General features: G+C 65.0%; 49 protein-coding genes (2 of these 49 running past the window's edge). 17 read left to right on the top strand and 32 right to left on the bottom strand.

Annotated features, from left to right (window positions below):
• From GPJ75_RS01285 to GPJ75_RS01275, 3 genes are all read right to left on the bottom strand, one after another.
• Positions 1-488 carry the 5' portion of a carbohydrate ABC transporter permease gene (locus GPJ75_RS01285; RefSeq protein ID WP_163264290.1) on the bottom strand. 349 nt of this gene lie to the left of the window's left edge, so only the first 488 of its 837 coding nucleotides appear in the window; it begins with the start codon at positions 486-488; the stop codon falls past the left edge of the window.
• Positions 485-1,345: a carbohydrate ABC transporter permease gene (locus GPJ75_RS01280; RefSeq protein WP_163264288.1), complete on the bottom strand. Its 861-nt coding sequence runs from the start codon at positions 1,343-1,345 to the stop codon at positions 485-487. Before GPJ75_RS01280 ends, GPJ75_RS01285 begins: the two co-directional genes overlap by 4 nt.
• 190 nt (positions 1,346-1,535) lie before the next feature.
• The gene (locus tag GPJ75_RS01275) at positions 1,536-2,813 is read right to left on the bottom strand and encodes an ABC transporter substrate-binding protein (RefSeq protein WP_163264286.1); all 1,278 of its coding nucleotides are present in this window, start codon (positions 2,811-2,813) and stop codon (positions 1,536-1,538) included.
• 92 nt (positions 2,814-2,905) lie between these two features.
• Here GPJ75_RS01275 and GPJ75_RS01270 point away from each other — a divergent pair, with 92 nt between their 5' ends.
• The 9 genes from GPJ75_RS01270 to GPJ75_RS01230 all read left to right on the top strand — a co-directional run bounded on the left by GPJ75_RS01270 (position 2,906) and on the right by GPJ75_RS01230 (position 14,751).
• Complete coding sequence (locus GPJ75_RS01270; protein ID WP_246248861.1) at positions 2,906-3,829, top strand: helix-turn-helix domain-containing protein; 924 nt, start codon at positions 2,906-2,908, stop codon at positions 3,827-3,829.
• Positions 3,830-4,197: 368 nt separating this feature from the next.
• Positions 4,198-6,000, top strand: a complete 1,803-nt coding sequence (locus tag GPJ75_RS01265; protein ID WP_163264284.1) for an ABC transporter ATP-binding protein — start codon at positions 4,198-4,200, stop codon at positions 5,998-6,000.
• Between the two features lie 149 nt (positions 6,001-6,149).
• Entirely contained in the window at positions 6,150-7,079 is a 930-nt protein-coding gene (locus GPJ75_RS01260; protein ID WP_163264282.1) for an ArsR/SmtB family transcription factor, read from the top strand.
• 157 nt (positions 7,080-7,236) lie between these two features.
• On the top strand, positions 7,237-8,748 hold the full coding sequence (gene arfA, locus GPJ75_RS01255) for an arabinosylfuranosidase ArfA (protein WP_163264280.1): 1,512 nt from the start codon (positions 7,237-7,239) through the stop codon (positions 8,746-8,748).
• 201 nt (positions 8,749-8,949) lie between these two features.
• A complete protein-coding gene (locus GPJ75_RS01250; RefSeq protein ID WP_163264278.1) occupies positions 8,950-10,860 on the top strand; it encodes an ABC transporter substrate-binding protein in 1,911 nt (636 codons plus the stop codon).
• A 78-nt stretch (positions 10,861-10,938) separates the two neighbouring features.
• Entirely contained in the window at positions 10,939-11,943 is a 1,005-nt protein-coding gene (locus tag GPJ75_RS01245) for an ABC transporter permease (protein ID WP_163264276.1), read from the top strand.
• 7 nt (positions 11,944-11,950) lie between these two features.
• Entirely contained in the window at positions 11,951-12,808 is an 858-nt protein-coding gene (locus tag GPJ75_RS01240) for an ABC transporter permease (protein WP_159585369.1), read from the top strand.
• Between the two features lie 51 nt (positions 12,809-12,859).
• Positions 12,860-13,840 carry an ABC transporter ATP-binding protein gene (locus GPJ75_RS01235; RefSeq protein ID WP_163264856.1) on the top strand — a complete coding sequence of 327 codons (981 nt, stop codon included), beginning with the start codon at positions 12,860-12,862 and terminating at the stop codon, positions 13,838-13,840.
• Positions 13,837-14,751, top strand: a complete 915-nt coding sequence (locus GPJ75_RS01230; RefSeq protein ID WP_163264274.1) for an ABC transporter ATP-binding protein — start codon at positions 13,837-13,839, stop codon at positions 14,749-14,751. The genes GPJ75_RS01235 and GPJ75_RS01230 overlap by 4 nt, the downstream gene beginning before the upstream one ends.
• Positions 14,752-15,325: 574 nt before the next feature.
• On the opposite strand, the gene GPJ75_RS01225 is transcribed toward GPJ75_RS01230, so the two are convergent.
• From GPJ75_RS01225 to GPJ75_RS01195, 7 genes are all read right to left on the bottom strand, one after another.
• Complete coding sequence (locus tag GPJ75_RS01225; RefSeq protein WP_163264272.1) at positions 15,326-17,239, bottom strand: ABC transporter ATP-binding protein; 1,914 nt, start codon at positions 17,237-17,239, stop codon at positions 15,326-15,328.
• A complete protein-coding gene (locus GPJ75_RS01220) occupies positions 17,239-19,107 on the bottom strand; it encodes an ABC transporter ATP-binding protein (RefSeq protein WP_163264269.1) in 1,869 nt (622 codons plus the stop codon). The genes GPJ75_RS01225 and GPJ75_RS01220 overlap by 1 nt, the downstream gene beginning before the upstream one ends.
• A 272-nt stretch (positions 19,108-19,379) precedes the next feature.
• Positions 19,380-19,733, bottom strand: coding sequence for an EF-hand domain-containing protein (locus tag GPJ75_RS01215; protein WP_163264267.1), 354 nt, complete (start codon positions 19,731-19,733; stop codon positions 19,380-19,382).
• Positions 19,734-19,749: 16 nt separating this feature from the next.
• Positions 19,750-19,998, bottom strand: coding sequence for a hypothetical protein (locus GPJ75_RS01210; RefSeq protein WP_163264265.1), 249 nt, complete (start codon positions 19,996-19,998; stop codon positions 19,750-19,752).
• A 245-nt stretch (positions 19,999-20,243) separates the two neighbouring features.
• A complete protein-coding gene (rbsK, locus tag GPJ75_RS01205) occupies positions 20,244-21,182 on the bottom strand; it encodes a ribokinase (protein ID WP_163264263.1) in 939 nt (312 codons plus the stop codon).
• Between the two features lie 4 nt (positions 21,183-21,186).
• Positions 21,187-21,639 (bottom strand): RbsD/FucU family protein, encoded by a 453-nt coding sequence (locus tag GPJ75_RS01200; RefSeq protein WP_163264261.1) that lies wholly within the window; start codon positions 21,637-21,639, stop codon positions 21,187-21,189.
• 154 nt (positions 21,640-21,793) lie between these two features.
• Complete coding sequence (locus GPJ75_RS01195; RefSeq protein WP_163264259.1) at positions 21,794-22,849, bottom strand: ABC transporter ATP-binding protein; 1,056 nt, start codon at positions 22,847-22,849, stop codon at positions 21,794-21,796.
• Between the two features lie 477 nt (positions 22,850-23,326).
• Between GPJ75_RS01195 and GPJ75_RS01190 the strand changes: the two genes are divergently transcribed.
• The 3 genes from GPJ75_RS01190 (at position 23,327) to GPJ75_RS01180 (ending at position 27,298) form a co-directional block, all read left to right on the top strand.
• Complete coding sequence (locus GPJ75_RS01190; protein ID WP_163264257.1) at positions 23,327-24,997, top strand: ABC transporter substrate-binding protein; 1,671 nt, start codon at positions 23,327-23,329, stop codon at positions 24,995-24,997.
• Positions 24,998-25,230: 233 nt separating this feature from the next.
• A complete protein-coding gene (locus GPJ75_RS01185; protein ID WP_163264254.1) occupies positions 25,231-26,361 on the top strand; it encodes a carbohydrate ABC transporter permease in 1,131 nt (376 codons plus the stop codon).
• 55 nt (positions 26,362-26,416) lie between these two features.
• Positions 26,417-27,298, top strand: coding sequence for a carbohydrate ABC transporter permease (locus GPJ75_RS01180; RefSeq protein ID WP_163264854.1), 882 nt, complete (start codon positions 26,417-26,419; stop codon positions 27,296-27,298).
• Between the two features lie 179 nt (positions 27,299-27,477).
• Here the strand turns inward: GPJ75_RS01180 and GPJ75_RS01175 are convergent, their stop codons facing one another.
• From GPJ75_RS01175 to GPJ75_RS01165, 3 genes are read right to left on the bottom strand one after another with little or no spacing between them, the layout of a single operon-like run.
• Entirely contained in the window at positions 27,478-28,980 is a 1,503-nt protein-coding gene (locus GPJ75_RS01175) for an FGGY-family carbohydrate kinase (protein WP_163264253.1), read from the bottom strand.
• A complete protein-coding gene (locus tag GPJ75_RS01170) occupies positions 28,977-30,080 on the bottom strand; it encodes a M42 family metallopeptidase (protein ID WP_246248860.1) in 1,104 nt (367 codons plus the stop codon). Before GPJ75_RS01170 ends, GPJ75_RS01175 begins: the two co-directional genes overlap by 4 nt.
• Positions 30,081-30,091: 11 nt before the next feature.
• Positions 30,092-30,904: a BtpA/SgcQ family protein gene (locus GPJ75_RS01165; RefSeq protein ID WP_163264251.1), complete on the bottom strand. Its 813-nt coding sequence runs from the start codon at positions 30,902-30,904 to the stop codon at positions 30,092-30,094.
• A 273-nt stretch (positions 30,905-31,177) separates the two neighbouring features.
• On the opposite strand from GPJ75_RS01165, the gene GPJ75_RS01160 reads away from it, so the two are divergent.
• Complete coding sequence (locus tag GPJ75_RS01160; protein WP_163264249.1) at positions 31,178-32,200, top strand: aldo/keto reductase; 1,023 nt, start codon at positions 31,178-31,180, stop codon at positions 32,198-32,200.
• 251 nt (positions 32,201-32,451) lie between these two features.
• On the opposite strand, the gene GPJ75_RS01155 is transcribed toward GPJ75_RS01160, so the two are convergent.
• Both GPJ75_RS01155 and GPJ75_RS01150 read right to left on the bottom strand, forming a co-directional pair.
• Complete coding sequence (locus GPJ75_RS01155) at positions 32,452-34,275, bottom strand: AHH domain-containing protein (protein WP_163264247.1); 1,824 nt, start codon at positions 34,273-34,275, stop codon at positions 32,452-32,454.
• A gap of 64 nt (positions 34,276-34,339) precedes the next feature.
• The gene (locus tag GPJ75_RS01150; protein ID WP_163264245.1) at positions 34,340-34,999 is read right to left on the bottom strand and encodes a DUF1629 domain-containing protein; all 660 of its coding nucleotides are present in this window, start codon (positions 34,997-34,999) and stop codon (positions 34,340-34,342) included.
• A gap of 324 nt (positions 35,000-35,323) precedes the next feature.
• Between GPJ75_RS01150 and GPJ75_RS27545 the strand changes: the two genes are divergently transcribed.
• Positions 35,324-35,449, top strand: coding sequence for a hypothetical protein (locus GPJ75_RS27545; protein ID WP_281354746.1), 126 nt, complete (start codon positions 35,324-35,326; stop codon positions 35,447-35,449).
• A 74-nt stretch (positions 35,450-35,523) separates the two neighbouring features.
• Here the strand turns inward: GPJ75_RS27545 and GPJ75_RS01140 are convergent, their stop codons facing one another.
• The 5 genes from GPJ75_RS01140 to GPJ75_RS01120 form a co-directional block, all read right to left on the bottom strand.
• The gene (locus GPJ75_RS01140) at positions 35,524-36,438 is read right to left on the bottom strand and encodes an SMP-30/gluconolactonase/LRE family protein (protein ID WP_163264243.1); all 915 of its coding nucleotides are present in this window, start codon (positions 36,436-36,438) and stop codon (positions 35,524-35,526) included.
• 13 nt (positions 36,439-36,451) lie between these two features.
• Positions 36,452-37,402: an ABC transporter permease gene (locus GPJ75_RS01135; protein WP_163264241.1), complete on the bottom strand. Its 951-nt coding sequence runs from the start codon at positions 37,400-37,402 to the stop codon at positions 36,452-36,454.
• Positions 37,399-38,346 (bottom strand): ABC transporter permease, encoded by a 948-nt coding sequence (locus GPJ75_RS01130; RefSeq protein ID WP_163264239.1) that lies wholly within the window; start codon positions 38,344-38,346, stop codon positions 37,399-37,401. The genes GPJ75_RS01135 and GPJ75_RS01130 overlap by 4 nt, the downstream gene beginning before the upstream one ends.
• A complete protein-coding gene (locus GPJ75_RS01125; RefSeq protein WP_163264237.1) occupies positions 38,343-39,800 on the bottom strand; it encodes a sugar ABC transporter ATP-binding protein in 1,458 nt (485 codons plus the stop codon). Before GPJ75_RS01125 ends, GPJ75_RS01130 begins: the two co-directional genes overlap by 4 nt.
• Before the next feature lie 305 nt (positions 39,801-40,105).
• On the bottom strand, positions 40,106-41,122 hold the full coding sequence (locus GPJ75_RS01120; protein ID WP_163264235.1) for an ABC transporter substrate-binding protein: 1,017 nt from the start codon (positions 41,120-41,122) through the stop codon (positions 40,106-40,108).
• 268 nt (positions 41,123-41,390) lie between these two features.
• Between GPJ75_RS01120 and GPJ75_RS01115 the strand changes: the two genes are divergently transcribed.
• Both GPJ75_RS01115 and GPJ75_RS01110 read left to right on the top strand, forming a co-directional pair.
• Positions 41,391-42,635 carry a GAF domain-containing sensor histidine kinase gene (locus GPJ75_RS01115; protein WP_163264233.1) on the top strand — a complete coding sequence of 415 codons (1,245 nt, stop codon included), beginning with the start codon at positions 41,391-41,393 and terminating at the stop codon, positions 42,633-42,635.
• A complete protein-coding gene (locus tag GPJ75_RS01110) occupies positions 42,632-43,351 on the top strand; it encodes a response regulator transcription factor (RefSeq protein ID WP_163264231.1) in 720 nt (239 codons plus the stop codon). Before GPJ75_RS01115 ends, GPJ75_RS01110 begins: the two co-directional genes overlap by 4 nt.
• 15 nt (positions 43,352-43,366) lie before the next feature.
• On the opposite strand, the gene GPJ75_RS01105 is transcribed toward GPJ75_RS01110, so the two are convergent.
• From GPJ75_RS01105 to GPJ75_RS01075, 7 genes are all read right to left on the bottom strand, one after another.
• Positions 43,367-44,437 (bottom strand): ABC transporter ATP-binding protein, encoded by a 1,071-nt coding sequence (locus GPJ75_RS01105; RefSeq protein WP_163264229.1) that lies wholly within the window; start codon positions 44,435-44,437, stop codon positions 43,367-43,369.
• A gap of 10 nt (positions 44,438-44,447) precedes the next feature.
• Entirely contained in the window at positions 44,448-45,281 is an 834-nt protein-coding gene (locus GPJ75_RS01100) for a carbohydrate ABC transporter permease (RefSeq protein WP_163264227.1), read from the bottom strand.
• Between the two features lie 4 nt (positions 45,282-45,285).
• Positions 45,286-46,218: a carbohydrate ABC transporter permease gene (locus GPJ75_RS01095; RefSeq protein WP_163264225.1), complete on the bottom strand. Its 933-nt coding sequence runs from the start codon at positions 46,216-46,218 to the stop codon at positions 45,286-45,288.
• A 159-nt stretch (positions 46,219-46,377) separates the two neighbouring features.
• Positions 46,378-47,634, bottom strand: a complete 1,257-nt coding sequence (locus tag GPJ75_RS01090; protein WP_163264223.1) for an ABC transporter substrate-binding protein — start codon at positions 47,632-47,634, stop codon at positions 46,378-46,380.
• 40 nt (positions 47,635-47,674) lie between these two features.
• Entirely contained in the window at positions 47,675-48,847 is a 1,173-nt protein-coding gene (locus tag GPJ75_RS01085) for a PLP-dependent transferase (protein WP_163264221.1), read from the bottom strand.
• Positions 48,844-49,554 carry a FadR/GntR family transcriptional regulator gene (locus GPJ75_RS01080; protein ID WP_163264219.1) on the bottom strand — a complete coding sequence of 237 codons (711 nt, stop codon included), beginning with the start codon at positions 49,552-49,554 and terminating at the stop codon, positions 48,844-48,846. The genes GPJ75_RS01085 and GPJ75_RS01080 overlap by 4 nt, the downstream gene beginning before the upstream one ends.
• A gap of 220 nt (positions 49,555-49,774) precedes the next feature.
• Positions 49,775-50,788: a 1-aminocyclopropane-1-carboxylate deaminase gene (locus GPJ75_RS01075; protein ID WP_163264217.1), complete on the bottom strand. Its 1,014-nt coding sequence runs from the start codon at positions 50,786-50,788 to the stop codon at positions 49,775-49,777.
• 144 nt (positions 50,789-50,932) lie between these two features.
• Here GPJ75_RS01075 and GPJ75_RS01070 point away from each other — a divergent pair, with 144 nt between their 5' ends.
• The gene (locus tag GPJ75_RS01070; protein ID WP_163264215.1) at positions 50,933-51,412 is read left to right on the top strand and encodes an Lrp/AsnC family transcriptional regulator; all 480 of its coding nucleotides are present in this window, start codon (positions 50,933-50,935) and stop codon (positions 51,410-51,412) included.
• 112 nt (positions 51,413-51,524) lie between these two features.
• Here GPJ75_RS01070 and GPJ75_RS01065 read toward each other — a convergent pair whose 3' ends face one another.
• From GPJ75_RS01065 to GPJ75_RS01045, 5 genes are all read right to left on the bottom strand, one after another.
• Positions 51,525-52,655 (bottom strand): M20/M25/M40 family metallo-hydrolase, encoded by a 1,131-nt coding sequence (locus GPJ75_RS01065; protein ID WP_163264213.1) that lies wholly within the window; start codon positions 52,653-52,655, stop codon positions 51,525-51,527.
• 88 nt (positions 52,656-52,743) lie between these two features.
• A complete protein-coding gene (locus GPJ75_RS01060; RefSeq protein ID WP_163264211.1) occupies positions 52,744-54,405 on the bottom strand; it encodes an ABC transporter ATP-binding protein in 1,662 nt (553 codons plus the stop codon).
• A 2-nt stretch (positions 54,406-54,407) separates the two neighbouring features.
• Positions 54,408-55,235 (bottom strand): ABC transporter permease, encoded by an 828-nt coding sequence (locus GPJ75_RS01055; protein WP_425483105.1) that lies wholly within the window; start codon positions 55,233-55,235, stop codon positions 54,408-54,410.
• 56 nt (positions 55,236-55,291) lie between these two features.
• Entirely contained in the window at positions 55,292-56,233 is a 942-nt protein-coding gene (locus GPJ75_RS01050; RefSeq protein ID WP_163264207.1) for an ABC transporter permease, read from the bottom strand.
• Between the two features lie 157 nt (positions 56,234-56,390).
• On the bottom strand, positions 56,391-57,671 hold the 3' portion of the coding sequence (locus GPJ75_RS01045) for an ABC transporter substrate-binding protein (RefSeq protein ID WP_246248859.1). It continues 297 nt past the right edge of the window; only the last 1,281 of its 1,578 coding nucleotides appear in the window; its start codon lies beyond the right edge, outside the window; its stop codon occupies positions 56,391-56,393.

The following is a 57,671-nucleotide window of genomic DNA, read 5'->3' as shown; positions in this document are numbered from 1 at the left end:
GACTGGCGCATGAAGAGCACGCCCAGCGAGTTGAACAGCGGCGGCACGATCAGCGCGAACCAGGTGTTGGAGAGGCCGAAGTCGCGCGCCACCATGATGAATTGCGGGATGACGACGACGAAATAGGGAAGCGTCAGGGTGCCGAGGATGATCGACAGCACGAGCCCCTTGCCGGCGAAACTGTAGCGGGCAAGCGCCCAGCCGGCCATCGAGGTGAGCATCACCGAGAGAACCGTATAGACCAGCGCCACCACGACGGAGACGAAGATGGTGCGCAGGAAATCCGTATCGGCCTGGAGGATCAGGAAATTCTCCCAGAACCGGTTGGAGGGGATCAGGTGGATGTTCGGGCTGAAGATGGCGTTCTCCGGCATGGTGGAGAACACAACCATCATCCAGATCGGGAACAGCCAGACGATCGCCAACGGCACCAGAACCGCGTGCAGCGCGATCGAGCGTCGAAACGTGGAGGCGGATTTCGATCTCATTTGGCGGACCTCCCCAGCCACAGATTGGCGAGCGAGATGAGGATGGCGAGCGCGGCGATGGTGTAGGCGACGGCCGATGCGTAGCCGAAATTGAGCACGGTGAAGCCCTGCCGGTAGAGGAAGAGGCCAAGCGTCTCCGTTGCCTGTCCAGGGCCGCCGCGGTTGGTGATCAGGAAGGGCTCGGCGAAGAGCTGCATCGTGCCGATGATCGAAAGCACGACGCAGAAGAGGATGATCGGCCTCAACAGCGGCAGGGTGATGAAGAAGAATTGCCTCGGCTTCGACACCCGGTCGAGGGTGGCCGCCTCGTAGACATCCTGGGGGATAGCCTGCAGACCCGACAGGATGATGATGGCGTTGTAGCCCACCCAGCGCCAGGTGACGGCCATCATGATGAGCGCCATTGCCGCCGTCGGGCTCGCGAACCAGGCCACCGGCGGCAGGCCAAGGCCCGTGATGATCTTGTTGATGATGCCGAAATCGGCGTTGAACATCAGCCGGAAGACGGCCGCGTATGCCGCCTCGCCGACGACGACAGGCGCGAAGAAGGCGAAGCGCATGATGCCGCGCGCCCTCAAAAGCTGCGAGTTGAGGAGGACGGCGAGCACGGTTGCCAGCGCGATCATCACCGGCACCTGGATGACGAGGATGACCAGCGTGTTCTTGAGCGCGTTCAGGAACGCCGGATCGATGACGAGCCGCCCCCAGGTGGCGGCCGGATTGAACCGCCAGGGCTGGGTGCGCGTGGCGAGGAAGGAGAGATAGAAGGAAAAGACGATCGGCCACACCCAGAAGGTGGTAAAGATCAGGAGATAGGGTGCCAGGAAGCCGTAGGCCGCCCGTGTCCGCATCCGCATGTTATCCGTTCCCTCCTGGCTCCAGGACCGCCTATGCCGGCACCAACCCCCAACTCCGTCTCGGCCCTCCACGTTCGCCCTTCGGGCCTCGGTGGGTAGGTCGGCCGATCCACCTCTCCCCCTCGAAGAGGTGGATCGCGCGGAACGCGCGAGACGGAGTGGGGGTGCTATGCGGTCATAAATGAAACACTCACTCCGCGATCGGCAGGCCCGTCACGACGGCGATCTGGTCGGCCGCGTTGTCGGCGGCAGCTTGAGCGCTGTCGAACCCGCCGTTGATATACTGGGTCTGCACGGCGTTCATGATGCCGTCGGCATCGCCGAAGAAGGGTGTGCCGCGGCTCGGCACGACCTGTTCCAGCGTACCGAGGATGTCGATCCACACTTTCTGGCCGTCCCAGTAGGGCTGCGGCTCCTGCATGTAAGGGTCATCGAGCGCGGAAAGCAGCGAGGGCACGAGGCCGAATTCGCGCAGCATCGTCACCTGGCCTTCGTTGGTGCCGAGCGTGTAGTTGACGTAGGCCCAGGCGGCTTCCTTGTTCTCCGACACGCTGGGGATCGCCAGCGAAGAGCCGCCGAGATTGGCCGCGCGCGGGCCGTCTGCCGTCACGCTCGGCATGCGGTAGACGCCCCATTTTCCGGCGAGGTCCGGCGAGGCGGAGCGGATCGTGCCCTCGTACCAGCCGCCATACATCTGCGTCGCCACCGTGCCGGCGGTGTTGGCCTGGATTTTCTCGTTCCAATCGGCGGCGGTGATCAGGCCGGCGTCAACCATCTCCTTTACCTTTTCCAGCGCGGCCACGCAGGCCGGCTGGTTGACGGTGATGGCGTTGCCATCCCGTGAGAAGTAACCGCAGCCCTGCTCATTGGCGATCATGCGGAACCACTCGGTATCGCCGTTCAAGTCGGCCTGGCTCATGACGACGCCGGGATTGGCCTCCATGATCTTCTTGCCGGCCTCGATGAAATCGTCCCAGGTCTTAATGTCCTCGGGGTTCACGCCGGCCTTCTCGTAATAATCGCGCCGGTAGAACATGGCCACCGGGCCGGAGTCCCATGGCATGGCGTAGGCGGCGTCGCCCGGCTCGAGCTCGACGCGCTTGAAATCCGGGAAACCGCTGGCGATCTCCTCGGTATAGCCGAGTTCCTTCAGGTCGGTGAAACAGTCGGGGAACTGGGCCCAGAAGATCTCCGCCTCGTGGTTTTCTATGGAGAGCACGTCGGGCAGGCCGGCGCCTCCCGCCGCACAGCCGGCAAGCGTGCGGTCGAAGACCTGTTGGTTGCCCAGATCCTGGACCGTCACGGTGACGTCCGGATATTGAGCGTTGAAGCCCTCGATGGTGGATTCGAGCGACGAAGCGGCGACATTCCAGCTCCAGACGGTGATCTCGCCCGATTGGGCGAAGGCCGGAGCGCTTCCGGTGGCCAAGACAAGCGCCAGAGCGGCGCGGCCGAGCGTCATGCGCATGGGTTCCTCCCTTTCCTGTTGCCCGAAGACCGGGCCTCTCATAGGTTAAAGGACGCTGTTCTTGCGTCGCTGTGAAAGGGAAGGCGGAACCGTTGGATGGTAAGATAGCCGGCAAGCGGTATTGGGAGCCTGCCAAGAGTACGGTCGAGAAGGTCCCTAACAGCCTCGTGATAAGCCACGAGCAGCCCGGCATCATGCGGACCGCGCACTGGCATGCCCAGGTCGAGATAAACTACGTCTTCCGGGGCCAGGTGGACTACCGCATGCGCGGTCACATGGCCGAGTTGAAGGCGGGCGATCTCTGCCTCTTCTGGGGCGGTCTGCCGCATCAGGTGGTCGACACCTCGGAGGACGCCTGGTTCGTTGCCATCCACCTGCCGCTGGTGCATTTCTTCCGGCTGCGGCTGATCGCGGAGATTCAGCAGAAGCTGATGCGCGGGGCGACGCTGATCGCCCACCAGCCCGGCAGTGCCGACGATCTCGATTTCAACCGCTGGTCCCAATACATCCGCTCGGGCGAGGAGAAGCGTGTCAACCACGCCGTCGACGAGCTTCTCCTGCGCATCGAGCGCATTCAGTTCGAGCCGTACCGCCTCCTGGAAGATCCTGGCCAGCCGGTTACCCCGGCCGAGGCGCCGGACCGGACGAGCTTCCACAACATCGGCCGCATCTGCGCGTTCATCACCGATAATTTCCGCCACGACATCGATTCCACCGACATCGCGCTGTCGGCGGACATCCACCCCAAATACGCCATGAGCGTGTTCAAGAAGTCGACCGGCATGACGCTCAACGAATATGTCAGCCTCTTGCGGCTCTCCTACGCCCAGGCGCTGCTCATGCAGGAGGATGCGAACGTGCTGAGGGTGGCGATGGACAGCGGCTTCGGCTCGCTGTCGGCCTTCACCAAGTGCTTTCGCAAGATCGCCGGCATGACGCCGTCCGACTTCCGCCAGCGCCTGCGCACGCGCCCGCATATGCCACCGGTGGTCGCGCGGGAAAGGGCATCGAGATAAAAGCCTCCAACAGCCGGCGGTGTTGCGGCGCGAACACACCGCTTGCGGAAATGGCATGAAGGGGTTGGCATGGCGCAACGGCCCCTTTATGAAGCTCATCCTCGTTCAGCCCTACCAAGGAGGCTAAGAATGCCAGCATTCGGCTCTTCTTCTCTAGTGGGCAGCGGCTTGGGCTTCCCGCGTCGTTAGGTCAGCACTGACCGCTTAGCGCGCCAAAAGGTCAAGACGGCTGCCGCCCGTGCGCCTCCCACGTGGAGCGTGCGCAGCGTAAGCCCGGCACCGCTTGACCGACCTATTTTTTCGTCCCGGCGCCGTTTCACGATTTTCCGATTTTGAGGACCGGATGCCCTGCGCATCCGTCGAACGCCATGATTTCCTTCCGCAATGCCCTGCGGGGCAACGCCTTTCGCAGCGTGTTCCAATTCCTTGACGCGCATTGGCGGCGCCAGCCGGCAAGGCTCGCCTTCATCATCGCGGCCGTGCTCGTTTCGACCACGGCCGACGTTTTGACGCCGCTCTATTCCGGCCGGCTGGTCGATGCCGTGGCGCGGGGTGCGGCCACGGACGAGGTTGCCTGGAACGCGGCAATCGCCGCATTCCTGACCCTGCTCGCTCTCTCGGGCGGTGCCATCGTCATGCGCCACATCGCCTTCATGGGGATCATCGACCTGACGCTGAAGATGATGTCGGAGATCGCCGCCGATACGTTTCACCGCGTGCAGCGCTTTTCGACGGACTGGCACGCCAACAGCTTCGCCGGATCGACCGTGCGCAAGATCACGCGCGGCATATGGGCGCTCGATCTTTTGAACGACACCCTTCTGGTGGCGTTGTTTCCTTCCGCGGTGATGTTGGTGGGCTCCGCCCTGTTGCTCGGATGGTATTGGCCGACGATGGGGCTGATCATCGCCGCCGGCTCGATCGTCTATGTCGGGCTGACGGTCGCGCTTTCGCTCGGTTATGTCGCGCCGGCCGCGAGCCTCGCCAACGCATGGGATACGAAGCTCGGCGGCGCGCTCGCCGACGCCGTCTCCTGCAACGCCGTTGTCAAGGCCTTCGGTGCGGAAGCGCGCGAGGATACGCGTCTCAGCGGCGTTATCGGGAAATGGCGCCACCGCACGCACCGCACCTGGGTGCGCGGCACGATCAACGGCACCACGCAAGGAGCGATCATGCTCGTCCTGCGCGCGGCGGTCATCGGTTTTGCCGTGTTCTTGTGGAGCGGCGGCCAGGCGACAGCGGGTGACATCGCCTTCGTGCTCACTGCCTTCTTCGTGCTGCAGGGCTATCTGCGCGATGTCGGCATGCATGTGCGCAACGTGCAGCGCTCGGTCAACGACATGGAGGAGCTGGTGGATATCCACAGCCAGCCGCTCGGGGTGGAAGACGTTGCCGGCGCGCAGCCTATCGCCATCGAGGAGGGCGGTATCGAGTTCGAGAACGTCACGTTCCACTATGTCGGTCACGCGACGCCGCTTTACCGCGACTTCTCACTGTCGATCCGGCCGGGCGAACGCGTCGGCCTCGTCGGGCACTCGGGATCGGGCAAGACGACCTTCGTCAAGCTGATCCAACGGCTTTACGACGTCACAAGCGGGCGTATCCTGATCGACGGCCAGGACATCGCCCGCGTGGCGCAGGCCTCGCTCCGCAACCAGGTCGCCATCGTGCAGCAGGAGCCGATCCTGTTCCACCGGTCGCTGGCGGAGAACATCGCCTATGCCCGTCCGGGCGCGTCGATGGCGCAGATCGAGGAGGCGGCGCGGCTAGCGAGCGCGCACGACTTCATCACCGCGCTGCCCAAGGGCTTTGCCACACTGGTCGGCGAACGCGGCGTCAAGCTGTCGGGCGGCGAGCGACAGCGCGTGGCGATCGCCCGCGCCTTCCTGGCCGATGCGCCGGTCCTGATCTTCGACGAGGCGACGTCGAGCCTCGATTCGGAATCGGAGGTACTGATCCAGGAAGCGATGGAGCGGCTGATGGTCGGGCGCACGACACTGGTGATCGCGCATCGGCTCTCCACCGTGCGCGCGCTCGACCGGCTGCTCGTCTTCGACCGGGGGCGGATCGTCGAGGAGGGCGACCACACCCAGCTCGTCAGGCGCGAAGGCGGAATCTACCGCCGGCTCTTCGAGCGCCAGGCCCTGGAGCTCACGAAGGGCTTTGCATAGCCGAAAGGGCCGCCTAAGGGCGCCCCTTTCAGGGGATCCGACGGAGCTTGATCATTGCGGATCGACATTATCAAACTTCTTGATATGCTTGCCCGCGACGTCGCGGGCTGCCCGTGACAGCCCTCCTTCATGCCGACACCGGTGATTTCATGAATCGCAATTTCCTCGTCGTCGATCCCGAAGAGAACATGCCCACGCTCAGGGGGTTGGCCTCGCCGGTGCGCGCTCGGATGCTGAAGCTTCTGCACGTCGAGGGGCCGATGAACGTCAACGATATCGCGCGGGTGCTCTCGCTGCCGCAGTCGACGGTGTCGTCCAACCTGCAGATCCTCGAGGAGGGCGGGCTCGTACGATGCGAGACGGTCAAGGCGCGCAAGGGTAACCAGAAGATCTGCCATTCCACCTTCGACGAGATCCTCGTGCTCTTCAAGGAAACGCTGCCGCCGAAGGCCGACAACACCATCGAGGTCGTCATGCCGCTCGGCCTCTATACGGCCTGCAGCACGGAGGCGCCCTGCGGGCTTTGTTCCGTCGAAGGCATCATCGGCCTGCTCGACGTGCCGGACTACTTCCTCGATCCGGACCGCATGAAGGCGGCGCTTCTGTGGTTCGGCCGCGGCTATGTCGAATACCAGTTCCCCAACAACGCCAAGCTCGCCGGCTCCGGCATCGACAGCATCGAGTTCTCGATGGAACTGTCTTCCGAGGTGCCTGGAACCAGCACGAACTGGCCCTCCGACATCACGCTGTGGCTCAACGGGATCGAGGTCGGCACGTGGACCTCGCCCGGCGATTTCGGCGACAAGCGCGGCGTCTATACCCCCTCCTGGTGGAAGCTGAAGGGCTCGCAATACGGCATGCTGAAGACCTGGTCCGTCAACGGCAAGGGTACCTTCATCGACGGCATGAAGATCTCCGATATGACGATCGACACGCTCGATCTTGCCGGCCATCACTCGATCCGCATGCGCATCGGCATCCGCGAGGACGCCAAGCATCCCGGCGGCGTGAACATCTTCGGCCGCGGCTTCGGGAACTACGATCAGGACATCGTCATGCGCATCAACATGAAGCGGTGACCTCGGGACCGTTTGCGCCTATCGACCCTAGGGTCCACCCGCTCTTTTGTCCCGTCGGAGCTCGTTTCCACGGTTGACACTGTCGTCGCAAGCAATCAGGATAGCCGATATATATCGCGTAGACCGATTCAAAAGGATCGGCCATTGGGAGGACGCCGTGAAGGCTCACGTCACCGCACACAAGGATTACACCGTCTCCAGGATCGACGACCGGCTTTACGGTGCCTTTCTGGAGCATCTGGGCCGCGCCGTTTATACCGGAATTTATGAGCCGGGTCATCCGACCGCGGACGAGAACGGCTTCCGCGGCGACGTGCTGGAGCTTGTCCGCGCGCTCAACGTCCCGGTCGTGCGCTATCCCGGCGGCAATTTCGTTTCCGCCTACAACTGGGAGGACGGCATCGGCCCGCGCGAAGACCGGCCGGTGCGGCTCGATCTCGCATGGCACACCAGCGAGACCAACGAGGTGGGCATCCACGAATTCGCCGACTGGTGCCAGGCTGCCGGCACCGAGATGATGCTTGCCGTCAATCTCGGCTCGCGCGGGCTCGATGCGGCGCGCAATTTCCTCGAATACTGCAACCATCCCGGCGGCTCCTACTGGAGCGATCTTCGTGCCAAGAACGGCCGGCGGGAGCCGTGGGACGTGAAGTTGTGGTGCCTCGGCAACGAGATGGACGGCCCCTGGCAGGTCGGCCACAAGGACGCACACGAATACGGCAAGCTCGCCGCCGAGACGGCCAAGGCCATGCGCGCCTTCGACAAGTCGCTGGAACTGGTGGTGTGCGGGTCGAGCCACTCGGACATGCCCACCTATCCCGAGTGGGAGCGCGTCGTTCTGGAGCACACCTACGAAGTGGTCGACCACGTCTCCCTGCACATGTACTTCCGCAATCCCGAGAAGAACACGGCCAACTATCTGGCGCTCAATCACAAGCTGGACCGCTACATCGGCACCGTCGCCTCCGCCATCAACTACGTGAAGGGCAAGAAGCGGTCGAAGCGCGACGTCTACATCTCCTTCGACGAGTGGAACGTGTGGTACCACTCCAACAAGAAGGACCGCGCCATCCTCGACGGCGGCAACGGCTGGCCGCTGGCGCCGGGGCTCTTGGAGGACATCTATAATTTCGAGGACGTGCTGCAGGTCGGCTGCATCCTCAACACCTTCATCCGCCGCTCGGATGTGGTGAAGATCGGCTGCATCGCACAGCTGGTCAACGTCATCGCGCCGATCATGACCGAGAGGGGCGGTCCCGCCTGGCGGCAGACGATCTACTACCCCTACTATTTCGCATCGATCCACGGGCGCGGTACGGCCTTGAACCTCCTGGTGGACTGCCCCGGCTACGACAGCGACCACGACGACAACGTGCCCTATGTCGACGTTTCGGGCGTGCACAACGAGGAGGAGGGCACGCTCACCTTCTTCCTTGTCAACCGGCACGGCACGGAGGCGATCGACGTCGAGGTGAGGCTGCAGGGTTTTGCCGGCGGCACGGTCATCGACCATCAGGTGATGACCCATACGGACCTCGAAGCGGTGAACACCACCGCCAACCAGCAGAACGTAAGGCCCCACAGCGGTTCGGGGGCGAGGGTGGCCGACGGGGCGCTTGCCGCTTCGCTGCCTGCCTATTCGTATCAGATGATCCGCGTGAGGCTCTGAGCAAACCACGGCTATTCCTCCCCGCCTTGGAGGCGCATTTCCTACAGGGAGTGCGCCTTTCTTTTCTATATATCATGATTTCTGGTTTACATCAGATTATCCGTTGACAAGCGCCCGACATTGGTGAAGCATGTCTTTTGGGTGTCGGAGGGCACTTGCGACAGGGATGCCGCTGAGCATCCTCGCTTAGGGAGGAAATCGATGCGAAAGCTGAAGACGCTTCTGGCGTCGGCGCTCGTCTCGCTGGCTTTTGGCGGTACCGCCATTGCCCAGGAGGAAGAGGCCGCCGCGCCGCCGCTCAATGAATTTCCGCGCGAAGAAACGCTGATCATCAACAATCCCGAGCCGCCGGCGATCAATCCCGGCATGTTCAACATGTGGGTCGCCGGCAACGGCGCCGCATGGTCGAACGGCCTGCATCAGCTGGCGCTCGACACGCTCTGGTTCATCGACCCCGACGCCGGCCTGGAAGGTGCGCTCTACAACCAGCTGGCAAAGGAGCCCTGGCAGTACAACGACGACTTCACGGAGATGACGGTCCATCTGCGGGAGGGCATCCTGTGGAGCGACGGCGAGGAGTTCACGGCCGACGACGTGGTCTTCACTGTTGAGACGCAGATGAAGACGCCCGGGATGGTCTGGAGCGCGCCGTTCTCGGAGTATGTGGAAAGCGTCGAGGCGGTCGACGACTACACGGTGCACTTTACCCTCAAGGAGCCCAACTCGCGGTTCCACTCCAACTTCTCCGTACGCTGGAACGCCGCCTGGATCATGCCCGAGCATATCTTTTCCAAGGTGGAGGACGTGACGGCGTACGACTTCAACCCACCGGTCGGGCTCGGTCCCTACACGCTCCATTCCTTCGATCCGAACGGCTACTGGTACATCTGGGAAAAGCGCGAGGATTGGGACAAGACGGCACTCGCCCAGTGGGGCGAGCCTGGGCCGAAATACGTCATCTACCGGTCCATTCCCTCGACCGACAGCCGGCTGATCGAGATGGTCAACGGCAACCTCGACATGATCCACGATCTGACGCCGGAGGGCATGTTCAGCCTCATCAAGCAGTCGCCGACCTCGCGCGGCTGGTTCCCCGGCTTCCCCTATGCCCACCCGGACCCGACGTTGCCCATGGTGATCTTCAATCACCAGAACGAGAAGTTCCAGGACAAGCGGGTGCGCTGGGCGCTGGCCCTGATGCTCGATGCGCGCGCCATCTCGATGGCGTCCTATCGGGGCGCGGCCACACTCTCGGCCATCGCCATCCCGCCGACGGGCACGCATCCGCGGGACTATCACGCGCCGCTTCAGGACTGGCTGACCGACTACGAGCTGGACACCGGCACGCGGAAGATCAAGCCCTATGACCCGACGATCGGTCTGCAAGTGGCCGACATGGTGCGCCCGCAGTTCGGCGATGAGGTGCCGACCGACGAGGAAGCCATCCGCACCGCCTTCGGCTATGGCTGGTGGAAGCAGGACATCGAGGCGGCGACCGAGCTTCTGGAGGCGGCCGGCTTCACCAAACAGGGCAATCAATGGATGATGCCGGACGGCCAGCCCTTCGCCTTCACGCTCAACACCTTCCAGGAAGGCGTGATCAACCGCATGGGCACCATGATCGCCCAGCAATGGTCTCAGCAGGGCATCCAGGTGACGGCGGAAGCCGACCCGGAGATCTACCGCTCGACGCTGCCGCTCGGCCAATACGAGGCGGCGACCGCCTGGTCGATCGAGACCTGGGGTGGTGATCCTGACCTCAGCTTCTTCCTCGACAGCTGGCACTCGGACTATGTGGCCGAGCCCGGCGAGCGCCAGCCGCACCGCAACTGGCAGCGCTGGAAGAACCCGCAGCTCGACGAGATCATCGAGGAGGTGCGCAAGACCGAGTTCACCGATCCGCGCAACCTCGAGCTCGGCCATGAGTTCGTGAAGCTGATGGTGGACGAGATGCCGGTGATCCCGGTGATGTCGTTCAACGTGTTCTCGGCCTACGATACGAGGTACTGGACCGGCTTCCCGACGGCCGAGGAAGACCCCTACGCCAACATCGTCACCAATTGGGCGAACTCGAAATACATTCTCACCCAGTTGAAACCTGCCAAGCAGTAGGCGGACCACCTCCCAGGACGAGGCGTCCGGCGGAAGCCGGGCGTCTCCCGCACAACCGGCGCAGGACGATCGCGACATATGAAGGACTATCTGACTTTCGCCCTGAAGCGCTTCCTGCAGCTTCTCGCCGTCGTCTTCACCGGTATCTCGGTGGCCTTCTTCGTTTCGTACCTGAGCCCCATCAGCCCCGTTGAAACCATTATCGGGCGTGTCGCCGGGCAGTCGGCCTACAGTCCTGAAGCCATCGAATCGCTGCGGCAGACGCTCACCGAGCTCTTCGGCCTCAACGTGCCCCTTCACGAGCGGTACTTCAATTTTCTCGGCCGCTTTCTCGTCGGCGATCTCGGGCCGTCGCTTCTCGCCTTTCCCACGCCCGCCATGAAGCTGGTCATGCTGGCGCTGCCGTGGACGGTCGGGCTCCTGACGGTGTCGACGATCCTCACCTGGCTCATCGGCAACATTCTCGGCGGCCTTGCCGGCTACTACCAGAACTCGCGACTGCTCAAGGCCTTCGGCGTCGTCGCTATCGGCATCCAGCCGATCCCCTATTACATCGTCGCCTTCCTGATGGTCATCATCTTCGGCTTCCTGTGGCCGGTGCTGCCGATCTCCGGCGGCTTTTCCATGAACGTCCGCCCTTCCTGGTCGCCCGAGTTCGCCGTCTCGATCCTGCGCCACGCCATCCTGCCGGCGGCGTCGCTGGTGATCGTCGGCCTCGGCACGTGGTTCCTCGGCATGCGGGCGCTGGTCTCCAACATCGTCACCGAAGATTATGTGACCTATGCCGAGCTTGCCGGCGTGAAGCGCGAGCGTATCGTCTCCTCCTACGTCATCCGCAACGCTATCGTGCCCCAGCTCACCGCGCTCGCCATGGCGCTGGGGGGCATCTTTTCCGGCACCATCATCACCGAGCAGGTCTTCTCCTATCCAGGCCTCGGCACGCTTCTGGTGCGGGCGGTCAATGCCGGGGATTCGGCGGTGGTACTTGCCGTCTCGTGCATCGCTGTCATCGCGGTGGCGACGGCGATCTTCCTCATCGACCTCCTCCACCCCCTTCTCGATCCGCGCATCAAGGCGGAGTAAGGCCGATATGTTCAGCGTCTTCCGCGATCTCATCCGCTACAACATCGAGTTCACCATCGGTGTGGTGCTCGTCGGCGTCATCGTCGCTTTCTCTCTTCTGAGCTTCGCCTCGCCCGTCGATCCGACGGCCATCTATACGACGATCCCCGATATGCCGCCGAGCGCGGAGTTCTGGTTCGGCACCAATTCGCGCGGGCAGGACCTCTTCTGGCAGCTCACCTTCGCCTTCCGCAACACGCTGTTCTTCGGGCTGACCGTCGCGGTGCTGTCGCGCATCATCTCGATCACGGTGGGGCTGACGGCGGGCTATCTCGGAGGGTGGACGGATCGGACGCTGATGTTTTTCAACGATATCTTCGTCGCCATTCCCATCTTTCCGATCCTCATCCTCTTCTACTTCGTGCTGCGCAACAACCTCGACATGATGAAGCTGGCGCTGATCATGGCCTGTTTCGGCTGGCCGTTCGACGCGCGGCTCATCCGCTCGGTGGCGCTGGGGCTGAAGCATCGGGAGTTCACGCGGCACGCCGTCTTTGCGGGCATGTCGCCCGCAAGGATCATGTATGAGGAGCATCTGCCTTATGTGATGCCGATCGTCTTTTCGACCGCCATGGCCAACATGATCTGGTCGATCGGGCTCGAGGTGACGCTCGCCGTCCTCGGCTTCACCAACATCAACGTGCCGACCGTCGGCACGGCGCTCTACTGGGCCAACAACCACTCGGCGATGGTGGTCGGCGTTTGGTGGTGGATCGTCATCCCGGTGGTTCTGATCGTCATGACCTTCCTGGGACTGTTTCTCCTGGCTGTCTCGATGAACGAATACATCGACCCGCGCAGCCGCCTGCGCCGCATGGGAGCCTGACCTTTGGCCGACGACATTCTCACCGTCGAGGGCCTCAAGGCCTACTACCAGATGAACTACTTCGGCGTGGAGCGCGAGGTGCGCGCCGTCGACGACGTCACCATGCGCGTCATGGCCAACGAGATCTACGGCATCGCCGGGGAGAGCTCGTCCGGCAAGACCAGCTTCATCAAGGTGCTGGCCGCGGCCATCCGTCCGCCCTTCCGCATCGTCGACGGGCGGGTGACGTACCGGTTCAACGGCAAGCCCATCGACGTCGCCCATGCCGGGGAAGACGAGATCGCGAAGATCCGCTGGAAGCACCTGTCCTATATCATGCAGGGCTCCATGAGCGTGCTCAATCCCGTGCGCCGCGTGCGCTCCACCTTCGAGGACTTTGCCTTCCGGCCGATGGGCCTGAAGCGCGATGCGTTCTGGGAGGCGGTGGAAGCGCATCTCGCCCGCCTCCACCTCGAGCCGGGGGTGCTGAGGGCCTATCCGCACGAACTTTCCGGCGGCATGCGCCAGCGCGTCACCATCGCGCTCGCCACCGTTTGCCGCCCCGAATTCATCATCGCCGACGAGCCGACGACGGCGCTCGACGTGGTGGTGCAGAAGGACGTGCTGGCAATGATCCGCGAGGTGCAGCAGGCGCTCGGCTCCTCCGTCGTCTTCGTCACGCACGACATGTCCGTCCACGCCAACATTACAGACAGGCTGGCCATCGTCTATGCCGGCCGCATCGTCGAGGAGGCGCCGACGCGGACCATCTTCACCGCCGCACGCCACCCCTATACCCGCCACCTGGTCGCCAGCCTGCCGCGCATCGGCGACACCAGCCCCAAGCCGTCGCTTGAGGGTCGCCCGCCAAGCCTTGCCGAGCCGCCGGCGGGCTGCCGCTTCCACCCGCGCTGCCCGATCGCCGTCGAGCGCTGCCGCAGGGAGGTGCCGGTGCTGGAGGAGCGACCGGGCGGACATCGGGTCGCCTGCTTCCGCGCCGACGAGGCGCTTCCCGCCGAAAAGATCCTTAATGTCGAGGAGCCCCTCTCATGAGCGCGCCGCCGCTTCTCGACGTCCGCGACGTCAGCAAGGTCTTCACCATGGGGGGCGTGCTGTCGCGCAAGCAGATCAGGGCCGTCAACGAGGTTAGTTTCGCGCTGTCGGCGGAGACGCCGGAGATCTTCACGATCATCGGCGAGTCGGGCTCCGGCAAGACGACGCTCGCCCGCATGATCCTCGGCAGCGACGTGCCGACGAGCGGCGAACTCAAGTTCGAGGGGAGGGACATCGCCGCGCGCCGCGGAGCGGATCGGCTTGCCTTCATGGCGCGCGTACAGCCGATCTTCCAAAACCCGTTCGAAGCGTTCAACCCGCTGAAGCGCGTCGACCGCTATCTCGCCTCCACCGCCCGGCGGTTTCTCAACGCGCGTACCGAGGCCGAGATGGAAGGGCCGATGGACGAGGCGCTCCACCATGTCGGCCTGTCGCTGAAGGAGGTGAAGGGGCGCTTTCCGCACGAATTGTCCGGCGGCCAGTTGCAGCGCACGGCCATCGCCCGGGCGCTGATCTCAAAGCCGAGCGTGATCGTCGCCGACGAGCCCGTCTCCATGGTCGACGCCTCTCTCCGGATGGCGATCGTCAACCTGTTCAAGCGGCTGCGCGACGAGCTCGGCGTGACCATCATCTACATCACCCACGACCTTGCCACCGCCTATTATATCAGCGACCGCATCATCATCATGCAGAAGGGGCACGTGGTGGAGATGGGCCCCGCCCGCCCCATCCTCGACGCCCCGCAGCACCCCTATTCGCAGCTTCTGAAGCGCTCGGTGCTCTCCTTCGACGACGCGGGGAGGGGACTGATCACCCGCTCCGGCCGCGAAGAGGTGGACACGAGCGCCGAAGCGCTCGTCAAAGGGCGGCTGGAGCCGGCAGAAGACGGGCGGCTGGTGCGAGTGGGGTGAGGGGGAGGAGGCGCGTCGATGCCGACATGACATGCGCCATCGTTGCCACGCCCGGTTTTCACCGTCTGGCCATTTCAAAGAACCCACCCTTCGGGAAGGGTGGTGGGAAGACGGGCGGCCAAAGTGTCGCCAGTCAAATTTTTTTTCGCGACCCTCGGGCCGCCCGTCCGGCGTTCTTAAGTCTCCGCCCGTTCCGCTTCCACGAAGCCGGATCCGGAAGGCTTTGAGCCTTCCACGACAGGGCGCTCCGCGCCCCCGTCTCCCCGGCTCCCTTTTAAAGTGCACCGTCCGGCACGCGCCGCCCGTAGTGGCGGCAGGGGAACCCTTGGGCGGAGCCTCCCCGGGCCGGCCGCCACGTTAGCGGCCCGCCGGAGGCGCCGGCCCCTCCCCGCGAGACCGCCGTCGCGATCCACGTTCCCGCGGGAGGGACGGGCACAGGATAAGGGCGGCCGAGGGAGGGGGGCGTATTTTCGTGCGAAAAAAGTTTGCAGATTGTTTGGAATCAATGGGTTGGCGGAAATTGGCCGCCGATTTTATCCCCGCGGCAAGGTTGGCGCCGTTGACCGGACGGCGGCTAGGTCTGCGACCCGCTCTGCGCCGAGGCCTCAAGCTCCGCCTCCGGGATATCGTCGAAAGAGGCGTAGTTGAGGTTGTAGAGTTTGGAGTAGAGGCCGCCCTTGGCCATGAGTTGGTCGTGGTTGCCGGTCTCGATCACCTGGCCGTTCTGCAGGACGATGATGCGGTCCGCGCCCCGGATGGTGGCGAGGCGGTGGGCGATGACGAGGCCGGTGCGGCCCTGGAGGAGCCTGATTAGCGCCTTCTGGATCAGCATCTCGGTGTAGCTGTCGATGTTGGCGGTGGCCTCGTCGAGGACGAGGATCTTGGCATCGGCCACCAGCGCGCGGGCAAAGCTGATGAGCTGGCGCTGACCGAGGGAGAGGTTGCCGCCGCGCTCGCCGAGGATGGCATCGTAGCCGCCGTCGAGGGACATGATGAAGTCGTGCGCGCCGACGGCCCTGGCCGCTTCGATCACCTGATCGCGGGTGGCGTCGGCCTTGTGGTAGCGGATGTTCTCGAAGACGGTGCCGGTGAACAGGAACGGCTCCTGCAGCACCATGGCGACCTGGCGGCCGAGCGACTCCTGCGTCAAGTCGCGCACGTCGTGACCGCCGACCAGCACCTCGCCCTTCTGCACGTCGTAGAAGCGGTGGACGAGCGCCATGGCGGAAGATTTGCCCGAGCCGGTGGGGCCGACCAGGGCCACCGTCTCGCCGGGATTGACGCGGAAGGAGACGTCTTTCAGCACCGGCTGCTTCGGGTCGTAGCCGAAGGTGACGTCCTTGAACTCCACCGAGCCGTCCATGTCGGGCGACAGCACCTTGGCGCCCGGCTTGTCCTTGACGTCGATGCGGACGTCGAGCACGTCGGTCAGGCGCTTGCCCGAGGCCATGGCGCGCTGCATGACCGAGTATTGCAGGGTCAGCGAGCGGATCGGATCGAAGAAGCGCTGGATGTAGAACAGGAAGGCGACCATGATGCCGACGTCGAGACCGCCGTTCAGCACCATGGAACCGCCGACGACGATGACGAAGGCCATGGCAAGGCCGGTGAGGCTGTCGACGATGGGCACCATGACCTGGGCGTATTTCGCCGCCGTCAGGTGCGTCTTCAGGTTGGCGGCGGCCTTGTCGTCGTAGAGGGTGAAATTGACCTGCTGGCGGTCCATGGACTGCACCGCGCGCACGCCGTGAATGGCCTCGGCGAGCGCGCCGTTGGCGACCGAATTGGTCTCGTGGGCGGCCATGAAGGCTTCGCGGGCGCGCGGCAGCCAGAAGATGCGGACGATGAAGAGGATCGGCATCACCGACAGCGTCAGCAGGCCGAGACGGAAATCGAGCCACAGCATGACGAAGACGATGCCGAAGAGGAGCACGATGTCGCCGACAGACAGGACGGAGGTCTCCAGGAACTCCTGCATGGAATTGACGTCGCCCTGGAGCCGCGACATCAGGCGCCCGACCTCCGTCTTGTCCATGAAGGAAAGCGAGACCTTCTGCAGATGCCCGAACATGGCGCGGCGGATGTCGAACAGCACATCCTCGGCCATCTGGCCGACCACGGTCTCCTGCGTGTAGCTGGCCGCAAAGTTGATGAGGATGGCCAGCGCGAAGGCGGCGACGGAATAAAGGAGGGCAGGGTGGTCGATCTCGCCGGGCGCCATGCCGTTGTCGATGGCGTAGCGGATGATGAGCGGGATGACGAGCTGCGTGGCGGTGAAGATCAGGACGGCGGCCACCGAAATGACCACCTTGGCGCGGTAGGGGCGCACGAACGCCCAGATGCGCTTGACGATGTTCTTGTCGAAGGCGCGGCCGAACATCTCCTCTTCGATGCGGTGCGAGCCGACGACGGCACGGGGCGGGCGGCGCCCGCCGTCGCGCACCTCGTTGCGTTCGACCTCGGTCTCGCCTGCGCCGTCCGGGGCCATCAGCCGCCACCTCCCGCTTCATCCAGCATCTCCTCGCCGGGGCGGACCTGGAGATCGTAGAGCGCCCGGTAGCGCCCGCCCTTGGCGAGTAGCTCCTCATGGGTGCCGCGCTCGACGATCTCGCCGCCTTCGACAAAGAGGATCTGGTCGGCATGCATCAGCGAACTCAGCCGGTGGGCGATGACGATCGTCACCCGGTCCTTGGCGAAGCGCCGCATGGCTGTGCGGATACGGCTCTCGGTGGCGGCGTCGATGGCCGCGGTGGAATCGTCGAAGACGATGACCGAGGGCTTGAGCATCATGGTGCGGGCGATCGTCAGGCGCTGGCGCTGGCCGCCCGACAGAGATACGCCGCGCTCGCCCACGACCGTGCCGTAGCCGGCGGGAAGCCCGAGGACGTAGTTGTGGAGCTGGGCGAACTCGCTGGCCCGCGCGATGCGCCGCTCCTTGGCCCAGGGATCGCCATAGGCGATGTTGTTCTCGATGGTGGTGGTGAAGAGGAAGGCGTCCTGCTGGACGACGGCGACCGCCTGGCGGAGCGAGGCCAGCGTCGCCTTGCGGATGTCCTGCCCGTCGAGCGTGATGGCACCGCCGGTGACGTCGTAAAAGCGTGGGATGAGGTGGGCGATGGTCGACTTGCCGGAGCCGGGTGGGCCGACGATGCCGACGGTCTCGCCCTTCCTTGCCTCGAAGCTGACATTCTTCAGGACCTTGCGGTCCTGCGCACCCGGATAGGCGAAGGAGACATTGTTGAAGCGCAGGGTGCCGTCGGTGATGGCGAGTGGCTTGGCGTCCGGCGCATCCTTGACGGCGATGTCGAGGTCGAGCAGGCCGAACAGCCGCGAGCCGCAGGTGGAGGCGCGGGCGAACGCGTTGACCATCATGCCGAGCTGGCGCACGGGCATCTGCAGGATGGTCATGAAGGTGAGGAATGTCGCCAATGTACCGACGCTGATCTCGCCGGCGACGACCTTGTTGCCGCCGACGAGCAGCACCAGCCCCATGGCCAGGAAGAAGGAAAAGGTCATGGCCGAGGTGTTGCGCACGCGGATGCCGACACGCTCGTGGGCGAGCTCGAGCGCGCTCTTGGAGGCGCGGTCGAACTTCATCATCTCGTAGGCCTGGGCGGCGAAGGCGCGCACCACGCGGATGCCGCCGAGGTTCTCCTCCATGACGCGGGTGAGCACCGAAAGGCGCTCCTGCAACTCGAGCCAGGTGGCGCGCAGCTTCAGCCGGGTGACGGAGGAGCGCCAGCCGACGAAGGGGACGAAGCTGAGCGCCAGGAGGCCGAGCACGGGGTCGGTGGAGATCAGAAGATAGGCGCCGATGCCAATCAGCATGGTGAGCAGCACGGCGCGCACCAGCGCGGTCGAGAAATACATCCGCACGCCTTCCAGATCGAGCATGCCGATGGTGATGAGATCCCCCGAGTGCACCCGGTCGTGGAAGGAGAAGGAGAGACGCTGGATCTTTTCGTAGCAGGCAAGCCTGAGCTCGTAGCCGATGTGATGGCCGACCGCTTCGGCGTAGTAGTTCTGCGTCATGGTGAAAAGGCCGCGCAGGATGCTGACCGTCAAAAGCAGAAGCGCGGAGATGAGAAGCGCGCTTTCGGCAGCCGCGCCCTCAGCCCCGCCGCCGATGGCGGTCTGCGTTTGGTCCACGGCGCGGCCCAGAAGCTGGGGGATCGTGAGTTGCAGGGTGGCGGCGATGACGGTCGAGCCAATGGCGAAGGTGACCTGCCAGGGATGGCGCAAATTCATGCGCGTGATCCGCAACAGTGTGCTGAGGCCCTGGCCCCAACCGGCCGCCTCCACATGCGCGAACGAATTCCGTGCCTTCGTCGCGCTGCCAATGGCATCGCTGCTCAAGGTGCTTTCCAGACTGAGTTTTTTCGCCCTATAGGCGGCGGCAAGCCGAGCGACTCGCCGTCAGGACCACTCGCCGCGCAATTAGGGCGCAACGGGGCGGCAGGTTCAAGTCTCTCGAACCCCTATATGGCAGTTTTTTGACGACTGGCACAGCATTTGCGGCCGGCGTGGCACGATGCCCCGCCGGCCTAGTGGTCTGACCCAAACAGATGGTACCATCTGTCAGGATCGCACCACTGTCTTCGGGCGATCACTCACCGCGGCGGCTGATCCTATTCCAGCCGTCCGTCGCCGCTTCTGTCGGCCGCGGCGAAGTCCTGCATGACGCGGTTCATGAACTCGTCCTGGCTGACGCGACCATCACCGTTGGCGTCGGTAGCGGCGAACTGATCCGCATTCAGGACTTGGGTGGTTTCCGTCTCCACCAGATAGCCGTCGCCATTGGCATCGAGCCTGCCGAAGGCCTGGGTCATGAAGGTCTGGTATTCCTGCTGGTTCACGGCGCCGCTGGCGTTGGCGTCGAGTTCATTGAGATGGCCTTCGTGCATCGGCATTTCGGTCTGGGCGGCAGCAGTGCCGGCGAAAATAAGAAGGCCTGACAGGGCGGCAAAGATTGTTTTCTTCATGGGATCCTCCTTCGCCTTAGCGGCAAGCCAACCGATTACCGAGAAGACCGCCGCCACCGAGGCCAGCCGCAGTAGCCAGAACAGCCCCCCTGCCGCCGCCGATCGTGGTGCCAATCAGCCCGCCAATAATGGCGCCGCCAACCGTGCCGGCAATGCATCCGAACTCGTGATTGCGGGCCTGAACATTCGGGTCCGAACTCGACTGGCAGCCGGCCACCAGCAAGGATGACGCGGCCGCGGCCACAATTATTCCATTCCTGATCATGTCCCTCTCCTCGTTTTTCAGGGCGCCCGCATAATTGTCGGGTCAACGCCCTGGGAGCGTGTCCGATCGACCAGGATGTCCTCGTCAGGCCGACCGTCGGTCGCGATGAGTCCGACCTCGCCGTCAAGACGGGACTAGGATAGGCAAGTCGCCTTCAATTCCGATTCACAGTTTCTTTCACGTCTAAACTTCGATCACGAAATCGGCGACGCTGCCGTGTCTTTGAATATGCTTGGCCGCCAGCTTCAGACGCTTGCCCGCGACGCGAGAAGCACTTCGACTTCGGTAAGCGTCGGCATCGAGGGGGCGGTGCCTGGACGGGTGACGGAGATGCCCGCAACGGCGCAGCCGAAGCGCACCGCATCGGCCGGTGTCAGGCCGCGCGCCAGGCCCACGGCGAACCCGCCGTTGAAGGCATCGCCCGCGCCGGTGGTCTCGACAACGGGGCCGGCGGCGAACGCGGGGACGTGCTGGGCGCCGTCGCGATCGACGATGAGTGCTCCCTTCTCGCCCAGCGTGATCACGGCCGACCGGACGCCCTTTTCCAGAAGCGCCTCGCCGGCGCGGCGTGCCTCAGTGGGGGAGGCGACCGCGATGCCCGTCAGCTCTTCCGCCTCCGTCTCGTTGGGCGTGGCGTAGTCGCAAAGGGCGAAGATCTCCGGTGGCAGCTTTGCGGCGGGCGCGGGGTTGAGGATCGTCGTCACGCCCGCTTCCCGGGCGATCTCCAAGGCGCGGACGGCCGCCTCGATGGGCTGCTCGAGCTGTGTGACGAAGACGCCGGCGGAGCGGATGAGGTCTGCCTTGGCATCGATGTCGGCGGGGGAGATGAGGGTCGCGGCGCCAGGGCAAACGATGATGGCGTTGTTGCCGCTTTCCTCCTCCACGAAGATATAGGCGGCACCGGTATAGCTCTCCGGCGTCTCGATGACCGCCGGCTCGACGCCCGCTTCCCGCCATGTCGTGAGCGCCATGTCGGCGAACGGATCGCGGCCGAGCCGCGTGATGAAGCTGACGTCGGCGCCGAGCCGCGCGGCGGCGACGGCCTGGTTTGAGCCCTTGCCGCCGGGGCCGAGCTTGAAGGCGCTGCCCAAAAGCGTCTCCCCCATCCGCGGCTGCCTTGCGGCGCGGTAGGCGGTGTCGGCGACGAACACGCCGAGGATGACGATCGGCTTGCCCTTCTCCATGGGCTCAGTCCTGGTCCGGCGGGATGACGCCCTTGCGGAAGGCGAAGCAGCCGTAGAAGCGGCGTTCGCCGGTCTGGATGACGCAATAGGCCTTTTTGGCGCGCTCGTAGAAGGCATAGCGCTCGACGCCGACCATCGGCCAGGAGCGGCCCTCCGCCTCATCGACCACCTTCTGCACCTCCGCCTGCACCGGCAGGATTTCGTCCGGCGCGCCGACGACCTCCATGCGGGCCGCCGCGTCGTCGACGAAGGTGTCGAGCGGGTAGACGGAGAGGATGGCGGCGGCCACCTCGGCCGCCGTGGCGTCGATGCGCAGAAGCCTGCCGAGGCGCGTCTGCCGGGCGATCGAATCGGACGGGAAGTTGGTGTCGGCGATGACGAGGTCGTCGCCGTGGCCCATGGCCCTCAGCGCGAAGAGCACATCGGCATTCAGCAGCGGGTTGATCCCCTTGAGCATGTCTTCCCTCCAAGAGCGGCCGCTCTTTCCCGGCCAAATTTCGGTTGCGGGTTAGACCCGTTCATCATTTCATGGAATCGATGAACGGGTCTAACTCCTTGTTTTGTCACAATTGCGGACGGAGAGCCAGCACCCACTTTTTCCTGGAATTGCTCTACAGCCTCTGCCCGGTGTCGGCATGGAACAGATGCACCTGGTCCGGGCGCGGGCGCAGCCTGATCGTCTCGCCGGGCCGGAAATCGTGGCGCTGCCGGAACAGGGCGACGAGGTCGTCGCCGCCGAAATGCAGGAACACCAGCGTCTCCGAGCCCGTTGGCTCGACCACGGAAACCTCTGCCGGAAAGCCGTCGTCGGAAAGCTCCAGATGCTCCGGGCGGATGCCGAGCACGATCGGCTGGCCGTCTTCGGCCTGGTGATCGCCGGAGACGGCGACACGCGCGCCGTTGACCTCGACGGCGGTCTTCCCGCCGTTCACCGTCGCCTTGAGCATGTTCATGGACGGCGAGCCGATGAAGCCGGCGACGAAAAGGTTGGCCGGGCGGTCGAAGACCTCCAAGGGCTCGCCGACCTGCTCGACCCGCCCGTCCTGCATGACGACGATCCTGTCGGCCATGGTCATCGCCTCCACCTGATCGTGCGTGACGTAGACGGTGGTCGTCTTCAGGCGCTGGTGCAGCTCCTTGATCTCGGTGCGCATCTGCACGCGCAGCTTGGCATCGAGGTTGGAGAGCGGCTCGTCGAACAGGAAGACCTGCGGGTCGCGCACGATGGCGCGGCCCATGGCGACACGCTGGCGCTGGCCGCCCGACAATTGCCGCGGATAGCGGTCGAGAAAGGGGTTGAGCCCGAGGATGCCGGCCGCGCGGTCGACGCGCTCGCTCACTTCGCTGGCGGCCATGCCGCGCAGGCGCAGCGCGAAGGCCATGTTGTCCTTCACCTTCATGTGCGGGTAGAGCGCGTAGTTCTGGAACACCATGGCGATGTCGCGCTGGGACGGCGGCAGGTGGTTGACGATCCTGTCGCCCACGAGGATCGCTCCCTTGGTGATACTTTCGAGGCCGGCGATCATGCGCAGCAAGGTCGACTTGCCGCATCCCGACGGCCCGACAAGGACGACGAACTCCCCATCGGCGATGTCGACATCCACCCCGTGGATCACCTCCACGGAGCCGAAGGACTTGCGGACCCTGCGGACCGTAACGTTGGACATGGTTCCTCCCGAGACCCGACCGGCCAGAAGAACAGACGAGCCGGCGCGCGATGTCAATTGTAAAGAGACACCGGCTTTTAACGCAGCGCAATCACCCCCGCTCCGTCTCGGCCTTCGGCCGATCCACCTCTCCCCCTGCCCCCTCGGCTGGCTCAGGGCGGGAGAGGAAGGCGCCAAGCGCTCCGGCCGGCGTTTCCTCTCCCCGTCGAGCGGGGGAGAGGTGGCCGCGAAGCGGTCGGAGTGGGGGTAGACGCAGCCTCCGCTAACCCGAATTCGTTACCCCGACCGCCGACCGGCGATTTATTGACAATGGTCGAACTTGCCTCATACTCAATGGAAACCGGGAGGCATACGGGGAGGAGCAGGCGGGAGAAGGGCAAGAAGACATCCCCAATGCCTGCCTTCGGTAAATCGTTTTACCGGCTATCGACGGCTCCCACGCCGCGATCATGGAAGTCTTAAGGGAGGAAATCGTCCATGAAGGTCCACATCTATAAGCGACTGATGGCCATGCAGGCCAGCCGCCGCGGTATCCTGAAGGGCGCGGCGGGCGCCGGTGCCCTGGCGCTCGGCGCGACGAGCGGGCTGGGAGCGCTTGCGCGGCGCGCCTCGGCGCAGGGCAACCTGCGCGCCGAGATCCTGAAGATCCCCGGCGTGGGCATGGGATCGCCGACCGACGCCGACTGGCAAAGGGTTGGCGAACTGTGCCTCGACGGCACCAGGGCCACCGTGGAGGAGGGCGAGTTCGAGGGCGTCCAGCTGACCTTCATGGGCCTCAACAACCAGAACCTGCACAACTTCCTGTTCCGCGGCTTCCTGAAGCCCTGGGAGGCCTATACCGGTGCGCGGATCGAGTGGATCGACCTCGCCCAGGCCGATTACAACGCCCGCCTGCAGCAATCGATCGCCACCGAAACGGTCGATTTCGACATCATCGAGATGGGCGCGCCCTTCGAAGGTGACGTGTGCGGCAAGGGGCTCGCCTCCGAGATGCCCGACTGGGTGAGGGATCTGATCGAGATGGACGACTACGTCGACTATCTCAAGGCTCCGGTCGGCACCTGGGACGGCAAGACCTACCGCATCTCGGTCGACGGCGACTGCCACAACTTCAACTTCCGCACCGACTATTTCGAGAACGAGGAGCTGGCCCAGGCCTGGCGGGACGAGGGCCATGAGGGCGAATGGGCGGTGCCGACCACCTGGCAGAAGGTGCAGGAGGTCACCAAGTTCCTCAAGGGCAAGAACGACCCCTTCGGCGGGCCGGCCTACGGCTATCTGGACGCGCCCAAGTCCTGGGGCGGCTTCGGCTTCTATTTCCTGGCAAGCCGCGCTTCCGCCTATGCCAAGCATCCCGACGATCCGGCCTGGCTGTTCGACCCCGACACCATGAAGCCGCGCGTCAACAACGAGGCATGGGTGCGCGCCATACAGGACGTCCTGGACGTGCTCGACGCGCAGCCGCCGGACCAGATCAACGCCGACCCGAACACGACCGCCTTCCAGCAGTTCCTGGCCGGCACCGGCAGCATGGTCTCCTGGTGGGGCGACGTCGGGTCCAACGCCCGCACGTCGGACTCCTCGATCGTCGGCGACGTCATCGGCTTTTCCGTACTGCCGGGCTCCGACGACGTGTGGAACCACGCCAGCGGTGAATGGGAGACACTGCCCGACGGGCCGAACGTGGCGCCCAACATGGCCTATATCGGCTGGGGCGTCTATGTGATGGCGCGTGTCGACAGCGATGAGAAGAAGAAAAAGGCGGCCTGGTCGGCGGCGGCCCACCTCGGCGGCAAGGACCTGTCGCTGTGGTGCGCGGCCTATCCGTCGGGCTTCCAGCCCTACCGCAAGAGCCACTTCAACATCCCCGAATGGGTGGAGGCCGGCTACGAGGAGGCGTTCATCGAGAACTATCTCGCCTCGGAAGCCGATTCCTACAACCACCCCAATGCGGCGATCGAGCCGCGTATCCCCGGCATCTTCCAGTATTATTCGGTGGCGGAGGACGAACTGGCCAAGATCTTCGCCGGCCAGTACGCCTCGGCCCAGGAAGGCGCCGACAAAATAGCCGAGGCCTGGGAGAGGATCACCGACCAGATCGGCCGGGAGAGCCAGATCGAGCTCTACAAGGCCTCGCTCGGCGTGTAGGGCAGGACAGTTGCATATGGATTCTGAGTCCCTGATGGGACCCCCACCCCTTACCCCTCCCCTCAAGGGGGAGGGGGGCGCCGGCGTCTCAGAATCCCCCTCCCCCTTGAGGGGAGGGGTAGGGGGTGGGGGTCCCGGCGAAGCCGGCAAAAATAATCCATATGAAAATGTGAGACCGGCAGCCCCGGACGGCCGGTTTATACTGCCGACCGGCGGGTAGGACCTGCATGAGCATGGAAAAGACAGCGCCGCTCGACATCGATTTCGACGAATACGTTCCGCCCGATCCGATTCCTCAGTCGCGCAAGCGGCTGGGGCTCCTGATCCTGGCCTTCGGTTCGCTGGTGCTTGCCGCGGCGTTTCTCGTTCAGGCGCTCTACCGGGCCGGCACAATCGACTTCGGCTTCGCCAACTGGCGGCCTGTCGTCTATGCCTATCTCTTCTGGGGCATAACGCTCGGAACCGCGCAGGTTTTGAGGCGCGGCGAGGCGGGCGTGCGGGCGCTCTTCGTGCTGCCGGCGGTTCTGTTCGTCGTCGCCATGGTCGTCTTTCCGCTGCTGTTCGGCCTCTACATCTCGTTTACCGACTGGAACCTCTCCTCCCTGCAGGGGCGCAGGTTCAACGGCCTCGACAATTTCCGCCAGATGCTCGGCGACGCCTTCTACTGGAACGCGCTCAAGAACATGGTCTGGTACACGCTGGCGGTGCTCGTCGAATACGCCATCGCCTTCGGCATGGCGCTTCTCCTGCACTCGCAGATCCGGGCGCGAAAGTTCTTCCGCGTCGTCTTCCTTCTGCCCCTGATGCTGTCGCCGGTGGCGGTGAGCTGGATGGTCGGCAAGTCGATGATGGAAATACGCTTCGGGCCGATCGCCAACTTCGCCCGCTGGCTCGGATGGGAGAACCCGGCCTTCTTCACCGACCCGTGGCTGGCCCGGTTCTCGATCATGGCGATGGACGCCTGGACCTTCATTCCGCTGATGATGATCATGCTGCTCGCCGGTCTTCAGGCGCTGCCCAAGGAAGTGATGGAGGCGGCGAGGGTGGATGGCGCCAATCCCTGGCAGACCTTCTGGAAGGTCATCTTTCCCTTGACGCTGCCGGTCTCGATCACCGCCGTCCTTATCCGCATCATCTTCAAGCTGAAGCTCGCCGACGTCATCATCAACGTGACCGCCGGTGGCCCCGGCGGGGCGACCGATTCGGTGACGAGCTTCATCTTCCGCGTTTACCGCGACCGCTCCAACGTCGGCTACGGCACGCTGTTGGCGATGGTCTATCTGGTGTTGATCGTCGTCTCGCTCACCATCATGCTCAACGTGCTCGGCCGCTGGATGCGCGGTTACGGCCAGGAGGAATCGTAAAGCGATGATTGCCATCGACGAAAAGCTGGACGAGGCGGCCGTGCCCGAGCCGACGATGGCCGAGCGGACGCACCGGCTGACCACGCGCGTGATCGTCTACGGCATCCTGATCGTCTGGGCCTTCATCTGCCTCGTGCCGATCTACTGGACCGTCACGACCTCTTTCAAGGCCGCGCCCGACGTCATGCGCGGCAATCTCGTCCCGTTCATCGACTTCACGCCGCAGTGGCTGGGCTGGCGGTCGCTCGGCCTGTCGCCGGAGACGCTCTTCAACACCTCGACGGTGCGCGGCGAGTTCACGAAGCGCTTCATGAACAGCGTCGTCGTCTCCCTCTCGGCGTCGTTCCTGGCCGCCGTTCTGGGCTCGCTGGCCGCCTATGGCCTCAGCCGCTTCTCCTACCGGTTCGGCCCGATGAAGAACAAGGACATCTCCTTCTTCTTCCTCTCGCAGCTGATCCTGCCGCCCGTGGTGCTCGCCCTGCCGTTCCTGGTTCTCTACAAGGAGCTGGCGCTGCTCGACACGCGCATCGGGCTTATCCTTCTTTATACGCTCACCGTGCTGCCCATCGTCATCTGGATCATGCGCGACCAGTTCAAGGCCATTCCCGTGGAGCTGGAGGAGGCGGCGCTGGTCGACGGCCTGTCGATCTGGGGCGCCTTCCTGCGCATCGTCCTGCCGATCTCGCTGCCGGGCATCGTCGCCGCCTTCATCCTGTCGCTGATCCTGTGCTGGAACGAGTATTTCTTCGCCGCGCTCCTGACCAGCACCGAGGCGAAGACGCTGCCGGTGATGGTGGCGAGCCAGACCGGCAGCCAGGGCATCAACTGGTGGTCCATGGCGGCGCTTTCGACGGCGGCGATCGCTCCGCTCTTGATCGTCGGGATCATACTGGAGCGCTACATCATTGCCGGGATGGCGACGGGGGCGGTGAAGTAGGCCGGCGAGGGCTGGGCGCGTGCCTTCACCCTCGTCCTTCGACAAGCTCAGGATGAGGGTGAAGGCAAGGCGACGCCGCGCGGGCTTCGACGTGCGTGGAAGGGAGCAAACACAGCCCTCATCCTGAGCCTGTCGAAGGACGAGGGCGGGATGCAGAGCACATCCTGTCGCCGGAACACCTACAGCGCCCCCGACAACTCCGCCATCAGCCCCCGCGTCTCCTCGTAAAGCCGCCGGAAAACCCGATACTGCCGCCCATAGACCTCCGCATGCTCCCTCCGCGCGGCGATCGTCCTTTCCACCGGGTTCCAGCCGGCGATGTCCCCCTTTTGCGCGTCGCCCACGGCCACCGCGGCGAGGAAGGCGTCGCCATAGGACGCGCCGAGGGTGCGGGCGCGCAGGAGCTGGTCGAGGCCGCAGATGTCGGAGGTGGCCTGCGCCCAGACCGCGTTCTTCGTGCCGCCGCCGACGGCGTGGATCGTCTCCGGCGGGCGGCCGATCTGGCGGTAGGTGTCGACGATGTGGGCGGTGCCGCAGGCGATGCCTTCCAGCAGCGCGCGGTAGATGTGGCCGCGCGTGTGCGTCAGGTTGAGGCCGAAGAGGACGCCCTTTGCGTCGGGATCGTGAATGGGGGTTCGTTCGCCGGAGAAATAGGGCAGGAACACGAGGCCACCCGCGCCGGGCGACGTCGCTGCCGCCTCTTCGGCGAGGGTGGCGAAGGCTTCCTCCGGCGGCAGCTCGCGGGCGAACTGGTCGCGGAACCAGTGGGTGAGGGTGCCGCTGGTGGCAAGGCCGGCCATGGAGGCGTGCTCGCCCTCGAACAGCCAGGGCGCGTACCACAGGCGGCGGTCGCGGACGGGACCGTCGGTCACCATGATGGTGAAGATGGTGGAGCCGTACATGACCATCATGTCGCCGGGGGCGAGCACGCCGACGCTAAGTGCCTCGGCGGCGGCGTCGATGGTGCCGGCGGTGACGGGGGTGCCGGCGGCAAGGCCGGTCTCGGCGGCGGCTTCGGGTGTGACCGCGCCGGCGATGTCGGTGGTCCACAGGAGATCGGGGAGCTGGTCGGGGCGGGCGATGTCGTCTGCGAGATCGAAGATCCAGCCGCGCTTTTCGACGTCGTAGAGGGGGCTGGCGTTGGCGGCCGAGTAATGGTCGATGACGAAGCGGCCGGTGAGGCGGTAATTGACGTAGCTCGTGGAATTCAGGAACTTCGCCGTCTTGTCGTAGAGTTCGGGGCGGTTGTTCTTGAGCCAGAGGATTTTCGGGCCGACCGATTGCGAGGTCAACGCATTGCCGCACCGCTCAAGGATCGTTTCGGAGCCGATCCGCTGGTCGAGGGCCTCGATCTCGCGGGCGGCGCGCGTGTCGACGCCGTAGAGGATGGCGTTCGATAGCGGTATGCCCTCGGTGTCCACCGGCAGCACGCAGGGGCCGATGGCGCTGCAGCCGACGGCGCGGATGGTCTTTGGATCGATGCCGCTTTCGGAGAGCATCTTCTTCGTGACGAAGACGAAGTCGCCCCACCAGTCCTCGCGCGGCCGGTGCTCGGCCCAGCCGGGCTGCGGCACCAGCATCTTGTGCGGACGGGCCGCGCTGGCGAGGATGCCGCCCGCCTCGTCCACGAGGACGCCCTTGGTCTCGAAGGTGCCGATATCGACGCCGAGATAGTGCTTCATGTCACGTAGTCGTCCCGGTCGAGGCTGAAGGTCTCGTCGATGGCGGCGATGCCGGCGACCATGAGCCGGACGAGCTGTTCCAGGTCGCCGAGGTCGCACACCTCGAGCGAGGAATGAGAATAACGCATCGGGAAGCCGACATCGATGCAGGCGACGCCGCTGCCGACGAGCTGCACGTAGGAGGTCTCCGTCAGCGCGCCGACATGGGCGCTTCTTTGCAGCGGCATGGCAAGCCCGCCGGCCGTCTTCTCGAACAGGCGGACGAGGGCAGGGTGGGGGATGGTGCCGTTGAGCGTGCCGCGGCCATGGAAGGAATAAAGGCTGATCGCCGGGCCGGCGCCCAGCCGCACGTCGCCTCGGTGGGCCATGTCGGGCGTGTCGGTGGCGAGCACGAGGTCGATCTGGATGGCGATGTCGGGCCGGAGCACCTGTGCGGCCGTCAGCGCACCGCGCAGGTTGAACTCCTCCTGCACGGCGAAGACCAGGTGAACGGTGGGCCGCGGGCCCTCCTCGACGAGCATCCGCGCCGCCTCGATAAGTGCCGCGCAGCCGGCGCGGTCGTCCACTGTCGTGCCGCCGATACGGTCTTCGCCAAGCTCCACCACGTTCGGCAGGTAGACGACCGGCGTGCCGATATCGACGCCGGCGCTCCGCGCCTCCTCCGCCGAGGCGAAGCCCGCATCGATATAAAGGTCGGCGTAGGGGACGACCTTGTACTTTTCGTCGGGCGTCGTGGCGTGGTGGCTCTTGTTGGCGATGACGCCCTTGCGGTCGCGCCCTTCGCCCACGCACAGGAGCACGGCCTGCGAGGCCAGCGCCCGCTCCGGCACGCCGCCCAGCCGATCGACGCGGATGAAGCCGTCGGCCTCGACCTTGCGCACGACGAAGCCGAGCTGGTCCATGTGCGTGAAGAGCATGACGGCGGGCGCGGCGGCTTCGCCCTCGATGGTGGCGATGAGGTTGCCCAGCATGTCCGTGCGGCAGGCAAGGCCGAGGGGGGCGAGCTTTTCCCGGATGGCGCGGCGGACCCGGCCTTCGTGGCCGGAAAGGCCGGGGATGAGCATCAGTTCGCCCAGAAGCGTGCGCAGCCGTTCCTTCACCGTCCGCTCCTCTATTCGCCGCGGGCGGCGCGCGCAAGGCGCATGAACTCCGCCGCGCGTTCGGGGTCGACCGGGTTCCAGGTGTCGCCGTCCACCTTGAGCGATGAGCCGACGATGCAGCCATCGGCGGTCTTCATGACGTCGGCGACGGTGGCATGCTTGACGCCGGTGTTGGCCAGCACCGGCGTATCGGGCAGCGCCTTCTTGACCGCCACGAGGTCGCTGAGCGCGGCCGCCTCGCCGGTGATCTGACCGGAGACGAGGATGGCGTCGGGGATCGAGGAGAAGACGGCGCTGCGGGCGCGATCGGCGAGGCTGCGCCGGTCGAGCGAATAGGCGAACTCGGCCGAGATGTTGTAGAGCATGGCGAGGTCGGAGCGGCCCAAGCGGTCGCGGTAGCGCATCGCCTTGCCGGCATCGGGCGTCCAGGGGCCCATGTCGGAGGCGTACGTGCCGGTGAAGATCTCGCGCACGAAGGCGGCCCCGGTGGCGGCGGCGAGCGCGACCGTGCTCATCGGATCCCACAGGACGTTGACGCCGAAGGGAACGGTGATCCGATCACGCAAGGAGCCGATCACGTAGGCCATCGCGGCGGTCGAGGCGGTGTCGACGGCGAACTCGTAGGGGCGGTCGTTCTCGTTGCCGAACATGACGGCATCGACGCCGGCCCGCTGCAGGGCGTCGAGATCCTTCGCCGCACCCGCGACGAGCGCCTCCACGCCACCCTCCGCGTCATAGAGCGGCGATCCGGGCAGGGCGCCAAGATGCACCATGGCGATGACCGGCTTGGCGGTCTTGAACAGGCGCCGGAATTTCTGGCTCATTCGTCCTCCCCGATTGCCCCTCACTCCCGATAGGGGAGGGATGCTAGCAACGGGTTGGAGAGGAGTCTATTGGCTCGGCGCCGTTCCTCCCCCTGAGCTTGTCGCGACGACCCCCACCCCTCACCCCTCCCCACAAGGGGGAGGGGAGGCGCGAGGGCTGGCGCCCTACCGCGAGTGGGAACATCCTTGCGGATTTGCCGCCGCCACCCGCTACCAACCAGCCGGATCTCGATATACGTTGCGCTCCACACGGCGGAAAAGAGGAAACGTTCAATGAAAACGCGTCACTTCGAGCGGCTTGCCGGCCGTGGCATCACCTTTACCGAACTCGGCTTCGGCACCGCACCGCTCGGCAACCTTTACCGGGCGATCTCCGACGAGGGGGCGCAGGGCGCGCTGGAAGGCGCGTGGGAGACCGGGTGCCGCTATTTCGATACCGCGCCGCTCTACGGGCTCGGCCTGGCGGAGACGCGGCTCAACCGTTTCCTGCGCGGGCGACCGCGCGACGACTATGTGCTGTCCACCAAGGTGGGCCGGCTCCTGCGCGCGTGCCCGCCGGAGGAGCGCACCGGCATCGGCAAGTTCTTCGACACGCCATCGCGCCGGGAGGTGTACGACTATACCTATGACGGCGTCATGCGCTCGGTCGAGTTCTCGCTCGAGCGGCTCGGCGTCGACCGCGTCGACATCCTCTACGCCCACGATCTCGACGTCTTCAACCACGGCTCCGAGGAAGCGCTGAAGGCGAAGCTCGAGGAACTGATGCGCTCCGGCTACTACGCGCTTTTATCGCTGCGCGACCAGGGCGTGATCAAGGCGTTCGGGGCAGGAGTGAACGAATGGCAGCCGTGCCAGTGGCTCGCCGAGCATGGCGATTTCGACCTCTTCCTCCTGGCTGGCCGCTACACGCTTCTGGAGCAGGAAGCGCTGGATAGCTTCCTGCCGCTGTGCGAGAAACGCGGCATCGGCATCGTGCTCGGCGGCCCTTACAATTCCGGCATCCTCGCCACGGGGCCGAAGCCGGGCGCCTTCTACAACTACTCGGAAGCGCCGAAGGAGATTCTGGAGAAAGTCGGGCGCATCGAGGCCGTCTGCGGCCGCCATGGCGTGAAGCTCGTCGAGGCGGCGCTGCAGTTTCCGCTTCTAAGCCCGCTCGTCTGCTCCGTCATCCCCGGCGGGCAGAGCGTCGACCAGGTCAAGGCAAACCGGGCCATCCTCGATACCGACATTCCGGCGGAGCTGTGGAGGGATCTCAAGGCCGAAGGCCTGATGCACTCCGCCGCACCGACCGGCTGATCTCCCCCTGGCGGGAGATGTCCGGCCCCTTCAGCAAGCTCAGGACGGAGGGGCGCGAAGGACGCGGCGGCAAATCGTAGCTGTAAAACTAGGAATCGCCGCCGCTGCCGTCCTCGATGCCTTCAAAAAGGGCCACCACAGCGTCCTGCGCGACGGCGATGTGGCAGCGAAGTGCGGATAGAAGCTCCTCTCGGTCGCCCTTCTTCAGGGCGGCCAGGATGGGCTCGTGGGTCCGCCATGGAAGGGCCCGACTACCCGAGGGCAGGCGTGGTCAAGGGAACTTGCAGATAGTCGGCCGGCCGCGGCACCGGCGCGTCCAGGCTGATGAAGGTCTGCGGTGACGCGTCGAGGTGATCCAGCAGCGCCGCGAACCGCCGCGCGGTCCCTGGGCTGATGCCGCCGCTCCTGTTGTCCACCAGCGCCGCCGCCTCCACTTCGGTGCGCGCTCCGGGCACAAGCCGTCCATTGTAGCGGTAGACCGGCAGGGACGGCGGGCGGCCGAAGGGTGCACCGATCCGGTCGAGCAGGCGCGTTGCGATCCCCGGCTTCACCGGGCCATCGGCGGGCGCGTTCCAACCGGCCTCAGGGCGCGCATGGGGATCGGCCGGCATCGGGGGCGCGATTCCGGCCCGCCCGCCTGGCAGTTGCTCCGCGCCGATCTTGCCGGCCGGGCTGTTCTCGACCGCTATCTCCGCCTCCATCTTCCGGAGCAGGGCGGCAGGCTTGGCATCCATGGCGGCAACAGCCCCACCGCGCCAGGCCACCGGGCCAGGCGGTGGCAGGTTCGCGGCACCGGGCAAAGGCGGTCGATGCGCAAGGGGCAACGTCGGCGCTTTCGGCGTCTTGGGGGCCGGCGGCGTTGCGCGCGCGGCCGACTGCGGCGTCTGGCCCGCCGGGAGCGCGATGGCAGGTGCCGCCGGTGCCGGCGCGGCGGGCTGCTCCGGTGCCGCCATGCCGTTCAGAGCCGCTTCGATCTTCCGGCCGGCTCCAGCGATGGCGTTGACCAGCGCCTCGCCGCCGAGGACGCCGGCTACACCGCCAAGCGCACCGCCCGCAAGGGCGCCCCACGGGCCCGCCGCCATGCCAGCCGTGGCGCCCCATTCGGCGCCCATCCAGCCGAACGCAAGCCGCGCGCCAAGCCCGTTCATCACGTTGTTGGCGCCCGCGGCATCGCCCTTCGCCGCCAGATCCTTCGCCTGCGCCACCGATTGCCGGGCATCGATCATCGCCCCGGCGGCGCCAAGCGCGCCGATGCCCAGCGCCTTGGCCGCGCCACGGAAGGTCGTGCCCAGCCGCTCCAGGAGTGCGGCCGACGGCGCAAAGCGGCCGGCCGCCCTGGCCTGGGCAATCGCCACTGCAAGTTCGCTGAGGGCGGCCGTCTTTCCCTCTTTCTGCAGCGCCTTGACCATCGCCTCGGCTTTCTCGGGAGACCGGAGGGCGCTGTGCCACTCCGCCTCCGGTCCGACCCGCCTGCCCATTTCCGCGATCTCGGCGGCATGCTGCCGCTGGTACTCGGCGAGATGCGCGAGGAGCTGGGCATTGTGCCTGCTGGCTGCCTTCGGCTTCATGCCGAGCGGCGTGTTGGTGTAGAGATCGCCCCGGTCGAGCGCCGTCTTCAGCGTGTCGCGCAGATGGTTCACCTGCGCCGCCACCCGTCCCGCAGCAGCGCGATCACCCGCCATCGCCGCGCGGCCGTCCTTCGAACGTTCAATGGCCCCGATTGCTTCGCGCACGCCGTCCTGATAGGTGTTGAGCGGCCCGCCATTATGGGGCGTTACATTCAGAATGGCTGCCAGATTCTTCGTCGCCGGCAGATTGAGCTTGTTGCCCGGTGCCTCGGGATTGAACAGGCCAAGTTCCGCAAGCTTCCTAAGCAGCGGATTGTTCTTGAACACATCCTGCGGGACGACGTGGTGGCTCTGAAAGGGCGCGCGCGGATCGATGATCACACTCGTTCCGGGCTTGCCACCACGCCCGTGCCGATCACCGTCTTCGGTCGTGCTGACGTGCGGGGATCGACGATCATCGCCGCCGTGCACGGTTATGCTCGGAAGTTCCGTCGGCCTGTTGTCCATGCGAAATACCTCATCAGCACAAAGAATTCGTGTTTGAAAATCAGCAGCAAAAAGAGATCGATACTCAGAGGTCGGCGGCGTCATCGAACATGATGCCCTTCAGGCCATCCTTCTTGCCAAGGCCGGCCGCCTTGCAGGCATCGCGCAACGCGCTGTCGCAAATCGGATCGGTGGTAAGATTAGGCTGCACGAAGACATGCGCGTCGCCGACAATGTCCTGCCTAAAGGTCAGGCGCGTCATACCGACTAGTGCTCGAAAGATTTTTGAACCGGAAGGTTCGATCTGAATTCGGACGGTCGAAGCCTCCTCGTCGAGCGCGTCGAGCGTCCGGGTGACATCGCAGAGGTAATATTGCGGCCCGTTCGAGCCGTCGGGCAGGACGAAATCGCAGGCCGCGAAGGCGAAGCCCTTGGGGTCCACGCGCTCGAAGATCTGCTTCAGCCGCTCGGAGACCATCCAGTAGCCGCTGAGCCCCCCTTCCAGGTCGCGCGGCATCTTTCCTTCCTTCGGAACATATCTCAGTCGCGGCTTCTCCCTCAGGACGGGAAAGCCGCCCTCTTCCGGCCGGACGATGAGACGCGGCGGCGTCAGCAGGTTCTGTTCGTTCTCGAAAATCACGCCATGGCCTGTGCCGCCCCCGCGAATATCCGGTCCGAAGACGAAGTACTTCCCCTTCTGCGGTTTGCGGTGGGACGGAGGACGCTGCCTCGCCTTGTCGGTCATCGTGGTCTCCCTGTTGCGTTCGGCCCCGTGTGCATCGAGCATGATGGCGCATTCCTTGTTGGAGATCGACCAGTGGCGATGGGAGCCACGGCGGGGAAGCGGGGCAAGCCTAACCGGAGAAGCCGCCGCGTAAAGGATTGTCGCTGCCTGGCGGGGTCAATTATCGTGAATACGTATATATGGTCCGTAGTAGATCGCTTCCGCCGACGGCGCGCTCTGTGACGGCGGGACTCATCGGAATCCCGGCCTTTTCCCGTGGTGGCTCTGAAAGGGCACTCGCAGATCGATGATCATACTCGTTCCGGGCCCCTGTCCGAGGTGAAGATGACGGGCGAGGGTTTTGCCGCGATGGCACGCGAGATCGTGCGGCTGCGGCCGCCCAGGGCGCTTATCCAGGAGGGCGGGTACCTGGGGCCGTCTCTCGCCAGGAATGCGGAAATCTACCTGTAATCGCATAACATGTATTATGGAACTCACGGGGGCTTATGCGGTGACGCCTACAACAACTCTTTCGCCCCAGTGGTTCATGGCCGCTGCGCGCCGGTTGCGGTGACGTAGAGTGCGTAGAGTGACGTCGTCGCGGTGATGAAAAGGCGATTACGGCGGGGGCCGCCGAAGGTGAGGTTGGCGACGGTCTCGGGCACCAGGATCTTGCCGAGAAGCCGGCCATCGGGGGCGAAGCAGTGGACGCCGTCGGCCGCGCTCGACCAGACGTTGCCTTCTGTGTCGACGCGCATGCCGTCGGGGATGCCCTTGTCGATCGATGCGAAGACGCGGCCGTTTTCGAGCGCCTTGCCGTCGACCACGTCGAAGGCGCGGATGTGGCGTGGGGCGGTTTCGTCGTGGCTGGCGGCGGAATCGGCGATGTAGAGCGTGGTCTCATTCGGCGAGAAGGCAAGGCCGTTGGGCTGGCGGAAGTCGCCGGCAACGGCGGCAAGCTCGCCTGTTTCCGGGTCGAAGCGGTAGACGTTGCGGGCGCCCTGCTCCGGCTCGGCCTTGTAGCCCTCGTAGTCGGAAAGGATGCCGTAGGTGGGGTCGGTGAACCAGACCGAACCGTCGGAGCGCACGATCACGTCGTTGGGCGAGTTAAGCCGTTTGCCGGCGAAGGAATCGGCGAGCACGGTGATCGTGCCGTCGGGCTCGGTGCGGGTGAGGCGGCGGGTGCCGTGCTCGCAGGTGACGAGCCGGCCCTCACGGTCGCGGGTGTTGCCGTTGGCGAAGTTGGAAGGCGCACGGAAGACGGAAACGCCGCCTTCGGGCTCCCAGCGCAGCATGCGCTGGTTGGGGATGTCGCTGAAGAGAAGCTGGTTGGCATCGGCAAACCAGACAGGGCCTTCGGCCCAGCGGCAGCCGGTGTAGAGCTGTTCGAGCCGCGCGTTCTTGATGATCAGCGAGCGGAAGCGGGGGTCGTGGACTTCGTAGAGGGTATCGTGGCTCATGCTTCGTTCTGTCTCAGGGTTGCCGCGCCCGGCGGCCGCTGGCCACGACGATGACGCTGATGATGATGAGGCCGGTCATGATCAGGCGGACGCCGGCGCCAAGCCCATAAGTGTTGAGCATGGAGACGACCAGGAACATGAACAGCGAGGCGCCCCACACGCCCGGCACGTTAGAATCGCCGCCGGCGACCGACGTGCCGCCAATGACGACGACGGCGATCGACATCAGGAGGTATTCCGCGCCCATGTTGAGCGCCGCACCGCCCGAAAAGCAGGCGAGCAGGTAGCCGCAAAGGGCGGCAAGCACGGCGCACAGCACGTAGGTGATGAAGCGCGTGCCGTCGACGGGAATGCCGGCCATGCGGGCGGCCGCCATGCTCTGGCCGATGGCCGTGATCCAGCGGCCGTAGAGGGTTTTTTCCAGGAGCACCCAGGCGGCGACGGCTATGAGAAGCGCCACGATGGCCATGTTGGGGATGCCGAGCGTGCTCGACGTGGTGAACTCTGCCAGAAGGCTCGGCGGCTTGATCCTGAGGCCGCGATTGGTCCAGATCGCCGCCGACTGGACGATGAAGCTCATGGCGAGCGTGGCGATGATCGGCGGGATGCGCAGGAGCTTGATAAGCGTGTAGTTGCACATGCCGACGGCGACGCCGACGGCAAGCGCGGTCAGCAGTCCCGGCACGATCATGCCGTTGTCGACGTTCATCAGCTTGAGCGCCACCGTGCCGGCGAGCGTCATGGTGGCGGGGACCGAGAGGTCGATATTGCCCGGCCCCAGCGTGATGACGAACATCTGGCCGATGCCGACGATCACCGAGAAGGCGGCGAAGGTGAGCGCGGCCTGGGAAAGGCCGAGCGCGCCCGCCCCGCCCGTCACCATGACGGTGGCGGACCAGACGACGGCGACGGCGAGCCAGGACCAGAGCCAGGGCTTTCTGAAGAGGCCGTGGAAGAGGGTCATCGGCGCCTCTCCCTGTTCTCGATGCGGTTCAGGAACAGCCTCAATGCCAGGACGATGATGAGGATGGCGCCCTGCGCGCCGATCTGCCAGTCGGGCGAGATGCGCAGGAAGGAGAGGAAGGAGCCGGCGAGCGTCAGCGTCAGCGCGCCGATGACGGCGCCGACGGGCGAGACGCGGCCGCCGACGAACTCGCCGCCGCCGAGGATGACGCCGGCGATGGAAAGGAGCGTGTAGCGCAGGGCGATGTTGGCGTCCGCCGAGGTGGTGAGGCCGACAAGGGCGATGCCGGCGGCAACCGCAAAGGCGCCGGCCAGCCCGTAGGCCCCTGCCCTCGCCGCCAGCGCCGACCAGCCGGCCCGCTCCACCGAGCGCTCGTTGCCGCCGACGCCACGCACGAGCACGCCGAAGGACGAGCGCATGACGATGAAATGGGCAAGAAGGGCGATCAGGATGCTGGCGACGATGGCCATCGGCATGAGCGGCGGCTTGGCCGTCATCAGCCAGCGCGCCCATTCCGGCGCATGACCGCCGGGGGCCGGCAGGAGAAGCACCGCCAACCCCGTCCATATGAAGCTCATGCCGAGCGTGACGACAATGGATGGCAGGTTGCGCAGGTGGATGACGACGCCGAGGAGGGCATAGGCGGCGACGGCGGCGAGGAGGATCAGCACGCCGAGCAAGGGGCTGTCGTAGAGGAAGGTGGCCGCCACGCAGGCCACGAAGCTGACGAAGGCGCCCATCGACAGATCGAGATTGTTGACCGCCATGATGAGCATCTGGGCGATGGTCGCCAGCGCGATGGGAACCGCCAGGTTGAAAAGCAGGTTCAGGCCGATGTAGCTCATTGCCCGCGGCTGCAGCCAGAAGACGGCGGCGAGCAGGCTCGCCAGCGAGAGGGCGGGAACGATCAGCCGGATTGTGTCGGAGGAAGGCCGCAGATTCACGCCGCCGCTCCCTGGAAGGAGGCGGCGAGGATGTTCGCCTCGTTGACGTCGCCGCCGGCGAGCTCGGCGACGATCACGCCTTCGCGGAAGACGTAGACGCGGTCGCACAGGCACACCTCCTCCATCTCCGTCGAGTACCAGACGAAGGTGCGGCCGGCCGCCGCCTCGTCGCGGACGATGCGGTAGACTTCCTGCTTGGTGCCGACATCGACGCCGCGCATCGGGTCGTCCATCAGCACCACCGGTGCGCGGGTGGAAAGAGCGCGGGCGAACAGCACCTTCTGCTGGTTGCCGCCGGAAAGGGAGAGGATGGGGTTTTCGATGTTCTGGGTACGGATCTCGATCCTCTTCCTCCAGTCCTCTCCCCTGCCCTCTTCGGCCTCGTCCTTCACGAAGCCCTGGCGCGACATGTCACCGAGCGAGGCGATGGAGAGGTTCTTCAGGATGCTCCACAGTTCGAAGACGCCGTTGAGCCGCCGGTCGCCGGCGACGAAGGCGACCGCCGGGTCGTGCCGCGGCCACCAGTTGCCGCTCCGTTGCGCGTGGAGCTTCATCAGCATCTCGGTCTGGCCGTGGCCGCTGAGGCCCGCGAGACCGACGATCTCGCCCCTATGCGCCGTGAACGGCAGGCCGCTTCCAGCCTGTTCGAGGACGAGGGGTGCGGAGGCCAGGTCGCGGCTTTCGCGGCGCGCGGCCTCGCCCTTGGCGACGCTCCCCATGGTCTCGAACAGGCTGTGCGCGGTGAAGCCGCCCGCCGGACGCTCGGCAACGATGCGGCCGTCCTTCATGACGACGATGCGGTCGGCGGTGGCGAGGATCTCGTGCAGGATGTGCGAGATGAAGATGACCGCGCCGCCCGCCGCCACGAAGCGGCGCACATGGGCGAGCATCTGCTTGGCGAGGCTGGCATCGAGCGAGGACGTCGGCTCGTCGAGGATGACGAGGCGCGGCGCCGTGCCGGCGTCCGAGAACGCCATGGCGATCTCCACCATCTGGCGCTCGGCGATGGAAAGTGCGCCCACCGTCTCGCCGCTGTCGATGCCATGGCCGGGGAAGATCGTGCCGAGGCTTTCCTCGATGATCCCTCGCGCCCTCCCCCGCCAGCCGGCACCGCCGAGGTCGCGGTGCACGATGCGGGCGTTCTCGACCACCGTGAGGTTGGGGCAGAGCGACAGCTCCTGGAACACGCATCGCACGCCATGGGCGCGGGCGACGTTGATGCCGTAGGCGTCGATGGCGTTGCCGTCGGTCGACACGCCGCCCTCGTCCGGCGTCAGGCCGCCATTGATGACATTGACGATGGTCGACTTGCCGGCACCGTTATGGCCGACGAGGCCGACACATTCGCCGGGCATGATCCGGAGCGTGACGCCGTCGAGCGCCTTGACCGCGCCGAAGCTGATCCTGGCGTTCTCGACTTCGATGATGGGTGGTGGGGTGGTGGGGGTTGGCATGGAGGGTTTCACGAGCGGGTGATGATTGTCGACGTATGGTGGGCAAGCCCCTGCGATGTCCAGCACGAAACGCATCTTCGCCAGAAGACTCCCCTCCCCCCTGAGGGGAGGGGTAAGGGGTGGGGGTAGCGGCGATCGCGCACCGGCATTCCCTTGTTATGGCAAGGAACCGGCAAATCACGTAGGCCGGCGGCCGTCGTGACGACCCCCACCCCTCACCCCTCCCCTCAAGGGGGAGGGGTCGCGGAGGTTTGCGCCCCTGCCGCCATCGCCGGTGCCGGGGGTCGCCGCCACCGCCAAACCCCTCACATCGCCGCGTCGATCACCTCCAGCGCATCCTCCTGCGAGTATTCCACATTGGCGACGCCGCCGGCCTCCGTGTTCTCCAGGTTCTCTTCGAGATTGTCCTGGTCGATGCGCAGGAAGGGCACCGTCAGGTCCTTCGGCACGTCCTTGCCGTCGAGGATTTGCTGCGCGACCCAGAATGCGAGGGTCGAGACGCCGGGGGCGATGGAGACGGACATGGTCTCGTAGCCGTTCGCGTCCTTCTGCTCCTTCCACCAGGTCAACTCGTCGTGGCGGTTGCCCATGACGATGATCGGCATCTCCCTGTCCGTCGCGGCAAAAGCCTGTGCCGCGCCGTAACCGTCGCCGCCTTGCGTGACCACGGCCTCGATGTCCGGCAGGCTTGGCAGGATGCCGGCGACGGCCTTTTGCGCCACGTCCTGCGCCCAGTCGCCATGCACGGAACCGGCGATCTTGAACTGCGAATGCTCCTCGGCCCCGTCGTGGATCCCGGCGGAGATCTCGTCGTCGACGAAAACGCCGGCAAGGCCGCGGATCTCCAGGAGGTTGCCGCCGTCGGACAGGCGGCCGGCGAGGTACTCGATCTGGCTGCGGCCCATCTCGTGGAAGTCGACGGCGATCCGCCATGCGCAGGGCTCGGTGACGATGCCGTCGAAGGAGACGACGGTGATGCCGGCGTCGCAGGCTTCCTTGACCGCGCCGTTCAGCCCCTCGGGCGAGGCGGCGTTGAGCACGATCGCGTCGTATCCCTGCAGGATCAGGTTCTGGATCTGGGCCGCCTGCTCCGTCACCTGGTTCTCGGCGGTGGTGAAGGCGTCGGCGGCGGCGACAGTACCGGCTTCCACGGCCTCGCCGGTCACCTTGTCCCAGCTCGTCAGCATGGCCTGGCGCCAGGAATTGCCGGCGTAGTTGTTGGAAAGCGCGATGCTCTTGTCCGACGTGTCGGCGTTCGCCGAGACGGGCATCGCCGCGCACAGGATGGCGGCCGAGGCCAGAAGCGTTTTACGAATTCTCATGTCTCTCTCCCTTGTGAACTCCGCCCGTCAGCAGGAAACATTCCATCCGCCGCCGAGGCGGCAGAAAACGGACGGCCCTTTTTCGCTGAGTCTCCTCCCTCAGTGCACGCAGGATGTAATAGAATGTGGATCGTGTATAGGATCATTGAGGCAAGCCGTTTGCGGGTCCTACCGCAAATGATGCGGGTTTATGCAGGACGAAGGCGCCCGCTCCGGCGCTTATTCGTATAAGCGGCCGAGACCGTGCGGCCGCGGGAGGAACCGCGACATGCTTCAGATGGCGCCGGCGGCGCTCGTCGATCACTATCTTGGAATCTCGCGCCTGCTCGCCGGGCAGCTCGATTTCCGCTCGGCCATCCGCGCGGTGGCGGCCGAGGTCGGCCACATCCTGCCCCACGACCACATGGATGTCTGCATCCTCATGGTCGACGGCAAGTACCACACGGCCTACGAGACGGGCATGAGCACGGCCTGGGGCGAGCTCAAATCCGCGCCTGTCGCCAACAGCCCGATCCGTACGCTTCTGTGGGGCGAGGTCGACTATTTCCTGACGGACGACGCCTGCGCCGACCCGCGCTTCCACTTCGAGGGCGCGTTCAAGGCGCCGATCGTCGAGCAGTCGCTTCGAAGCCGCGTGCACGTGCCGATGAAGGTGCAGGGCGAGATCATTGGTGCCCTCTCCTGCTCGTCGCAGACGGCGGGCCTCTACACGATGGAGGATATCGGCCATGCCCGGGCCATCGCCGATCTTTTGTCCCCCTATTTCTTCGCGCTGCGCGCGGCCGAGCAGGCGCAGCGCTCGGCCATCGTGGAGGCGGAGGCGCGCGCCCGCGAGGAGGGCCTGCGCCAGGGCGCGCTGAAGCTCACCGAAGCGCTGGAGCAGGAACGCCAGCGCATCGGCATGGACCTGCACGACCAGACGCTGGCCGACCTGACGCGGCTGGCGCGGCGCATCGAGCACCTGTCGCGCACCGGCGACATCACGCCGGAAGCGCTGGAGCCCCTGTCGCGCAGCCTGCAGCACTGCATGCAGGACCTGAGGCACATCATCGAGCAGGCCAAACCCTCCGTTCTACAGCTTTTCGGGCTGGCGCAGGCGGTGGAGAACCATCTCGAACGCTCGGTGCGCGACAGCGGCACGGCCATCGAATGGGAGCTTGCCGACGAGACGGACGGCGCCTGCGACCGGCTGGAGCCGACGGTCAGCGTGGCGCTCTTCCGCATCGCCCAGGAGGCGATCAACAATGCCGTCCGCCATGCCCGGCCTTCGGCGATCAGGGTGCGGCTTTCCTGCCACGAGGCCGGGATCGCCATCGACATCACCGACGACGGCGAAGGGATCTCCAGGCCGTGCGGACGCATCGGCGGCGGCCTCGACAACATGAAGACGCGGGCGCGGCTGATCTCGGCGAAATTCTCCATCGGCGCCGGGCGCGCGGGCAAGGGAACGGCGGTCCGGGTGCTGCTGCCGCTCTCCACAGAGGTAGCCGGCATGCATGAGGAACCGCGATGAAGGTCCTGATCGTCGAGGACGACCCCTTGCACCGGTCCTATCTGCACGAGGCCGTGTGTGCGGCGCTGCCGGAGTGCGATACGGTGATCGAGGCGGACAACGGCACGGCGGGCGAGCAGCTTGCCCGCCATCACGAAACCGCGCACATCGTCATGGACCTGCAGATGAGCGTGAGGAACGGCATCGAGGCGGCGCGCACCATCTGGAAGGAGCGGCCGGAGACGCGCATCCTCTTCTGGTCCAACTATTCGGACGAGGCCTATGTGCGCGGCGTCTCCCGCATCGTGCCGGATGGGGCGGCCTATGGCTACGTCCTCAAATCGGCCTCCGACGAACGGCTGAAGCTGGCGCTGCGCTCGATCTTCATCGAGAGCCAGTGCGTGATCGACCGCGAGGTGCGCGGCCTGCAGCAGAAGAGCCTCGGCCAGGTGAGCGGCTTCACCGACAGCGAATACGAGATCCTCGTCGACATCGCGCTGGGAATGACCGACCGCGCCATCGCCAAGCGCCGCAATCTCTCGCTCAGAAGCGTGCAGAACCGCCTGCAGCAGCTCTACGACAAGCTCGAGGTCTACCAGACGGCGGGCGAGGACGACGACGGCCGCTTCAACCTGCGCACCCGCGCGGTCGCCGTGGCCTTCCTGCGCAAGCTCCTGAACTACAGCGCCCTGGAGCGCGCCGAGGCGGAGCTCAAGGAGTGGCTCGAGGGGCGGTGAAAGCGGGCGCCTAACTCACAATGCGGCGACCCGCGCGCCTTCCCGGTCGAAGAGATGAAGGTGCTGCGGCGGGAAGGAAACCGCCGCCGCATTGCCCGCGTTCAAGACCTTGCGGTCGGTGGTGAAGACCTTGAAGGGCAGGCCATGGAGCGCCAGGTGGAGGATGGTGCCGAAGCCGGTGGGCTCGATCAGCTCCACCGCCGCCTCCCTCCCCTCCCCGCCGATGACGACGTGCTCCGGGCGGATGCCGAGCGTCACCGGGGTGTCCGGCTCCAGCGCATAGGCATGCGGCAGGGCGACGAGCGTGCCGTCGGCAAGCCTTGCCGCCGGACTGCCCTCGCCCGGCTGATAACGGGCCTCGATGAAGTTCATGCCCGGCGAGCCGATGAAGCCGGCGACGAAGAGATTGGCCGGGCGGTCGTAGAGGTCGAGCGGGCTTCCCACCTGCTGCACGACGCCGCCATGCATGGCGACAATCCGGTCGGCGAGCGTCATGGCCTCGATCTGGTCGTGCGTGACGTAGATGGAGGTGGCGCCAAGCTCGCCGTGCAGCTTCTTGATCTCGGCGCGCATCTGCTCGCGCAGCCGGGCATCGAGATTGGAGAGCGGCTCGTCGAAGAGAAAGGCCTTCGGCTGGCGCACGATGGCCCGGCCCATGGCGACGCGCTGGCGCTGGCCGCCCGACAGGGCCTTCGGCCGCCGCTCCAGGAACGGGTCGAGGCCGAGCTTCGAGGCGGCGGCCGAAACGGCGCTGGCCACCTTTTCGCGCGGGGTTTTGCGCAGCCGCAGGCTGTAGCTCATGTTCTGCGCCACGCTCATATGCGGATAAAGCGCGTAGGACTGGAACACCATGGCGATGTCGCGGTCCTTCGGGGCGAGGTCGTTGATGCGGTTGCCCGCGATCAGGATGTCGCCGCCCGTCACCTCTTCGAGCCCGGCGATCATGCGCAGGAGCGTTGACTTGCCGCAGCCGGACGGGCCGACGAGCACGATGAACTCGCCGTCCTTGATGGCGAGGTCGACGCCGTGCAGCACCTCGATCTTGCCGTAGGATTTGTGGATGTCGCGGATGTCTATGGAGGCCATGGAAACCCTTTCAGCCCTTCACGGCGCCGGCCGTCAGGCCCTGGACGAGATAGCGCTGGATGAGGAAGAAGAAGATGCAGGCCGGGATGAGCGCCAGAACGCCCGCCGCCATCATCTGCCCGAAATCGACCGAGAATTTCGACACGAAGGATAAAAGCCCGACCGGGAAGGTCGCCGCGTCGTTGCCGGAGATCAGCATCAGCGCGAACAGAAGCTCGCTCCAGGCGGCGGTGAAGACGAAGCCGACAGTCGCGGCGATACCCGGAAGCGTCAGCGGCAGGATGATCTGCCGGAAGGCCATGAACTGCGTCGCGCCATCGATCTTCGCCGCCTCTTCCAGGTCCTTCGGGATGCCGTCGAAGAAGGACTGCATGAGGAAGGTGGCGAAGGGCACGTTGAAGGCCGAATAGACGATGACGAGGCCGGTGAGGCTGTTGGTGAGCCCCAGCGGCGACAACAGCCGGAAGATCGGCGCCACCAGCATGACGAGCGGGAACATCTGGGTGAGCAGCATGAGCGCCACGATCCAGTATTTCGCCCGGAAGGCGAAGCGCGACAGGGCATAGCCGGAGAGCGAGGCGACCGCCGTCACCACAAGCGCCGTGGAGCCGGCGACAATGAGGCTGTTGCGGAAGAACAGCGGGAAATCGCTGTGCGCGATGACGAAGCGGAAATGGTCGAAGCTGACGCGCGAGGGCCACATGCGCACGCCTTCCGAATAAAGCAGGTCGTTCGGCGTGAGCGACACCTTGAGCAGCCAGAAGAGCGGGAACAGGGCGAAGAGGATGTAGGCGAGGACCGCCAGACGGTGCGCAAGGGTGAGGATCAACGGTCTTGCTCTCATGTCCTCAGTCCTTGTTCAGCAGTGTCTGGCGCAAAACGACGATCAGCATCGAATAGACGAGCAGCAGGACCAGAAGCACCATGGCGATGGCCGAGGCATAGCCGAAGTCGAGGCGCGTGAAGGCCTGGGTGAAGATGTAGCTGGCGACGATCTGCGTGCGGTCGGCCGGCCCGCCCTTGGTCATGACGACGATGAGGTCGGCGAAGTTCGATATCCACACGGTGCGAAGCAGTATGGTGATGGCGATGGTGGGGGCGAGAAACGGCAGCGTGATCGAGAGGAAGCGCTGCACGGGGCCCGCGCCGTCGATGGAGGCGGCCTCGTAGAGGTCGCGCGGGATCGCCTGGAGCGCGGCAAGCAGGGTGATCGCGAAGAAGGGAATGCCCCACCACACATTGGCGATAATCGGCCCCCACATGGCAAGGGCGGGGTCGGAGAGGATATTGTTCGGCTCGCTCAGAATGCCGAGGGCATGGAGCCAGTGCGGCAGCGGGCCGATGACGGGGTTGAAAAGCCAGGCCCAGTTGAGGCCGGTGAGAAACGTCGGCACCGCCCACGGCAGGAAAACCAGCGCCTGGGCGATGCCGCGACCGGTGAAGGGCTTGTCGAGCAGGAGCGCCAGGATGAGGCCGAAGACGAATTGCAGGAGAACCGACGCCCCCGTCCACCACACGGTGTTCCTGAGCGCCCCCAGGAAGGCCCGATCCTCAGCCAGCGCCCGGAAATGGTCGAGGCCGATAAAGCCGCCCGAAAACGGGTTGAGGATCTGCACGTCGCGGAACGCATAGGAGATGCCGACGACCAGGGGCACCAGCATGACGGTGACGATGAGAATGAGCGCCGGCGCGCTGTAGAGATAGGGCTCGCTGCCGCGTGCGAAGCGCTGCATGAGCGGCCTGCGGTGCGGCGATTGTTCGGCGATGACGGTTGTGGCCATCAGGCGGAGCCTCGCTTTCTCTAAAGCCTTCTGCTTATAGGCCGGCGCAACCGGATGGAGGTGCCGGCAGTTCCATGCATGGCTGTTTCCACCTAAATGCCCCTGAGAGCAGGTGGCGGGCGAGGACGGGACAACGCCCCCTCACCCGCCGCAACCAACTCACTTACCAGCGAGATACTTCTGCTGCGCCTTGGTCAGGTACTCGGCCCACTGATTGGCCAGCTCCTCCGGCGTGATGTCGCCCAGAAGCGCCTCCTGCCCCGTCTTGATGGCCAGCGAATCCTTGAAGAAGGCGAACTCCTCCAGATAGGTCGGCATCACCGTCGGCACCGCGTCGGCGTCCTCAAGCTCCTCGAACCAGCCGGCGAATTGCGGGCTCGAATAGAAGGGATCGTTCTCGGCCGAGGTGTGGACCGGCAGCGCGCCGGTGCGCTTGTTCCACTCGACATTGCCTTCCGGCCCCTCAAGCGTCGCGATCAGTTTCCAGGCGAGGTCCTTGTTTTCGCTCGCCGCCATCATCGACCAGCCGGCATAGCCGATGGTCGGGAAGGTCTTGCCGGACGGGCCCTTGGGCATGGTGGTCACGCCGTAATCGTCCTCGTCCATGCGCTCGGCGATGGCGATCAGCGCGTCCGGATCCTGATCGAGGAAGGCGCAGGTGCCGGTGTAGAAGCCGGCGACGATCTCGTTGAAGCCCCAGTTGACACTGTCCTTCGGCGCCAGCCCGTTCTTGTAAAGATCGATGACCCAGGTGAGCCCCTTCACCCAGCCCTCGCTGTTCATGGTCGACGTGCCGTCCTCGTTAAAGAAGGTGTTGTCGCCCGCCATGGTGGCGCCGAACATCATCCAGCCGTTGAGCCCCCCTGGCCCGCCGCGCATGCAGTAGCCGTATTTGCCGGGCAATTCCGACACCTTCTGCGAAGCCTCGACGAATTCGTCCAGCGTCTTCGGCGGTTCGGTGATGCCGGCCTCCTCGAGCAGGTTCTTGTTGTAGAACATCGCCCGCAGGTAAAAGCCGTAGGGCAGCATGTAGGCGGTGTCGTCGACGTCGCGGCCGAGCTCCAGCGCGCGGGTCGTCAGGCCGCCGGTATGCTCCCACGCTTCCAGATAGGGCTCCAGGCTCTCCAGCATGCCGTTGTTGGCATAGAGCGACAGCCAGGTGTCGGGCATTTCCATCACGTCGGGAATCTCGCCCGCCGACACCATGGTGGCGAATTTCTGGAAGGCCTCGCCCCAGGGCAGCGAGACGATCTCCACCGTCGTGCCCGGATTGGCCTCCTCGAACTTGGCGACGATGGATTTCAGCGTTTGGGTGCGCTCGGGGCTGGTGATCACCTCCACCAGCTTCAGCGTCTCGGCCGTTGCCGTTCCCGTCATCAATGAGGCGAACAGGGCCGCCGTCAGAAGCTTTCTCATATCAGTTCCCCTTTCTTGTTTTTCATTGGTCTGTCTCCCTTCAGGTTTCGGAAGCAGCGGCGATCGCTCCTTCCAGGTCAGCCCACAGCGCCTCGACGCCCTCGAGGCCTACGTGAAGTCGCACGGAGCGCGGGTGGATGCCGAAGGCGACGGCCGAGTTGGGCGCAGCCTTCTGGTTGAGGACAATCTCGGCCGGCACGACGAGGCTCTCGTGCCCGCCCCAGCTCACGCCGAGCTTGAAGAGGCGCAACCGGTCGGCGAAAGCACGAATGTCCACGCCCTCGCGGAAGACGAAGGAGAACAGGCCGGAGGTGCCTTCAAGGCCGGGCGGCAGCGCGTTGCCGAGCCCCGGATGGCAGACCGTCTCCACCATCGGGTTTTCCGCGAGCCTCTTGGCGATCGTGAGCGCAGCCGCCTGATGCGCCAGCATGCGGACAGGCAGCGTGCGCATGCCGCGGATCAGGAGCCAGGCATCGAAGGGCGACAGCTTGCCGCCGAGATAGGCATAGGCCTCGGCACGGATGCGGCCGATCAGCTCCTTCGACCCGGCCACCACACCGGCAACCACATCGCTGTGGCCGCCGAGATATTTGGAGGCCGAATGGACGACGAGGTCGACGCCCAGCGTCAGCGGCCGCTGGAAGACCGGGCTCGCCCAACTGCTGTCGATGACGGTGAGGACCCCGGCGGCCTTCGCCAGCGCTGCCAGCGCGCCGACATCGTGGGTCTCCATCACCCAGCTCGTCGGGCTTTCCATGTAGAAGAGCCGGGCGCCCGGCAGCGTCTTCGCCACCACCTCCCGATCGCGCCCGTCGACATAGGTCACCTCCACGCGCATGCGCTTCATAAGCGTGCCGAAAAGGCGGAAGGTGTCGGGATAGAGGTGCCGGACGGCGACAATTCGGTCGCCGGGCTGAACGAAGCTGAGCACCGTGGCCGAGATCGCCGCCATGCCGCTGGCAAAGCCGATGGCGTCCTCGCCCTCCTCCAGCTTCGCCAGCATCTCCTCGAACATGCGGACCGTCGGGTTCAGCCCGCGCGTATAGGTGGGCCGCACCTTTTCGCCGCGATAGGTGGCGAGCATCTCGTCATAGCTTGCGAAGGTGAAGAGCGAGGTCTGCACGATGGGCGGCACCACCGCGTCGAAGGCATTGCCCTCGTCATGGGCGACGATAAGCGCGGCTTGGGCAAGCGGGTCTGGGCCGCCGGTCATCTGGACATTTCCTTGATGTCTTCCTCGACGATCTCGAGGATTTTCAGTGTCTTTTCCCGCGCCCGCTCGGCATCTTGCGCGACGATCGCGTCGAACAGCTCGCGGTGGAACGGGAAGGAGCGGCGGGCGAAGTCCTGGCGGTCGAAGGGGTGCTCCCAGAAACGCTCGAATGCTTCCCGCATCTGCTCGAGAAGCTGGCGGAAGAGCGGGTTGTGCGTGGCATCGTAGATGGCGAGGTGAAAGGCCAGATCCTCCGGCCCCGACGTGCCCTTGGCCAGGTGCACCCGCTCCATCTCGTCGAGCTTCTCCTCGATGGTGGCGATGTCGTCTTCCGTCCGCCGCTTCGCCGCCACCACGCTCGCCTCCGCCTCGATGCCGCGCCGCACCTCCAGCGTCTTAAGCAGCGCGTCGCGCAGATGCACGGTGTTCAACGACAGCGGCATATGGATCGTGCCGGCGGAAATGGGTTTCTTGAGATAGCTGCCGCTGCCCCGGCGCGTATCGATGACGCCGAGTGCCTCGTAACGGCGGATGACTTCGCGGATCGTCGATCGCCCCACCGCAAGGGCGGCCATCAGTTCCCTCTCGGCAGGAAGCCGGTCGCCCGCCTTCAGCTTGGCCCGCTCGATATAGGCGGCAAGCGCCTCCGACACCTGGTTCACCCGGTCGTGCGCGGGCAGCGAGCGGATCATCGGATTTCCGCTCATCGCCCCCGCGCTCCGGCCGGCATGCGCTTGTAGAATTGGTCTGACATCATAGCAGTTTGACCCACCGCATCGCGGCGGTCAAGATGTTTGGGAGCGGAGAAACTCCCGTGCTCGGCGGGGCAGGATTGTCAAAAGCGATATTGAGGACGCGTTCGCAGTCGCACCGATACGCGCATCGGTCATGCCCCCGCATGATTGATGTCGATGAAGGTGACTGCCCCTACCCGTTCCGGAACGCGTAGCTGTAGCCGTTGATCGCCGGCACGCCTCCCAGATGCGCATAGAGCACCTTCGAGCCCTCCGGGAAGAAGCCTTTCTTCACCAGGTCGATCATGCCCTGCATGGATTTTCCCTCGTAGACAGGATCGGTCATCATGCCCTCGAGCCGCGCAGATAGGCGGATCGCCTGTTTCGTCTCCTCCGACGGCACGCCGTAGAGCGGATAGGCATAGTCCTCGACCAGCACCACGTCGTCTTCCTCGATCGCATGTCCGAGATCCACGAGCGCCGCCGTCTTCCGTGCGATATCGAGAACCTGCGCCTTCGTCTGCGCGGGGGTCGCCGAGGCGTCGATGCCGATCACCTTTCGTGCCCGCCCGTCAGCGGCGAAGCCCACCAGCATGCCGGCATGGGTCGAGCCGGTCACGGTGCAGACGACGATATAGTCGAACTTGAAGCCAAGCTCGGCCTCCTGCGCGCGCACTTCTTCGGCAAAGCCCACATAGCCGAGCCCGCCATATTTATGAACCGAGGCCCCTGCGGGGATCGGATAGGGCTTGCCGCCCTTCGCTTCGACATCCCTCAGCGCATTTTCCCAGCTCTCGCGGATGCCGATGTCGAACCCCTCGTCGACCAGTTCCACCTCTGCGCCCATGACCCGGCTGAGCAGGATATTACCGACGCGGTCATAGACGGCATCCTCGTGCGGCACCCAGCTTTCCTGGACCAGGCGGCACTTGAAGCCGATCTTCGCCGCCACGGCGGCGACCATGCGCGTGTGGTTCGACTGCACGCCGCCGATCGACACCAGCGTATCGGCCCCGGAGGCGATGGCGTCGGGCACGATATACTCCAGCTTGCGCAGCTTGTTGCCGCCGAAGGCCAGACCCGAATTGCAGTCCTCCCGCTTGGCATAAAGCTCCACCCCGCCGCCCAGATGCGCCGAAAGACGCTCCAGCTTTTCGATGTGGGTGGGGCCGAAGGCAAGCGGGTAGCGTTCGAATTTTTCCAGCATGTACAGCCTTTCCGAAGGAGTGGAGCCGGCGGAGAGGCTAGCGGACTTTCCCCGAAAGGTGCTTTCATTGTTGCGCATCGCGTTGCTATGATTTCTTCAGTTCAGCCATCTATATGATGGAATCTTTTGTAACAGGCGGGCCATATGAAAGAACCTTCCGACGAAGAGGCATTGGACCGGATCGATCTCAAAATCCTCCGGCAGCTGCAGGGCGACGGCCGGTTGAGCAATGCCGATCTCGCCAGGCTGGTGGGCGTCAGCCCCGCGACCTGCCATCGCCGCACGGAGCGGCTCTTCAAAGCTGGCTACATCCGCGGCGTCCATGCGGCGATCGCGCCGGCGCGCGTAGAACGGGGCGCCCTGGTCATGGTCGGTGTGGTTCTCGACCGTTCCACACCCGAGAGCTTTTCCGCCTTCGAGGCAGCCGTGCTGAAGCTGCCCTTCATCCTCGATTGCCACCTGGTGGCGGGCGACTTCGACTATTTCCTGAAAATCCGCGTCCGCGACATGGCCGACTTCAACCGCCTGCACGGAAACCAGCTCATCGCCCTGCCCGGCGTGCGCCAGACGCGCACTTTCTTCGTCATGAAGGAAGTGGTGGATGGAGCACAGCTCGACTTCTGAGCCCACCCTCCTTCTCGCTCTAGACCAGTTCATCGTTCCACGGAATCGATGAACTGGTCTAATTCCTTGTTTTATCGCAATTCCGGACGGATCCACTTTTCCTGGAATTGCTCTATTCCAGCCGCATCAAGAGCCCGGCCATGAGCTGTGCCCGCTCGAGGAGGCTGTCGACCTCGATATATTCGCCGAGCGTGTGGAGGCCTGCGCCACGCACGCCGATGGAATCGAGCGTCGGGATGCCGAGTGCGCCTGTGAAGTTGCCATCCGAGCCGCCGCCGGCGCTGGCATGGGTCAGCTCGAAGCCGATCTCGCCGGCAATTCCGCGCGCCAGCTCATAGACCGCCATCGTGCCCGCGTCCGGCTCCCACACGGGGCGCGTCACGCCGCGCGTCACCTCGATGGTCACGTCGTTCTGTTCACCGGAAAGCGCCAGCATGCGCTTCACGCCATCATCGAGGTCCGCCTGGCGCTTGGCCATGGACAGCACCTCCGCGTCGCAGAACGAGGAAACGCAGTTCACCCACTGCCCGGCATGGATAACGCCGACCGAGAAGGTGCAGTCCTCGCTGGTCAGCGCCTCTATCTCCAGCACCTTGCGCGCCATGGCAGCGATTGCCGAACGACCGTCCTTCAGCGCCCAGCCGGCATGGCTTGGTCGGCCCGAGGTTTTTACATTGAAGCGGGCTATGGCATAGCGGCCGGTCACCGCTCCCCCGTCCGGCCGTGCAGGCTCGGGCACCAGCACCACCTTGTTTTTGCGCGCCTCCACCTCGATCAGCTCGCGTGTCGAAGGCGTTCCCACCTCCTCGTCGGGCGTGAACAGAACGGTGATCGGCAGCGGCGTCTTAAGGCCTGCCAGCGCAAGCTGGCGGATGGCTTCGATGCTCACATAATTGCCGCCCTTCATGTCCTGAATGCCGGGGCCGTAGCAGCGGCCATCCTCGATGCGCCACGGGTTCTTTTCCAGCGTCCCGATAGGATGAACCGTGTCGAGATGGCCGGAGATCAGGATGCCGGGCTTGCCGAAATCCTTGTGCGGAAAGCGCGCCCGCACAGAGCCGCCGAAGCCCATGCGTCCGGGAATGCGTTCGATCTCTGCGCCGGCCGCCGCCAGATCATAGGCGGCAAGATCCATCATCCGGTCGACAGCCGCGGCATCGAAGGTGGGGCTTTCGCATTCGATCCAGGGCTTAAGCCCGGCGAGCATGGCAGCGGTGTCAAAGGGCAGTTGCCTGTAATTCATTGGACGCGTCCTGATTGAAGATGTTCATTCCTGGCCGCTCCCACGGTTAAGAGCGGGCGCGAAACGGGATTCGGGACCGCGTTCATGCTCATACGGTCTGTAATTCATGGAAATTGGCGAAGTCCCAGGCACGTCCAGGGGCCGCCTCGATGAGGGAGCGCGTATAGGCATGCCGGGGGTTGGAAAGCACGTTGGCGGCGCTGTCGTGTTCGACGATGCGGCCGTGCTGCATCACCACGACCTCGTCGCAGATCTGCGCGGCTACACGCAGATCATGTGTGATGAAGAGAATGGTTATGCCGAGCTTCCTCTGCAGCGTCTCGAGCAGTTCCAGCACCTGCGCCTGTACGGAGACGTCGAGGGCGGACACCGCCTCATCGGCCACCAGCACGTCGGGCTCCATGGCGATGGCGCGGGCAATCGCCACGCGCTGCCGCTGACCGCCGGAGAACTGATGCGGATACCGGTTCACCGCGTCGTCCGGCAAGCCGACCAGCATCAGAAGTTCGGCCGCCCGTTTCAGCGCCGTCTTCTTCTCCGCCCCGGTGTTGAGCGGTCCCTCTATCAGGCTCCGGCCAATGGTCCAGCGCGGGTTGAGCGAGCGGAACGGATCCTGGAACACGATCTGGATATGCTTCCGGTAAGGCCGCAACGCGCGCCGCGAAAGCCGGGCGATCTCCCTGTCGGCGACGCGGATCTCTCCGTCGGTCGGGTCGATCAGCCGCATTATGCAGCGCGCCACCGTGGATTTTCCGGAACCGCTCTCGCCAACGATGCCAAGCGTGCGCCCACGTGGAATGGAAAAGCTCACATCGCTCGCCGCCCGCGTTGTCTTGCGCCGGCTGAAGAGGCCATGAGCGCCATAGATCTTCTGCAGGCCATCCACCGATAAAACGGCAGGGCCGTCCGGCTGCGGCCGGGATGGGCGGGGTGTCAGGCTCGGCACGGCCTTCAGCAGTTCCCGGGTGTAGTCGTGCTTCGGGTGGCGCAATAGCCCCTCGACCGGTGCCCGCTCGACGATCTGTCCGCGTCTCATCACATGCACCGTGTCCGCGATCTCCGCCACCACGCCCATGTCGTGGGTTATGAAGAGCACAGCGGTGCCGTGCTTTTCTTGCAGCTCGGCGATGAGGCTCAGGATCTGCTTTTGCGTCGTGACATCAAGGGCGGTGGTCGGCTCGTCGGCGATCAGCAGTTGCGGCTCCAGGATCAGCGCCATGGCGATCATGATGCGTTGGCGTTGCCCGCCGGAGAGCTGGTGCGGATAGGAGTGGTAGATGCGCTCCACATCCGGCAGATGCACCTGGCTCATGATGTCGAGCACGCGCGCCCTCTTCTCCCTGGCCGGCAGCCTGGCGTGGGTGTCGAGCACCTCCTCGATCTGGGCACCGACGCGGATAACCGGGTTCAGCGCCGTCATCGGTTCCTGGAAGATCATCGAGATCTTCCGCGCGCGCATGTGGCGCATTGCCTGGGCGCCGAGCGCGAGCAGGTTCCTCCCTTCCAGTTCGATGCGCCCGCCGGTGGCGGCGAGCGCCCCCTTGGGCAAGAGCCCCATGACCGAAAGCGAGGTGACGGACTTGCCGGAACCGGACTCGCCGACAAGGCAGACGGTCTCCCCTTGCCTGATTTCCAGCGACACCCGGTCGAGCACCGGCGGCGCGGTGTCGTTGTCGGCAAGCCGCACCGTCAGTTCGTCGATCCTCAGCACGCTCGGCACATCGTCGAAATTGCGGGTCTTGAAGCGCATGGTCATGCCTCCCGCTTCTTCAGGCGCGGGTCCAGTTTGTCACGCGCCGTATCGCCGAGCAGGTTGATGGACAGGATGCAGAGCGACAGCATCACGCCGGGCCAGAAGATGAGCGACGGCTTGAGCTGGAAATAGACCCGTCCCTCGGCCATGATGTTGCCCCAGGTGGGGATTTCCGTCGAAACGCCCGCCCCCAGGAAAGAGAGGATCGCTTCCGTCAGGATTGCCGAGGCGCAGATATAGGTGCCCTGCACGATAAGCGGAGCGAGGGTGTTGGGCATCAGGTGTTGCCAGAGGATCTTCGGCATCGAGGAGCCGAGTGCGACGGCCGCTTCCACATAAGGTTCCTCGCGCGCCGACAACACGACCGAGCGCACCAGCCGCACCACGCGCGGGATTTCCGGAATGGTGATGGCACTCATGACAGACCAGATGCTCGGGCCGTTGAGGGCTACCAGCGCGATGGCCAGCAGGATGGAGGGGATGGCCATGAGGCTGTCCATGACGCGCATGATGATGGCATCGGCGATCCGGAAAAAGCCGGACACAAGGCCGGTCAGAAGACCGATCAGAACGCTGACGACCGCGGCACCGATACCGATGAGCAGCGAGATGCGCCCGCCCGTCACGACGCGCGATAATAGATCGCGCCCATAGGCGTCGGTGCCCAGCGGATGGGTTTCGCTCGGCCCTTTCAGCCGCTGCAGCGCGTCCATGGACATCGGATCGTGCGGCACGATGAGCGGCGCCAGAAGTGACGCGAGCACAATCAGAAAGAGCACGGCCGCGGCGACCATCGGCCCGGCGCCAGCGCGCCAGCCGCGCGGCATAGCCATCGCGCCGAAGAGCCATTGCAGCCTTGCGGCGGGTTGCGGAGAGGCGACCATCAGTAGCGGATCCTCGGATCGAAGAAGGTGTAGGACAGGTCGATAATAAGGTTGATGAAGACGTAGAGGCCGCTCGTCAGGAGGATCATGCCCTGGATAACGGGATAGTCGCGCGCCAGAATGGCATCGACGGTCAGTCGACCGATGCCGGGAATATTGAAAACGCTCTCAGTCACCACCACCCCGCCGATAAGAAGCGCGAAGCCGGTGCCGATGATCGTCATGATCGGCACCGCGGCGTTTCTCAGCGCGTGGCGGAAGAGGACGACGATCTCCTTCACCCCCTTGGCGCGCGCGGTGCGGATATAATCCTCGCCCAGCACTTCCAGCATGGAAGCGCGGGTCATGCGGGCAATCAGCGCCACATAGATGGTGGCGAGCGTCAGGCACGGCAGGATGGCGCGGGACAGGAACGCGCCGAAACCTTCCGATGGCGCGACGTAGCCCTGCACGGGAAACCAGCCCAGCCCAATCGAAAACGTCTGAATAAAGAGATAGCCGATGACGAACACCGGAATCGAAAAGCCGAGCACCGAAAAGGCCATCACCACATAATCGACCCAGGTGCGGTGCCGCCAGGCGGCCAGCACTCCCATCGGCACGGCAATGAGAACGGACAGAACGATGGTGAGGATGGCGATGTTGATCGTCGGCCAGACGCGCTGGCCGATCATCTGCGTCACCGGCGTATTGGAGATCAATGAGGTGCCAAGGTCGCCCTGCAGAAGCAGACCCACCCAGGTGATGAACTGCTCGTGCAGCGGCTCGGAAAGGCCGAGCGAGGTGCGGATCCGCTCGAGTTGGGCCGGCGTGGCCATATCGCCGGCGATGATCGCCGCCGGATCGCCCGGCGTCAGCCGCAAGAGCAGGAAAACGAAGACGGCGACAATGGTCATCACCGGAATAACGGCCAGGATGCGCCGGATGATGTAGCCTAGCATCGGAACGCGTTGTCCTCTGACGAAGCGCCTACATGGCCCGAAACGTATGCGGCACCAGCCCGAAGACTGCCGTCACCGCACGGGGAACAAGCCCCCTCACGCCCGGAGCGGGCCTCGCCCGGCTGGTGCAGCGCCGGGCGAGGCTTGTTCACGGCGGTCAGTCCGCTTTTTCGACGTTCCAGAACACGGGGACCGGAGACGGGATCATGCCGGTCAGCTTGTTGCTGCGTGCTTGTGGAGACGCATACTGGCCAAGTGGGATGTAGAGCACGTTCTCCAGCGTATGTTCCTGGATCCTGACAGCCACTTCCTTCTGCTTGTCCAACGTGTCGGCTGCGATGAACTCCGCGCGCAACACCTCGATCTCATCGTCCTCCGGCCAGCCGAACCAGGCGTCGTCTCCGCGGCCGTTCAGCATGGGGCTGATCAGGGGCGAATTGATCTCCGGCACCATCCAGTTGGTGAAGAACATGTTCCAGCCGCCTTCGGAAGGTTTCGCCTGGCTGGCGCGGCGCGTCACCAGTGTCTGCCAGTCCATCGGCTGCATATCGACATTGAAGCCAGCCTCGCGCAGTGCCTGCGCGGCGACCACCGGCTGGGCCGTGAGGCTCACCACGTCGGTAGGCTGCATCAGAACAACCGGCGTGCCGTCATAGCCGGCCTCCTCCAGCAGCTTCTTGGCGCCCTCGATGTCGCCGCCGGACGTCAGCGTCCCGGAGCCGGAATCATCGGCCAACGGCGTGCCGCAACCGAAGATCGCGCCGCATATCGTGTAGTAGTCGGGATTGCCGATCAGCGTGCCCAGGACATTTTCCTGGCTCAGTGCCATCATCGCGGCCTGGCGGATCTTCACATCGTCGAAGGGCGGGTATTTGAAATTCATGCGGCCTATCGTCTGGTAGCCCAGCTCGTCGCGTGTCTCTACCGTCACGTTCTCGCTGGTTTCCAGAATCGGCAATAGATCGATCTGTACCTGTTCGATATAGTCGATCTCGCCCGACATCAGCGCGTTGATTGCGGTCTGCGCGTCGGGCATCGTCACCCATTTGACTTGATCCACCTTGACGTTCTTGCCGCCGGCCATCCAGTTCGCCGGCTCCTCGCGCGGCACATAATCCTCGAACTTGCGGTAGGTGACCGAAACGCCCGGCTGGTATTCCTCCTCCACGAAGACGAAGGGGCCGGAGCCGGTGTAATCGGTAATCGCCTCGTCAGCCGATCCGCTCGCGACGCGCTCCGGCATGATGAAGGGCGGCACCGCCGACTGCTTGCCGACGATCTCGAGAAGCGCGGGGAACGGGCTCTTCAGCGTCCACACCAGCGTCTTGTCGTCTTTTGCTTCAAGGCTTTCGGTCACGTCGAAGAGGAGCTGGCCACCGGAATCGCGCTTGCCCCAGCGCTTCAGCGAGGCCACCGCATCGGCTGCCGTCACCGGATT

Source organism: Chelativorans alearensis (assembly GCF_010993735.1).
Classification (GTDB): Bacteria; Pseudomonadota; Alphaproteobacteria; order Rhizobiales; family Rhizobiaceae; genus Chelativorans; species Chelativorans alearense.
This window is presented reverse-complemented; position numbering and strand designations above follow the sequence as displayed.

Coding starts and splice junctions, on each gene's coding strand:
- GPJ75_RS01230 (WP_163264274.1), top strand. CDS start 13,837: ATGAGCGCGCCGCCGCTTCTCGACGTCCGCGACGTCAGCAAGGTCTTC.
- GPJ75_RS01060 (WP_163264211.1), bottom strand. CDS start 54,405: ATGCGCTTCAAGACCCGCAATTTCGACGATGTGCCGAGCGTGCTGAGG.
- GPJ75_RS01245 (WP_163264276.1), top strand. CDS start 10,939: ATGAAGGACTATCTGACTTTCGCCCTGAAGCGCTTCCTGCAGCTTCTC.
- GPJ75_RS01055 (WP_425483105.1), bottom strand. CDS start 55,235: ATGCCGCGCGGCTGGCGCGCTGGCGCCGGGCCGATGGTCGCCGCGGCC.
- GPJ75_RS01165 (WP_163264251.1), bottom strand. CDS start 30,904: ATGAGCCAGAAATTCCGGCGCCTGTTCAAGACCGCCAAGCCGGTCATC.
- GPJ75_RS01225 (WP_163264272.1), bottom strand. CDS start 17,239: ATGGCCCCGGACGGCGCAGGCGAGACCGAGGTCGAACGCAACGAGGTG.
- GPJ75_RS01070 (WP_163264215.1), top strand. CDS start 50,933: ATGAAAGAACCTTCCGACGAAGAGGCATTGGACCGGATCGATCTCAAA.
- GPJ75_RS27545 (WP_281354746.1), top strand. CDS start 35,324: ATGACGGGCGAGGGTTTTGCCGCGATGGCACGCGAGATCGTGCGGCTG.
- GPJ75_RS01195 (WP_163264259.1), bottom strand. CDS start 22,849: ATGTCCAACGTTACGGTCCGCAGGGTCCGCAAGTCCTTCGGCTCCGTG.
- GPJ75_RS01175 (WP_163264253.1), bottom strand. CDS start 28,980: ATGAAGCACTATCTCGGCGTCGATATCGGCACCTTCGAGACCAAGGGC.
- GPJ75_RS01115 (WP_163264233.1), top strand. CDS start 41,391: ATGCTTCAGATGGCGCCGGCGGCGCTCGTCGATCACTATCTTGGAATC.
- GPJ75_RS01110 (WP_163264231.1), top strand. CDS start 42,632: ATGAAGGTCCTGATCGTCGAGGACGACCCCTTGCACCGGTCCTATCTG.
- GPJ75_RS01215 (WP_163264267.1), bottom strand. CDS start 19,733: ATGAAGAAAACAATCTTTGCCGCCCTGTCAGGCCTTCTTATTTTCGCC.
- GPJ75_RS01260 (WP_163264282.1), top strand. CDS start 6,150: ATGAATCGCAATTTCCTCGTCGTCGATCCCGAAGAGAACATGCCCACG.
- GPJ75_RS01105 (WP_163264229.1), bottom strand. CDS start 44,437: ATGGCCTCCATAGACATCCGCGACATCCACAAATCCTACGGCAAGATC.
- GPJ75_RS01280 (WP_163264288.1), bottom strand. CDS start 1,345: ATGCGGATGCGGACACGGGCGGCCTACGGCTTCCTGGCACCCTATCTC.
- GPJ75_RS01150 (WP_163264245.1), bottom strand. CDS start 34,999: ATGACCGACAAGGCGAGGCAGCGTCCTCCGTCCCACCGCAAACCGCAG.
- GPJ75_RS01085 (WP_163264221.1), bottom strand. CDS start 48,847: ATGACCGGCGGCCCAGACCCGCTTGCCCAAGCCGCGCTTATCGTCGCC.
- rbsK (WP_163264263.1), bottom strand. CDS start 21,182: ATGGAGAAGGGCAAGCCGATCGTCATCCTCGGCGTGTTCGTCGCCGAC.
- GPJ75_RS01185 (WP_163264254.1), top strand. CDS start 25,231: ATGGAAAAGACAGCGCCGCTCGACATCGATTTCGACGAATACGTTCCG.
- GPJ75_RS01075 (WP_163264217.1), bottom strand. CDS start 50,788: ATGCTGGAAAAATTCGAACGCTACCCGCTTGCCTTCGGCCCCACCCAC.
- GPJ75_RS01095 (WP_163264225.1), bottom strand. CDS start 46,218: ATGGCCACAACCGTCATCGCCGAACAATCGCCGCACCGCAGGCCGCTC.
- GPJ75_RS01135 (WP_163264241.1), bottom strand. CDS start 37,402: ATGACCCTCTTCCACGGCCTCTTCAGAAAGCCCTGGCTCTGGTCCTGG.
- GPJ75_RS01120 (WP_163264235.1), bottom strand. CDS start 41,122: ATGAGAATTCGTAAAACGCTTCTGGCCTCGGCCGCCATCCTGTGCGCG.
- GPJ75_RS01200 (WP_163264261.1), bottom strand. CDS start 21,639: ATGCTCAAGGGGATCAACCCGCTGCTGAATGCCGATGTGCTCTTCGCG.
- GPJ75_RS01235 (WP_163264856.1), top strand. CDS start 12,860: ATGAACTACTTCGGCGTGGAGCGCGAGGTGCGCGCCGTCGACGACGTC.
- GPJ75_RS01265 (WP_163264284.1), top strand. CDS start 4,198: ATGATTTCCTTCCGCAATGCCCTGCGGGGCAACGCCTTTCGCAGCGTG.
- GPJ75_RS01180 (WP_163264854.1), top strand. CDS start 26,417: ATGGCCGAGCGGACGCACCGGCTGACCACGCGCGTGATCGTCTACGGC.
- GPJ75_RS01275 (WP_163264286.1), bottom strand. CDS start 2,813: ATGCGCATGACGCTCGGCCGCGCCGCTCTGGCGCTTGTCTTGGCCACC.
- GPJ75_RS01125 (WP_163264237.1), bottom strand. CDS start 39,800: ATGCCAACCCCCACCACCCCACCACCCATCATCGAAGTCGAGAACGCC.
- GPJ75_RS01090 (WP_163264223.1), bottom strand. CDS start 47,634: ATGAGAAAGCTTCTGACGGCGGCCCTGTTCGCCTCATTGATGACGGGA.
- GPJ75_RS01100 (WP_163264227.1), bottom strand. CDS start 45,281: ATGAGAGCAAGACCGTTGATCCTCACCCTTGCGCACCGTCTGGCGGTC.
- GPJ75_RS01065 (WP_163264213.1), bottom strand. CDS start 52,655: ATGAATTACAGGCAACTGCCCTTTGACACCGCTGCCATGCTCGCCGGG.
- GPJ75_RS01140 (WP_163264243.1), bottom strand. CDS start 36,438: ATGAGCCACGATACCCTCTACGAAGTCCACGACCCCCGCTTCCGCTCG.
- GPJ75_RS01080 (WP_163264219.1), bottom strand. CDS start 49,554: ATGAGCGGAAATCCGATGATCCGCTCGCTGCCCGCGCACGACCGGGTG.
- GPJ75_RS01155 (WP_163264247.1), bottom strand. CDS start 34,275: ATGGACAACAGGCCGACGGAACTTCCGAGCATAACCGTGCACGGCGGC.
- GPJ75_RS01240 (WP_159585369.1), top strand. CDS start 11,951: ATGTTCAGCGTCTTCCGCGATCTCATCCGCTACAACATCGAGTTCACC.
- GPJ75_RS01210 (WP_163264265.1), bottom strand. CDS start 19,998: ATGATCAGGAATGGAATAATTGTGGCCGCGGCCGCGTCATCCTTGCTG.
- GPJ75_RS01190 (WP_163264257.1), top strand. CDS start 23,327: ATGAAGGTCCACATCTATAAGCGACTGATGGCCATGCAGGCCAGCCGC.
- GPJ75_RS01250 (WP_163264278.1), top strand. CDS start 8,950: ATGCGAAAGCTGAAGACGCTTCTGGCGTCGGCGCTCGTCTCGCTGGCT.
- GPJ75_RS01160 (WP_163264249.1), top strand. CDS start 31,178: ATGAAAACGCGTCACTTCGAGCGGCTTGCCGGCCGTGGCATCACCTTT.
- GPJ75_RS01050 (WP_163264207.1), bottom strand. CDS start 56,233: ATGCTAGGCTACATCATCCGGCGCATCCTGGCCGTTATTCCGGTGATG.